Source organism: Propioniciclava soli (assembly GCF_014858005.1).
Lineage (GTDB): Bacteria > Actinomycetota > Actinomycetes > Propionibacteriales > Propionibacteriaceae > Propioniciclava > Propioniciclava soli.
In genome coordinates this window covers 1-57,149 of the sequence record NZ_JACYOT010000016.1, presented here as the reverse complement: position 1 = coordinate 57,149, position 57,149 = coordinate 1, and the positions used below count along the sequence as shown (strand labels likewise).

Annotated in this window: 53 protein-coding genes, 1 tRNA gene and 1 pseudogene (1 of these 55 running past the window's edge); 35 read left to right on the top strand and 20 right to left on the bottom strand. The window is 71.5% G+C overall.

Going from position 1 to position 57,149, the window contains the following annotated elements:
- The 7 genes from IFY26_RS14475 to IFY26_RS14445 all read left to right on the top strand — a co-directional run.
- Positions 1-213, top strand: partial view of a GntR family transcriptional regulator gene (locus IFY26_RS14475; protein WP_232549709.1) — the final stretch only. It extends 489 nt beyond the left edge of the window; 213 of the gene's 702 nt are visible here — the last part of the coding sequence; its start codon lies beyond the left edge, outside the window; its stop codon occupies positions 211-213.
- A 133-nt stretch (positions 214-346) separates the two neighbouring features.
- Positions 347-850 carry a 2-oxo-4-hydroxy-4-carboxy-5-ureidoimidazoline decarboxylase gene (locus IFY26_RS14470; protein ID WP_232549708.1) on the top strand — a complete coding sequence of 168 codons (504 nt, stop codon included), beginning with the start codon at positions 347-349 and terminating at the stop codon, positions 848-850.
- Positions 847-1,173, top strand: coding sequence for a hydroxyisourate hydrolase (gene uraH / locus IFY26_RS14465; RefSeq protein WP_232549707.1), 327 nt, complete (start codon positions 847-849; stop codon positions 1,171-1,173). The genes IFY26_RS14470 and uraH overlap by 4 nt, the downstream gene beginning before the upstream one ends.
- Positions 1,174-1,224: 51 nt before the next feature.
- The gene (locus tag IFY26_RS14460; RefSeq protein ID WP_232549706.1) at positions 1,225-2,652 is read left to right on the top strand and encodes a nucleobase:cation symporter-2 family protein; all 1,428 of its coding nucleotides are present in this window, start codon (positions 1,225-1,227) and stop codon (positions 2,650-2,652) included.
- Positions 2,652-3,809, top strand: coding sequence for an FAD-dependent urate hydroxylase HpxO (gene hpxO, locus IFY26_RS14455; protein ID WP_232549705.1), 1,158 nt, complete (start codon positions 2,652-2,654; stop codon positions 3,807-3,809). Before IFY26_RS14460 ends, hpxO begins: the two co-directional genes overlap by 1 nt.
- A 67-nt stretch (positions 3,810-3,876) precedes the next feature.
- The gene (locus tag IFY26_RS14450; RefSeq protein WP_232549704.1) at positions 3,877-5,175 is read left to right on the top strand and encodes a dicarboxylate/amino acid:cation symporter; all 1,299 of its coding nucleotides are present in this window, start codon (positions 3,877-3,879) and stop codon (positions 5,173-5,175) included.
- Positions 5,176-5,382: 207 nt separating this feature from the next.
- The gene (locus tag IFY26_RS14445; RefSeq protein WP_232549703.1) at positions 5,383-6,735 is read left to right on the top strand and encodes an HNH endonuclease signature motif containing protein; all 1,353 of its coding nucleotides are present in this window, start codon (positions 5,383-5,385) and stop codon (positions 6,733-6,735) included.
- A gap of 72 nt (positions 6,736-6,807) precedes the next feature.
- On the opposite strand, the gene IFY26_RS14440 is transcribed toward IFY26_RS14445, so the two are convergent.
- From IFY26_RS14440 to IFY26_RS14395, 10 genes are all read right to left on the bottom strand, one after another.
- Positions 6,808-7,545 carry a GntR family transcriptional regulator gene (locus IFY26_RS14440; RefSeq protein WP_232549702.1) on the bottom strand — a complete coding sequence of 246 codons (738 nt, stop codon included), beginning with the start codon at positions 7,543-7,545 and terminating at the stop codon, positions 6,808-6,810.
- A gap of 74 nt (positions 7,546-7,619) precedes the next feature.
- Complete coding sequence (locus IFY26_RS14435; protein ID WP_232549701.1) at positions 7,620-8,441, bottom strand: carbohydrate ABC transporter permease; 822 nt, start codon at positions 8,439-8,441, stop codon at positions 7,620-7,622.
- Complete coding sequence (locus tag IFY26_RS14430; protein WP_232549700.1) at positions 8,438-9,364, bottom strand: carbohydrate ABC transporter permease; 927 nt, start codon at positions 9,362-9,364, stop codon at positions 8,438-8,440. Before IFY26_RS14430 ends, IFY26_RS14435 begins: the two co-directional genes overlap by 4 nt.
- A 17-nt stretch (positions 9,365-9,381) precedes the next feature.
- The gene (locus IFY26_RS14425; RefSeq protein WP_232549699.1) at positions 9,382-10,671 is read right to left on the bottom strand and encodes an ABC transporter substrate-binding protein; all 1,290 of its coding nucleotides are present in this window, start codon (positions 10,669-10,671) and stop codon (positions 9,382-9,384) included.
- 155 nt (positions 10,672-10,826) lie between these two features.
- The gene (locus IFY26_RS14420; RefSeq protein WP_232549698.1) at positions 10,827-11,336 is read right to left on the bottom strand and encodes a fluoride efflux transporter FluC; all 510 of its coding nucleotides are present in this window, start codon (positions 11,334-11,336) and stop codon (positions 10,827-10,829) included.
- Complete coding sequence (locus IFY26_RS14415; RefSeq protein ID WP_232549697.1) at positions 11,312-11,809, bottom strand: fluoride efflux transporter FluC; 498 nt, start codon at positions 11,807-11,809, stop codon at positions 11,312-11,314. Before IFY26_RS14415 ends, IFY26_RS14420 begins: the two co-directional genes overlap by 25 nt.
- Positions 11,810-11,842: 33 nt before the next feature.
- A complete protein-coding gene (locus IFY26_RS14410) occupies positions 11,843-14,032 on the bottom strand; it encodes an efflux RND transporter periplasmic adaptor subunit (RefSeq protein ID WP_232549696.1) in 2,190 nt (729 codons plus the stop codon).
- A gap of 12 nt (positions 14,033-14,044) precedes the next feature.
- The gene (locus IFY26_RS14405) at positions 14,045-15,271 is read right to left on the bottom strand and encodes an ABC transporter permease (RefSeq protein ID WP_232549770.1); all 1,227 of its coding nucleotides are present in this window, start codon (positions 15,269-15,271) and stop codon (positions 14,045-14,047) included.
- Positions 15,271-15,972: an ABC transporter ATP-binding protein gene (locus IFY26_RS14400; protein ID WP_269779575.1), complete on the bottom strand. Its 702-nt coding sequence runs from the start codon at positions 15,970-15,972 to the stop codon at positions 15,271-15,273. Before IFY26_RS14400 ends, IFY26_RS14405 begins: the two co-directional genes overlap by 1 nt.
- Before the next feature lie 59 nt (positions 15,973-16,031).
- On the bottom strand, positions 16,032-17,327 hold the full coding sequence (locus IFY26_RS14395; RefSeq protein ID WP_232549695.1) for an efflux RND transporter periplasmic adaptor subunit: 1,296 nt from the start codon (positions 17,325-17,327) through the stop codon (positions 16,032-16,034).
- Positions 17,328-17,572: 245 nt separating this feature from the next.
- Here IFY26_RS14395 and IFY26_RS14390 point away from each other — a divergent pair, with 245 nt between their 5' ends.
- Both IFY26_RS14390 and IFY26_RS14385 read left to right on the top strand, forming a co-directional pair.
- Entirely contained in the window at positions 17,573-20,035 is a 2,463-nt protein-coding gene (locus IFY26_RS14390) for a phosphoketolase family protein (RefSeq protein WP_232549694.1), read from the top strand.
- A gap of 654 nt (positions 20,036-20,689) precedes the next feature.
- Positions 20,690-20,914, top strand: a complete 225-nt coding sequence (locus IFY26_RS14385) for a hypothetical protein (protein WP_232549693.1) — start codon at positions 20,690-20,692, stop codon at positions 20,912-20,914.
- 778 nt (positions 20,915-21,692) lie between these two features.
- Here the strand turns inward: IFY26_RS14385 and IFY26_RS14380 are convergent.
- From IFY26_RS14380 to IFY26_RS14360, 5 genes are all read right to left on the bottom strand, one after another.
- Positions 21,693-22,094 (bottom strand): hypothetical protein, encoded by a 402-nt coding sequence (locus IFY26_RS14380; RefSeq protein ID WP_232549692.1) that lies wholly within the window; start codon positions 22,092-22,094, stop codon positions 21,693-21,695.
- Complete coding sequence (locus tag IFY26_RS14375) at positions 22,094-22,549, bottom strand: nucleotidyltransferase family protein (RefSeq protein ID WP_232549691.1); 456 nt, start codon at positions 22,547-22,549, stop codon at positions 22,094-22,096. Before IFY26_RS14375 ends, IFY26_RS14380 begins: the two co-directional genes overlap by 1 nt.
- Positions 22,550-23,493: 944 nt before the next feature.
- Positions 23,494-23,579 (bottom strand) — tRNA-Leu (locus IFY26_RS14370).
- A gap of 108 nt (positions 23,580-23,687) precedes the next feature.
- The gene (locus IFY26_RS14365; protein WP_232549690.1) at positions 23,688-24,662 is read right to left on the bottom strand and encodes an aldo/keto reductase; all 975 of its coding nucleotides are present in this window, start codon (positions 24,660-24,662) and stop codon (positions 23,688-23,690) included.
- 77 nt (positions 24,663-24,739) lie between these two features.
- The gene (locus IFY26_RS14360; protein ID WP_232549768.1) at positions 24,740-25,579 is read right to left on the bottom strand and encodes an undecaprenyl-diphosphate phosphatase; all 840 of its coding nucleotides are present in this window, start codon (positions 25,577-25,579) and stop codon (positions 24,740-24,742) included.
- A gap of 128 nt (positions 25,580-25,707) precedes the next feature.
- Between IFY26_RS14360 and mshC the strand changes: the two genes are divergently transcribed.
- Genes mshC through IFY26_RS14340 form a run of 4 tightly spaced genes read left to right on the top strand, consistent with a single transcriptional unit; the run spans position 25,708 to position 28,624 of the window.
- A complete protein-coding gene (mshC, locus tag IFY26_RS14355; protein WP_232549689.1) occupies positions 25,708-26,958 on the top strand; it encodes a cysteine--1-D-myo-inosityl 2-amino-2-deoxy-alpha-D-glucopyranoside ligase in 1,251 nt (416 codons plus the stop codon).
- 11 nt (positions 26,959-26,969) lie between these two features.
- Positions 26,970-27,233, top strand: coding sequence for a phosphoribosyl-ATP diphosphatase (locus tag IFY26_RS14350; protein ID WP_232549688.1), 264 nt, complete (start codon positions 26,970-26,972; stop codon positions 27,231-27,233).
- 10 nt (positions 27,234-27,243) lie between these two features.
- Positions 27,244-28,101, top strand: coding sequence for an ATP phosphoribosyltransferase (gene hisG, locus IFY26_RS14345; RefSeq protein ID WP_332836200.1), 858 nt, complete (start codon positions 27,244-27,246; stop codon positions 28,099-28,101).
- A gap of 22 nt (positions 28,102-28,123) precedes the next feature.
- Entirely contained in the window at positions 28,124-28,624 is a 501-nt protein-coding gene (locus IFY26_RS14340) for a PH domain-containing protein (RefSeq protein ID WP_232549687.1), read from the top strand.
- Here IFY26_RS14340 and IFY26_RS14335 read toward each other — a convergent pair whose 3' ends face one another.
- Together IFY26_RS14335 and IFY26_RS14330 are read right to left on the bottom strand one after the other, a co-directional pair.
- Positions 28,625-29,386 (bottom strand): hypothetical protein, encoded by a 762-nt coding sequence (locus IFY26_RS14335; protein ID WP_232549686.1) that lies wholly within the window; start codon positions 29,384-29,386, stop codon positions 28,625-28,627.
- Between the two features lies 1 nt (position 29,387).
- Positions 29,388-29,936, bottom strand: a complete 549-nt coding sequence (locus IFY26_RS14330; protein WP_232549685.1) for a hypothetical protein — start codon at positions 29,934-29,936, stop codon at positions 29,388-29,390.
- A gap of 57 nt (positions 29,937-29,993) precedes the next feature.
- On the opposite strand from IFY26_RS14330, the gene IFY26_RS14325 reads away from it, so the two are divergent.
- Together IFY26_RS14325 and IFY26_RS14320 are read left to right on the top strand one after the other, a co-directional pair.
- A complete protein-coding gene (locus tag IFY26_RS14325; RefSeq protein WP_232549684.1) occupies positions 29,994-30,521 on the top strand; it encodes an SseB family protein in 528 nt (175 codons plus the stop codon).
- Positions 30,511-30,759 carry a hypothetical protein gene (locus tag IFY26_RS14320; protein WP_232549683.1) on the top strand — a complete coding sequence of 83 codons (249 nt, stop codon included), beginning with the start codon at positions 30,511-30,513 and terminating at the stop codon, positions 30,757-30,759. The genes IFY26_RS14325 and IFY26_RS14320 overlap by 11 nt, the downstream gene beginning before the upstream one ends.
- Before the next feature lie 27 nt (positions 30,760-30,786).
- Here the strand turns inward: IFY26_RS14320 and IFY26_RS14315 are convergent, their stop codons facing one another.
- The 3 genes and pseudogenes from IFY26_RS14315 to IFY26_RS14305 all read right to left on the bottom strand — a co-directional run bounded on the left by IFY26_RS14315 (position 30,787) and on the right by IFY26_RS14305 (position 33,526).
- Positions 30,787-31,821, bottom strand: a complete 1,035-nt coding sequence (locus IFY26_RS14315; RefSeq protein WP_232549682.1) for an ABC transporter substrate-binding protein — start codon at positions 31,819-31,821, stop codon at positions 30,787-30,789.
- 53 nt (positions 31,822-31,874) lie between these two features.
- Positions 31,875-32,750 (bottom strand): ABC transporter permease, encoded by an 876-nt coding sequence (locus IFY26_RS14310; protein ID WP_232549681.1) that lies wholly within the window; start codon positions 32,748-32,750, stop codon positions 31,875-31,877.
- Positions 32,747-33,526, bottom strand: a pseudogene (locus IFY26_RS14305) (ABC transporter ATP-binding protein). Before IFY26_RS14305 ends, IFY26_RS14310 begins: the two are co-directional and overlap by 4 nt.
- Before the next feature lie 255 nt (positions 33,527-33,781).
- On the opposite strand from IFY26_RS14305, the gene infC reads away from it, so the two are divergent.
- The 20 genes from infC to tyrS all read left to right on the top strand — a co-directional run bounded on the left by infC (position 33,782) and on the right by tyrS (position 56,596).
- On the top strand, positions 33,782-34,552 hold the full coding sequence (gene infC / locus IFY26_RS14300) for a translation initiation factor IF-3 (RefSeq protein ID WP_416046581.1): 771 nt from the start codon (positions 33,782-33,784) through the stop codon (positions 34,550-34,552).
- A gap of 97 nt (positions 34,553-34,649) precedes the next feature.
- The gene (gene rpmI, locus IFY26_RS14295) at positions 34,650-34,844 is read left to right on the top strand and encodes a 50S ribosomal protein L35 (protein ID WP_232549679.1); all 195 of its coding nucleotides are present in this window, start codon (positions 34,650-34,652) and stop codon (positions 34,842-34,844) included.
- A gap of 35 nt (positions 34,845-34,879) precedes the next feature.
- Positions 34,880-35,245: a 50S ribosomal protein L20 gene (gene rplT, locus IFY26_RS14290; protein ID WP_232549678.1), complete on the top strand. Its 366-nt coding sequence runs from the start codon at positions 34,880-34,882 to the stop codon at positions 35,243-35,245.
- Positions 35,246-35,357: 112 nt separating this feature from the next.
- Complete coding sequence (locus tag IFY26_RS14285; RefSeq protein WP_232549677.1) at positions 35,358-36,215, top strand: TrmH family RNA methyltransferase; 858 nt, start codon at positions 35,358-35,360, stop codon at positions 36,213-36,215.
- A 100-nt stretch (positions 36,216-36,315) separates the two neighbouring features.
- A complete protein-coding gene (pheS, locus tag IFY26_RS14280) occupies positions 36,316-37,425 on the top strand; it encodes a phenylalanine--tRNA ligase subunit alpha (protein ID WP_232549676.1) in 1,110 nt (369 codons plus the stop codon).
- Positions 37,422-40,028, top strand: a complete 2,607-nt coding sequence (pheT, locus tag IFY26_RS14275) for a phenylalanine--tRNA ligase subunit beta (protein WP_232549675.1) — start codon at positions 37,422-37,424, stop codon at positions 40,026-40,028. The genes pheS and pheT overlap by 4 nt, the downstream gene beginning before the upstream one ends.
- 513 nt (positions 40,029-40,541) lie before the next feature.
- A complete protein-coding gene (locus tag IFY26_RS14270; RefSeq protein WP_232549674.1) occupies positions 40,542-43,064 on the top strand; it encodes a DEAD/DEAH box helicase in 2,523 nt (840 codons plus the stop codon).
- Positions 43,065-43,228: 164 nt separating this feature from the next.
- The gene (locus IFY26_RS14265; RefSeq protein WP_232549673.1) at positions 43,229-46,213 is read left to right on the top strand and encodes a DUF4040 family protein; all 2,985 of its coding nucleotides are present in this window, start codon (positions 43,229-43,231) and stop codon (positions 46,211-46,213) included.
- On the top strand, positions 46,210-46,539 hold the full coding sequence (locus IFY26_RS14260; RefSeq protein ID WP_232549672.1) for a sodium:proton antiporter: 330 nt from the start codon (positions 46,210-46,212) through the stop codon (positions 46,537-46,539). The genes IFY26_RS14265 and IFY26_RS14260 overlap by 4 nt, the downstream gene beginning before the upstream one ends.
- Positions 46,539-48,053: a proton-conducting transporter transmembrane domain-containing protein gene (locus tag IFY26_RS14255; protein WP_232549671.1), complete on the top strand. Its 1,515-nt coding sequence runs from the start codon at positions 46,539-46,541 to the stop codon at positions 48,051-48,053. The genes IFY26_RS14260 and IFY26_RS14255 overlap by 1 nt, the downstream gene beginning before the upstream one ends.
- Positions 48,050-48,412: a Na+/H+ antiporter subunit E gene (locus IFY26_RS14250; RefSeq protein WP_232549670.1), complete on the top strand. Its 363-nt coding sequence runs from the start codon at positions 48,050-48,052 to the stop codon at positions 48,410-48,412. The genes IFY26_RS14255 and IFY26_RS14250 overlap by 4 nt, the downstream gene beginning before the upstream one ends.
- Positions 48,409-48,669, top strand: coding sequence for an MrpF/PhaF family protein (locus tag IFY26_RS14245; protein WP_232549669.1), 261 nt, complete (start codon positions 48,409-48,411; stop codon positions 48,667-48,669). Before IFY26_RS14250 ends, IFY26_RS14245 begins: the two co-directional genes overlap by 4 nt.
- The gene (locus tag IFY26_RS14240; RefSeq protein ID WP_232549668.1) at positions 48,666-49,031 is read left to right on the top strand and encodes a cation:proton antiporter; all 366 of its coding nucleotides are present in this window, start codon (positions 48,666-48,668) and stop codon (positions 49,029-49,031) included. The genes IFY26_RS14245 and IFY26_RS14240 overlap by 4 nt, the downstream gene beginning before the upstream one ends.
- Before the next feature lie 54 nt (positions 49,032-49,085).
- The gene (argC, locus tag IFY26_RS14235; protein WP_232549667.1) at positions 49,086-50,117 is read left to right on the top strand and encodes an N-acetyl-gamma-glutamyl-phosphate reductase; all 1,032 of its coding nucleotides are present in this window, start codon (positions 49,086-49,088) and stop codon (positions 50,115-50,117) included.
- On the top strand, positions 50,114-51,268 hold the full coding sequence (argJ, locus tag IFY26_RS14230; RefSeq protein WP_232549666.1) for a bifunctional glutamate N-acetyltransferase/amino-acid acetyltransferase ArgJ: 1,155 nt from the start codon (positions 50,114-50,116) through the stop codon (positions 51,266-51,268). The genes argC and argJ overlap by 4 nt, the downstream gene beginning before the upstream one ends.
- On the top strand, positions 51,265-52,167 hold the full coding sequence (gene argB / locus IFY26_RS14225) for an acetylglutamate kinase (protein WP_232549665.1): 903 nt from the start codon (positions 51,265-51,267) through the stop codon (positions 52,165-52,167). Before argJ ends, argB begins: the two co-directional genes overlap by 4 nt.
- Positions 52,164-53,402: an acetylornithine transaminase gene (locus tag IFY26_RS14220; RefSeq protein WP_269779566.1), complete on the top strand. Its 1,239-nt coding sequence runs from the start codon at positions 52,164-52,166 to the stop codon at positions 53,400-53,402. Before argB ends, IFY26_RS14220 begins: the two co-directional genes overlap by 4 nt.
- Positions 53,399-53,899 (top strand): arginine repressor, encoded by a 501-nt coding sequence (gene argR / locus IFY26_RS14215; protein WP_232549664.1) that lies wholly within the window; start codon positions 53,399-53,401, stop codon positions 53,897-53,899. Before IFY26_RS14220 ends, argR begins: the two co-directional genes overlap by 4 nt.
- Positions 53,896-55,296 (top strand): argininosuccinate lyase, encoded by a 1,401-nt coding sequence (argH, locus tag IFY26_RS14210; RefSeq protein ID WP_332836199.1) that lies wholly within the window; start codon positions 53,896-53,898, stop codon positions 55,294-55,296. Before argR ends, argH begins: the two co-directional genes overlap by 4 nt.
- 34 nt (positions 55,297-55,330) lie before the next feature.
- On the top strand, positions 55,331-56,596 hold the full coding sequence (gene tyrS / locus IFY26_RS14205) for a tyrosine--tRNA ligase (RefSeq protein WP_232549663.1): 1,266 nt from the start codon (positions 55,331-55,333) through the stop codon (positions 56,594-56,596).
- The last annotated feature ends 553 nt before the right edge of the window (positions 56,597-57,149 follow it).

The following is a 57,149-nucleotide window of genomic DNA, read 5'->3' as shown; positions in this document are numbered from 1 at the left end:
GCGGTGGCCAGCAACGCGATCGGGCCCGCGCTGCCCATGGTGCGGCTGCCGGCCGACCGGGTCCGTGCGCTGCACGCCGACCATGCCGAGCTCACGGCCCTGTTCGTCGCCGGAGGGGATCCGGAGCCGATCCAGGCACTGGCCGCCGCGCACGTCGAGCGCATGGCCGCCTGGCTGACCGAGGCATGGCCCTCGGCCGGCGGCACGCGCTGATCTGCGCACCCCGGTGTTCGGGCCGCATCATATATTTGGCTGAAACCGCCGCGTAATGGGCATCGCCGTTTGCTGAAACACGCATTTCCTACCGTTTCGAGTGTCGTTCTTCGTCACGGTCAGGAGCTCACCGATGCCCCGTCAGGATTCGCTCGCGGCGCCCAGGGCGCTCCCGCAGGCGAACGCGCTGCGCTCGCTGCTGCTCACCTGCGCCCGCATTCCCCGGTGGGCCGACGCGGTGCTCGCCGAGGCGCCGGCGTCGGCCTCCGAGGCGCGGGCCGTGGCCGAGCGGTTGTCGTGGGGCTGGACGTGGGCGGAGGTGGAGGCCGCCCTGGCCACCCACCCCCGGATCGGGGAGCGACCCCCCGTGACGGACGCCGACGCCGATTCGGCGCTGGCGCGCCGCGAGCAGGCGGGCGTGGGCGACACGCTCGCCGCCGACCTGCACGCCGCGAACGTCGCCCACGAGCAGCGGTTCGGTCACGTCTTTCTCATCCGTGCCGCCGGTCGCTCGGGGGCGGAGATCCTCGCCGAGGCGCGCCGACGCCTGGCGCTCGACGCGGCGTCCGAGCGTCGGGAGACGACCGACCAGTTGCGCGAGATCGCGCTGCTCCGGCTGGAGGGGATGCTCCCATGAGTCTCGTCACGACCCACGTGCTCGACGCCGCGACCGGTCTGCCGGCCGAGGGCGTGGGCGTCCGCCTGCTCACCGGAGACGGCGCGGAGGTCGCCACCGGCGTGACCGACGGTGACGGCCGCATCGCCGCACTGGGTCCCGAACGTCTGGCACCGGGGCACCACCGGCTCGAGTTCGCGGTGGGGCCGTATTTCGCCGCCCGCGCGACGCCCACCTTCTTCCCCGTCGTCACCCTCGACTTCCTCGTGGGCGCGCTGGACGACCACCTCCACGTGCCGCTCCTGCTCAGCCCGTTCGCCTACTCCACCTATCGCGGCAGCTGACCACGCCGCCCCCCCATCCCCCCGCCCACATCCCGTCCGAGGAGACCGTCCATGACCACCACGCTCGATCCCGTCACCGAGGCGCCGCCGGCGCGGCCCGAGGACGAGAAGCTTCCCCTGCCCACCCTGCTCGGCGCCGGGCTCCAGCACATCCTCGCCATGTTCGGCGGCGTCATCGCGGTGCCGCTCATCATCGGCGGGGCCGCGGGCCTGGAGGGCCCGCAGATCGCGCTGCTCGTCTCCTGCAGCCTGTTCGTGAGTGGCCTTGCGACGGTGCTGCAGACCGTCGGCGTGCCGTGGTTCGGCTCGCAGTTGCCGCTCGTCCAGGGCATCTCGTTCGCCTCGGTCTCGACCCTGCTGACCGTCGTCGCCGGCAACGGTGCGGAGGGCATGCGGGCCGCGTTCGGCGCCACCCTGGTCGCCGCGCTGGTGTGCCTCGCGATCGTGCCGTTCTTCGCCCAGGTCGTGCGGTTCTTCCCGCCGGTGGTGACAGGCTCGATCATCACGGTGATCGGCCTGTCGCTGATGCCGGTGGCCGCAGGCTGGGTCACCGGGCAGGCGACGCTGAACGGAGCGCCGAACCCGAACTACGCCTCCGGGGCCAACCTGGCGCTGGCCCTCGTCACGCTCGCCGTCGTGCTCGTGCTGAGCAAGATCCGGGCGACGAGCCGCATGGCGATCCTGCTCGGGCTGCTCATCGGCACCGTCATTGCGCTGTTCACCGGTCAGGCGACGTGGAACCTGGCCGGCGCCGCGCCCTTCGCCCTCCCGCAGCCGTTCGCGTTCGGGACGCCGACGTTCGCCCTCGGCGCCATCATCGCCATGACGGTCGTGATGGTCGTGGTCATGGTCGAGACGACCGCCGACATCCTGGCCGTCGGCGAGGTGATCGGCACCCACGTCGACAGCCGGCGGGTGTCCGACGGCCTGCGCGCCGACATGCTGTCGTCGGCGGTGGCGCCGGTGTTCAACACCTTCCCCGCCACGGCGTTCGCCCAGAACGTCGGGCTGCTCGCGCTGTCGGGCATCAGGTCCCGCTGGGCGGTGGCCGCCGGCGGCGTCGTGTTGGCCTTGCTCGGGCTGTCGCCGATGCTGGCCGCGGTCGTCCGGGTCATCCCGAGCCCCGTGCTCGGCGGTGTCGGCATCGCGCTGTTCGGCACCGTGGCGGCATCGGGCATCCGCACGCTCAGCAAGGTCAACTACCAGGGCAACCAGAACCTGCTGATCGTGGCGGTCGCGATCGCGTTCGGCCTGCTGCCCGACCTGTCGCCCTCGTTCTGGCACTCCCTGCCGGAGGGCCTGATGGTCGTCGTGGACTCCGGCATCTCCGCCGCCGCGATCGTGGCCGTGGTGCTGAACCTGGTGTTCAACGTGTGGGCGCCCGGACGCCCACCCGAGCCCAGCCACCTGGCCGCGGCGCCGCCACGGCTGGTGCAGGAGGGGGAGATGGAGATGCTGAGCGGAAAGGGTGAGCACTGATGAGGGTTCTCGTCATCGGCGCCGGCATGGGCGGCCTGACCGCCGCCCTCGCCCTCCGGGCCCACGGCCACCAGGTGACCGTCTACGAGCGCGTCCGGCAGAACCGGCCGGTCGGCGCGGCGATCTCGATCTGGAGCAACGGGGTCAAGTGCCTCAACTACCTCGGGTTGGGTGACAAGGTGAAGGCTCTCGGCGGCCCCATGGACAACCTGGCCTACGTGGACGGCCTGACAGGGGACACCCTGTGCCGGTTCAGCCTCGACCCGCTCGTGGAGCAGGTCGGCCAGAAGCCCTACCCCGTGTCCCGGGCCGAACTGCAGGCCATGTTGTTCGACGAGGTGGGCGCGGAGAACATCCGCCTCGGCCACAACCTCGTCGGTGTGGAGGATGACGGGGAGACCGTGACCGCCCACTTCGAGAACGGTGCGACCGCGACGGGGGACGTCCTCATCGGCGCCGACGGGGCTCACTCGACCGTCCGGCAGTACGTGTTGGGCGGCCCCACCGAGCGCCGCTACTCCGGCTACGTGAACTACAACGGTCTCGTGCCGATCTCGGCCGACCTGGCGCCGGCGGATCAGTGGACGACGTGGGTCGGGCAGGGCAAGCGCGCCTCCGTCATGCCCATCGCGAACGGGCGGTTCTACTTCTTCCTCGACGTGCCGTTGCCCTTGGGGCTGTCGCCGGACAAGGACGCCTACAAGGCGGATCTCTCGGAGTACTTCGCCGGCTGGGCGCCGCCGGTGCAGCACCTCATCGGCACGCTCGACCCGGCGTCCACCAACCGCGTCGAGATCCACGACATCGAGCCGTTCATGACCTGGACGCGGGGCCGCGTGGCCCTGCTCGGCGACGCGGGGCACTCCACGACGCCCGACATCGGGCAGGGCGGTTGCCAGGCGTTCGAGGACGCCATCGTGCTCGCGATGGCGCTGCAGACGAACACCCTCGGCATCGAGGACGCCCTCGTCCGCTACCAGAACCGGCGCAACGAGCGGACGGCGGAACTCGTCCTGCGTGCCCGGAAACGCGCCGACGTGACGCACGGCGTCGACATGGCCGTCACGCAGGCCTGGTACGACGAGTTGAGCCGAGAAGACGGCACCACCATCATCCGCGGCATCGTCGCCAACATCGTCGGGAACCCGGTGTCCTGACATGGCCATCGCAGCGCACAGCGCACCCACCGCGTCCCTGCCACCCCACGAGGAGAGGTCCCGCACCGTGAAGATCCTCAAGAATCCCGCCCTGCTGATCGGAGTCGCTGCCCTCGCCGGCATCGTGTTCGGCCTCATCGTCGGCGAGTGGGCGGGCAACCTGGCCTTCGTCGGCAGCATGTTCATCCGGCTCATCCAGATGTCGATCGTTCCGCTCGTCATGACGTCGGTGATCGTGGCCACCGGCTCGATGACCGGTGCGGGTGCCGGTCGCCTCGCCGGGCGGACCTTCGGATGGATGCTCGGCTTCTCCGCGGTCGCGGCCCTCGTGGCCTACGGGCTCGCGGCGCTGATCCGGCCGGGAGTGGGCATGGTCTACTCCGGGGAGGTCGACCCGTCGCTCGCCGAGTCGGCCTCGGCGTCCACCGGGTGGCAGGAGACAATGCTCGGGTTCGTGTCCACCAACATCGTGAACGCGATGTCGACCGCCGCGATGATCCCGATCATCGTGTTCTCGCTGCTGTTCGGGTTCGCGCTCAACGTCCAGATCGCGGCCACGGGCAACCGGCTGCTCTTGGACGTCATCGATCAGGTCCAGCAGGTCGTGCTCACCATGATCCGCTACGTCATGTACCTGGCTCCGATCGGGGTGTTCTGCCTGTTGGCCGACCTGGCGGGGCGCATCGGCTTCGCGGTCGTCACCACCGCGCTGTCCTACCTCGGCGCCACGCTGCTCGGCGTCCTGATCCTCATGGCGCTCATGGTGGCCGTGGTGGCGGTGCGCACCGGCCTGAACCCGGCCCTGCTGCCGCGCCACCTCGCCGAGCAGACCGCCATCGCGGTGACGACGACCAGTTCGGCCGTGACCTTCCCGACGGTGCTGCGCAATGCGGTCGAGAAGGTCGGCATCAGCCAGCGAGTCGCGAACTTCACGCTGTCGGTGGGGCTGACCATGGGCTCCTACGGAGCGGTGCTCAACTACATGATCGTCGTGATGTTCCTGGCCCAGGCCGGCGGCGTGGCGCTCTCGCCGGGCCAGATCGTGCTCGGCATGGGCCTGGCCATCCTGCTCAACATGGGCACCATCACGGTGCCGGGCGGGTTCCCGGTCGTGGCGATGTTCCTGGCCACGTCGCTGGGACTCCCGTTCGAAGCCGTCGGGCTCCTCATCGCGGTCGACTGGTTCACCGGCATCTTCCGGACGTTCCTCAACGTGAACGGGGACACGTTCGTCGCGATGCTGGTGGCGAAGGCGACCGGCGAGATCGACGAGGACGTCTACAACGGCCGCGCCACGGTGACGGCCGATGAGCTCGACCTCGGCGAGTACGCCGCCACGTTCGAGAGGGCGGACGCCCAGGACTGACGTGCGCGGGACCGACCCGGGTGCGGCTGAGGCGCCCGGGTCGGGGCGACCAGCCATCGGCTCCCTGGGACAGCCCCGTTGGCCGGTCAGGGTGGTGGGGTGGCGGGCTGGACGCGAATCGTACATGTGATCGACTCGTGAGTCATTGTCCCTCGTCGAGGGCGAGGTCCGGAAAAAATGTCAGACCCGGCTCCTAGGGTGGTTCCCATGACGGAGGAGCTGCACCACCTGAGCGACCTGGAGCTGGTCGCCCTGGTCCACGCCGCCCTCGACGCGCTCACCGACGACCGGCTGCGGCTGCCCGATGACCGCGACGTGCTCGCGCTCACGCACGAGGCGGTGCGCCTCACCGGGCGGGTGCAGGCCTGGCAGACCGCGCTCGTGGCCCGTGTGGAGGACGAGGAGGTCGCGGTCCGCGCCCACGGGACATCGGCGGCGACCTGGCTGGCCGACGTCGCCAACCTGACCCGCACCGAAGCGCTCGCGCTGGTGCGGTCGGGGCAGGAGTGGCGGCGGTTCCCGCAGGTCGCCCAGGCGGTGCACGCCGGGGCGATGCTGCCGGCGCAGGCGTCCGCCATCACCCACGTGTTGGGCCAGCTGCCCGACGACCTGCCCGAGGCCACCCTCGGCCGGGCCGAGGAGATGATGGTCGACTTCGCGCGCCGGCACAACGCGGTCGAGCTGCGCCGGTTGTCGGGGCGGTTGCTCGAACTGGTGGCGCCCCAGATCGCGGAGGAGGCCGAGGAGCGGCGCCTGGAGCGGGAGCTGCTGCGGGCCATGCGGTCGCGATTCCTGTCGTTCAGGCCGGATCACGCGGGCTCGGTACTGATCCGCGGCAGCCTGCCGGTCGGCGCGGCGCAGGCGGTGACCACGGTGCTGGACGCCTTCGCCGACCAGATCCGCCGCGGCGCGGAGGTTCTCGATGCGAACGCCGAGCAACTCACGCCCGGCATGCGGCGGGCCGATGCGCTGTGCGCGATGGCGGATCTCCTGCAACGGCAGGGGCGGACGCCGGTGCACGGCGGTGACCGGCCCCGCGTGGTCGTCACCTGCAGCTGGGAGACCCTGACCCGCGCCGCGACGGGGGTGGGACCGCTGGCGGGACGCCTGCTCGCCACCGACGAGCCGATCGCGCCCTCGCAGCTGCGGCAGTGGCTGTGCGACTGCGAGGTGCTGCCCGTGGTGCTCGGCGGCGCGTCCGTGGTGTTGGACGCCGGCCGCGCCGAGCGGCTCGTGCCGCCCGCCATGCGCGCCGCCCTGGAGGCCCGGGACCGCGGCTGCGTGTTCCCCGGCTGCGACGCGCCCCCGGTCGCCTGCCACGCCCACCACATCCAGCCCTGGTGGGCCGGCGGGAGGACCAGCCTGGCCAATCTCGTGCTCGTCTGCCCGCACCACCACGGAATCGTGGAGCCCAGTTCGCGCCCCGAGGACGACCCCACCCGCCGGTGGCAGGTGCGTCTCCCGCAGTCGGGCCCCGCCGAGGTGATCCCCCCACGCCATGTGGATCCGACCCTGCGGCCCCGCATCCACAACCGCTTCCGGGTGGTACTGCGGACGTAGCGGGTGGCAGGGCGTAGACCGGACGCCAGCCAACCCTGGGGCACGCCAGGCGGGGCGGACCTGCCCCGACCGTCAGCGTGCGAAGAGCGTCGTCTCGTAGTCGTAGCGCGATGCTCGGTAGTAGTGGTGACCGACCTCGATGACGGCGCCGGTGTCGTCGAAGGCGATCCGATCGATGGTGAGCAGCGGCGTCCGGCCAGGCTCCTGGAGCATGCGCGCCTCGGACTCCGTGGCCAGCCTGGCCCCGATGCGCTGCCGGGCGAGCGCGGGCTGGACGCCTCGGCTGCGCAGGGACGCGTAGAGCCCCCGCTCGGCGAGCTCCGCCTCGGCCGGCGCGATCTCTCGCCGCAGGAGGTTGGTCATCACCGCGATGGGCTCGGCGTCGGCCAGGCAGAGCCGGCGCACGACCACGACGGAGGTGCCGGCGTCGACCTCCAACTCGCGGGACATCTCTGGGGTGGCCTCGGTGGGGCAGTACTCAAGGATGCGTGTGTCCGGCCGACGCCCGGACGCAGCCAGGTCTTCGTTCAGCGAGGTCAGCCCCGCAGGGCGCCGCACGCGCTCCGGGGCCACCTGGGTTCCCACGCCCCGACGCCGCACGAGCAGGCCGCGGTCCACCAGAGAACCCAGGGCCTGCCGCGCCGTGGGTCGAGAGATGCCGAGCCGCCCGGCCAACGCCACCTCGTTCTCCAGCAGCACCCCGGCGCGCAGCCGGCCCTCCGTGATGGCGGTCTCGATGCCCGCCGCCACTTGGTGGTAGAGCGGGACGGGGCTGGTCCGGTCCAGCTCGATGCGCAGCGGCGTCGTCACCGTCCCTCCCGGGGGCGGCTGGTGCCCTCGTGGGCTGGGGCCGGCGATTCGGCCGGGACGGCCACGCTCATGGGTCAGTCCTTCAGGCCGGAGTTGATGTCGGCGTTCATGATGTAGCGCTGGAAGACGGCGAAGAGGATGACCATCGGGATGAGCGAGATGACCGACGCCGAGAGCAGCACCGACCAGTTGATGTTGTCGGCGCCCACGATGGAGCGCAGCGCGAGCTGCAGCGTGTAGCGGTTCGGGTCGTTGAGCACGATGAGGGGCCAGATGTAGTCGTTCCAGCGCCACTGGACGCTGAAGATCGCCAGCGTCACCGCGATGGGGCGCGCGAGCGGGAACATGATGCGCGTGAAGATGCGGAACTCGCTGGCTCCGTCGATGCGGGCGGCCTCGAGCAACTCGTCCGGGATCGTGCGGAAGTACTGCCGGAACATGAAGATGCCGGTGGCCGTGATGATCGACGGCACGATGATGCCGGCCAACGTGTTGTACAGCCCCAGGTCGCGGATGATCGCGAAGGTGGAGGGCATGATGACCTCGGTCGGCAGCATCGTGGTGGCGAGGATGCACAGGAAGAATGCCCTGAGCCACCACGAGCGGAACTTCGCGAAGGCGTACCCGGTCAGGGCGGAGACGATGACGGTCAGGGCCGTGGTGATCACGGCGACGAGACCGGTGTTGTAGAAGTACCGCCAGAAGTCGAATCGCGTCCAGGCCGTCTCGTAGCCGGAGAGGGTCCAGGTGCGGGGGAACAGCGAGAGCGGCAGGGAGAACAGCTCACTGCCGGGTTTGAACGAGCTGAGCAGGAACCACAGTGCCGGGAAGAGGAAACCCAACGCCACGAGCACGAGCAGCAGGGTCAGGGGGATGCTGACGGCGCGCGCCCTCATGCGAGGTCCTCCCGCCGGTCGAACCGCATCTGGATGATCGCGATCACGACGAGAATCCCCATGAGCACCATCGAGACGGCGCTGGCGTAGCCGATCTGGGCGCGCTCGAAACCCGTGCGGTAGATGTACTGCACCATGAACATGTTCTGCGTACCCGGCCCGCCGCCGTTGAGGGCCTGCACCAACGCGAACTCCTTCATCGCCCCGAGCGTGCCGAGCAGGACCACCAGGAACATGGTGGGCCGCAGCAGCGGCAGCACGATGCGGAAGAAGCGCTGGGACGACGTGGCCCCGTCGATCTCGGCGGCCTCGAGGTAGGACTTCGGGATGTTCTTCAGGGCCGCGATGAACAGCAGCATGTTGAACGCCGTCCCGCCCCAGGTGCCGGCCAGGATGAGCACGAGCAGGGACAGGTTGCCGTCGGTCTCCCACCGCTGCGTCGGCAGGTTGACCACGGTGAACAGGTAGTTGATGAGGCCGAAGTTCTCACCAAACAGCCAACGCCAGATGACGCCGGCGACGATGGGCGAGATGAGCCAAGGGATGAAGAAGATCACCCGGGCCACCGTCTGGAAACGGGTGGCGGCGCTGGTGAGCAACAGCGCGATGCCGAGCGCGACGACGACGTGCACCGGCACCGACAGCACGGTGTAGGTCAGCGTGCGGCCGAGGACCGCGTAGAACTGCTCGTCGGCGAACAGGCGCTGGTAGTTGTCCAGTCCCACCCACCGCGGGCTGCCGACGCCCCGGTAGTCCGTGAACGAGTAGTACAGACCCAAGGCGCCCGGGCCGACGAAGAAGACGCAGAACAGGACGAACGCGATCGCGATGAACAGCAGGGGCACCAGGGTCTGGCCCGGGCGCGTCCGGCGCCGCATGGCGGTGGTGCCCGAGGGAGCCGCAGCTGTCGTGGTCTCAGCCATGCCGGTCGCCCCCGTGCTCAGCCGAACGCCTCGGTCATGCGGTCACTGACGTTCTGGATCGCCGTGCCCAGGTCGATCTCGTCGTTGAGGTACCGGATCACCTCGTCACGGAGCGGGTCGCCCTCCGTGCTCAGCCCTTCCGCCTCGAAGCCGATCTCCATCTGCTTGATCTCGCCGACGACCGGGGCCGCGTTCGCGATCTCGTCGTTGTAGAGGTCGAAGGCCGCCTGGTTGTTCGCGTAGGTGATCTCGGCGTCCGTCGTGGCGGGCAGGAAACCGGAGGTCTCGGCCAGTTCGCGATAGTTCTCGGTCTGGTACAGCCAGTTCACGAAGTCGTACGCGGCGTCGGCCTGGTCGCCCTCGAAGACGACGATGGACGCCGCGTTGCCGTACTGGACGGCCTGGGTGGGCTGCCGTGGGGTGTACACCGAGACCCATTCGAAATCGGCGATGTTCTCGGCGAAGTCCGCGATCTGCCACGAGCCCGAGTAGTACGACACGACGTCGCCGGACTTGAACAGGGCGTTGCCGTCGGCTTCGGACAGCCACACCGAGCGCGGCATGAAGGTGTCGTCGTTGAGGTTGTGGAAGTACTCCAGGGCAGTGCTCGTCGCGTCGTTGGTCTCGAAGACCCCCTCGGCGTTGGGCTGGAACAGCGTCGAGCCGAACTCGTACAGGAACGACTTCAGGCGGTGGGAGGAGCGGTCCATGGCCATGCCGTAGGACGCCCCCGTGGCGGCCTGCACCTGGCGCACGGAGTCGACGAACTCGTCCCAGCTCCACACGTCGACGTCCTCGGTCGGGTACGCCACGCCGGCCTGGTCGAACAGGGTCTTGTTCAGGTACAGGCCGACGGCGGTCACGTCGGTCGGCACCGAGTAGACGAAGCCGTCCTCGCCGGTGGTGGCCAGGTCGGCCATGATGTTGTGTTCGGCCACCAGCTCGCGCAGGTCGCGGGTCACGTTCATCCAGACGGGGTCGACGGCGCCGACGCGGGCGAGCGCGGGCAGGGCGTTGGCCTGGGCGGCGTTGCGCAGCCGCGTGCGGAGGTCGTCGTTCGCGATGTCGACGATCTCGACCGTCACGCCGGTCTCCTCGCCGTATTTCTCGGCCATGTGCGCGAAACCGCCACCTTGGTTGGCGTCGCCGGAGAGGAAGAACTGCAGGGTGCCCGGATCGCCGCCGTCGCCACCGGCGCCGGACCCCGAGGTGGTGCCACCACCACCGCAGCCGGCCGTGAGGCCCAGCACCGCGGTGCCGGCGACGCCGCCGGCGATGAGGGTCCGTCGGGAAATGCCAGTACGCATGTCGATCCTCTTCCTTGAGTGACGCAGGTTCCTACCCGACTCTGGGTCAGCCCCGCGCGGAGGCGGCCGGATGACGGCTGGGCTGAACCTAGCAGTGGCGTTGGGCCGGGTCAATCAATAGTTCGGACATTCTGACCTGGGCCACGCGGCCAGCCTCAGGCGGACGCCCCCAGCCACAGCCCGACGACCAGCGCCGTCACGCTCGCCACGAACATGAGCAGCCCGAGCCCCAGCACGACGCCCCAGCGATTCAGCGGGCGAGAGTCATGCGACGGGCGAGAGTCATGCGACGGGCGGGAGCCGTTCGGCGGACGGGAGCCATGCGAGGCGCCGTCGCCGTTCGGCGCGGTCCGCCCGGGGGTGGCGCAGGGCGGCTCCGTCCGCCGGAGCCGGACGAGCTCGACGCTCGCCGTGCTGAACGTGGTGAACCCGCCGAGAAACCCCACCCCGATGACGGAACGCGTCACCGGGTGCGCCGCGCCCGCCCAGCCCACGAGCAGGCCGAGCAGCAAGGACCCGAGCACGTTCACCACCAGCGTCGCCACGGGCCATCGCCCCCGCCACCGGCTGACGACGAGGGCGTCCAGCCAGAACCGCGCCCCGGCACCCAGCCCGCCGGCGAGGGCCACCGCCCATCCCGTCACCCCCATCGCGTCGGCCCCCACCGTCGGCGCCCCTTCAGTCGCGGCGTGGCACGCTGCCCCCGGATGCCGAGGGTCAGGCCCACCGCCGCGGCGAGGTACCCGGCCACGAGCGAGGCGGCGGCGTACACCAGGGCGACCCCCGGGCGGCCGGCCCCGGCGAGGGTCACCGACTCGAGCACGAACGTCGAGTAGGTGGTATAGCCGCCCAGCAGGCCGGTGCCCAACCCAAGGCGCAGCAGGCGGCGGACGCCGGCGTCCGGCTTGGTGCCCAGCCACCCCAAGAGGGTCCCCAGCGCGAGGGCACCGCTCGCGTTGATCAACAAGGTCACCCACGGCAGACCCTCGGCCTGCGGGGGCCACGCGTGGGTCAGGGCGGCCCGCAGCGCGGTGCCGAGGGCACCGCCGGCGATCACGGCGGCGACGGGCAGCACGCCCGGCCACGCCAGCCGTGCCCCGAGCGTCCGCGCAGCGGGGGTGGGGGGCTGCGGGCTCACCCCGTCACGCTATCGCCGTGCCGGGGTGGACTGTCACCAGTCCAGGCTCGGCAGGGGCAGCTCGGCGTCGGCCACCACCAGGCGGTCGCCGACCTCGACGCCGCTGATGATCTCGATCCGCGTGTCCCCGACGCTGCCGAGTTCGACCGGCACGTCCACCACGTCCGAGCCTGCCAGCACGCGCACCATCCCCGACGTCCCGGTGCGGGTCACGGCCGTCAGCGGCGCGACCACCACGTCGGTGGCGTTGCTCACCTCGATCTCGACGGTCGCGTTCGTGCCCGGGGCGAACGCCTCGGCGTCCGCGCCGGTGCTCACGACGGTGACGGGGTAGGCGCCGGTGCCTGTCGGGACCAGGTTCTTGGTCAGCACGGACGCCTGCGCCTGCGCTCCGCCGCTGCCCCGCAGCTGCGCTGTCTGGCCCGGCTGGACCGAGGTGAAGGCGGACGCGGGAATCGTCATCGTCACGCGGATGCCGCCCGGGGTGGAGATCACGGCTCGCTGCGTCGGCGAGGCGACCGACCCGACCGTGAACGGCAGGGAGGCGACCACGCCGTCCACGGGGGTGCGCAGGCTCGCGTTCTCGAGATCGCTCGTGGCCTGTTCCAGCGCCCGTCGCGCCTTGCCGAGCGCGACCTCGGCCGAGACGATCGGTGATCGTTGGACGACCGGTGTGCCCGTCTGGGTTCCGCTGTCGCCCAGCGAGGCGTCGGGCAGGGACGGGCCCGGCACGGGTGCCGACGGTGGAGCCGGCACCACCACGACCTGCGGGGTGGCGGCGGCCTCCCACGCGGCAGCGAGGGACTCCACGGCGCCCGCCGCCCAGGCCTGCACCTGGGTCACCGCTTCGTTCAGGGCGCCGACCAGGGCCTGCAGGAGGCCCAGCCCCTCGGCGTTGAGGTCACCGGCCGCCCGTTGGGATTCGTCCAGAGCCATCTGGGCGGTGGCGGACGCCTCCAGCGCGGCCACGCAGGCCTCGGGATCGGGGGCCGGGGAGCTGGGCTCGGGGGAGGGGGGCGCGGTCGGGCCCGGCGTGGTGGACGGATCGGGCGTCGGCGTCACGGTGGGATCCGCGGTGGCGGTGGGATCCGGTGCTGCTGTGGGGTCGGCGATGGGATCGGGTGCTGCTGTGGGGTCGGCGGTGGGATCGGGTGCTGCGGTGGGGTCGGCGGTGGGATCGGGTGCTGCTGTGGGGTCCGGGGTGTCGGTCGGTTGCGGCGCGGCCGTCGGATCCGGAGTGACGGTCGGGTCCGGGGTGCCGGTCGGGTCCGGAGTGGCGGTCGGGGCCGGGGTGCCGGTCGGGTCCGGAGGGGCGGTCGGGTCCGGGGTGCCGGTCGGGTCCGGAGTGGCGGTCGGATCCGGACCGACCGTGGGAACCGGCCCGACGGTCGGATCCGGAGTGGCCGTGGGATCCGGGGCCGGGCCCGAGCTGGGGGTGGGCCCCGGCGTCGGGCTGGGCGTGTCGGTGGGCTCGGCGCTCGGATCCGGCGTGGGCGTCGCCGGCCCGTCGGGCAGCGGGCACTGCTCGCGCACGGCGGCCAGGGCGGCGTCCGCCGCCTCGCGGCGGGTCGCAACCTCGAGGGCGGCGGCGTCCGCCCGGGCGAGCAGGTCGGTGAGGGGCCCGAGGTCGATGCCCGGCTCCGGGGCCGGGGGCAGCTCGGGCAGCGGCGCCGGGTCGGGCACCGTCTGCTCGGCGATGGCGTCGGCCAGCCCGTCGACTCCGGTCGACAACCCCACGGGGGCCGACTCGGCGGCGGCTGCGTCCTCGACCGCCTCGGCGCTCTGCCGCGTCTGTTGCAGGGCGAGGGCGGCCGCGTCCACGTCGGCCTGCGCCCGCAGGACGCGGGTGCGCAGGGCGGCGTCGTCCATGACGGCCAGGACGTCCCCGGCCCGGACCGCGTCCCCCGGGGCCACGCGCACCTCCGTGACGGTGCCGGCGGCGGGGAAGCGGACGGACACGTCGTTGAGCTCCTGCACGGTGCCGGCCGCGGTGAGCACCTGGGTGACCGACCCGCGGGTGGCCATGACGGTGGTGTAGCGGTCACCGCCATCGCGTGCGCGCTCCTGGGCGAGGGCGGCGCTCCACAGCGCCCCGCCGGTGAGCACGAGCGCGAGCACGGCGATCAACGCACGCCGCCGGCGCAGCGCGGCGATGTCGCGCCGGCTGCCGCCGGCCGGTGGGTTCACCCGGGCGGGCGGCAGGGGGGCGGGGAGGTCAGACATGCGCGGTTCTCCTCACTCGCGGCGGAGTGCGTCGATGGGGGCGAGCCGGGCGGCCCGGGAGGCGGGGTAGACGCCGGCGATGATGCCGATGGCGGCCGAGACGCCCAGGGCGGTCAGGACCGTCGGCACCGAGACCGGGATGGTGATGGGGCTCGACGACGTCACGATCCACGCCACCAGCGCGCTCAGCCCCAGGCCGAAGGCACCGCCGAGCACGGCCAGCATGGCGGCCTCGGTGAGGAACTGGGCGAGGATCGTGCGGCGTCGCGCACCCAGCGCCTTGCGCAGCCCGATCTCGCGGAACCGCTCCGACACCGACACGAGCATGATGTTCATCACCCCGATGCCGCCGACCACCAGCGAGATGGCCGCGATGCCGCCGAGCAGCAACGTGAGGGTGTTCGTCACGGCGGCCATGGCGTCCACCAGCGACTGCTGGGTCATGATCATGATGCCGGCCTGCTCGATCGAGTCGACGCCGCGGCGGGCCGTCAGCAGGCTCTGCGTCTCCTGGTAGGCCTGGCTGAGGCTGGCGTCCGATGCGGCCTGGACGTAGATCGACGACAGCGACTCGTCGCCGTACCCGAGGCGTTGCTGGTAGGTGGTGAGCGGCAGGACGGCGAGGTCGTCGGTGTCCATCATGCCCCCGGCCGCACCGAGCACCCCGACGACGCGGAAGCTGCTGCCCCCCGCCGCCACCATCGAGCCGACGGCGGCCTGCGGGTCGCCGAACAGGGTGGTCGCCGTGGTGGTGCCGAGCACCAGCACGGGCGCGCCCTCGTCGTAGTGCTCGGCGGTGAAGAAGGTGCCGGCCGCCAGGGAGCGTCCGCGGACGTCCAACCAGTCGGCCGTGGTCGCCTCCCCACTGACGACGGCCGCGGTGTCGCCCGCCGACAGGTCGAAGCCGGTCTGGATCGCGGGCGCCACCCCGGTGATGTCGGGGGCCGCGTCCGGGTCGGCCAACGCCTGGGCATCGGTCAGCGAGAGGGGCACCATCTCGGCGGCCTCGGCGCCCATGCCGGAGTCGAGCGGGCCGGAGTAGCCGCCCATCACGGTCAGCGTGTTGGAGCCGAGACTGTTGATCTCCGAGGTGATGGACGCCGACGCCCCCTGCGCCAGCCCCACGGACAAGGTGACCGCCGCGATGCCGATCATGATGCCCAGCGTCGTGAGGGCCGAGCGGACGCGGTGGGCCACGATGGCCGCCACCGCGATGCGGATCGTCTCCCACCACGTCATCACGATGCGGCCCCGACCGCGATGTCGGCGATCCGGCCGTCGAACACCCGCACGATGCGCTGCGCTCGCTCGGCGACCTCCTGCTCGTGCGTGATCAGGACGATCGTGCGGCCAGCTGCGTGCAGCTCGTCGAGCAACCCGAGGACGTCCTCGGTGGAGACCGAGTCGAGGTTGCCCGTGGGCTCGTCGGCGAGGATCAGGGCGGGGTCGGTCACCAACGCCCGCGCGATCGCGACGCGCTGCTGCTGGCCGCCCGAGAGCTGGTTGGGCCGGTGGTGGGCACGATCGGCGAGGCCGACGCGGGCCAGGGAGTCGAGGGCGCGTTGACGGCGTTCGGCGGAGCGGACGCGGGCGTACCACAGCGGCAGCTCGACGTTGCGCCACGCCTGCTGGCTCGGCAGCAAGTTGAACTGCTGGAACACGAAGCCGATCCGCTCGTTGCGGATGTCGGCGAGGTCGTTGTCGCTCGTGCGCGCCACGTCCTCGCCGTCCAACACGTACTGGCCCGCCGAGGCGACGTCGAGGCAGCCGATGATGTTCATCAGCGTCGACTTGCCCGAACCGGACGGGCCCATGATCGCCACGTACTCCCCGGCGTGCACGTCGAGGTCGACGCCGCGCAGCGCGTGCACCTGCACCGCGCCCGAGGCGTAGGTCTTCCACACGTTGCGCAGCTGCAGCACCGGGATGGGGTCGGTCAGCGGGTCGGCCACGTCGGACGCCGGCGCACCGACCTCGGCGGCGTCGTGCACCGGGACGCTCACGGGGTGGCCTCCGGGGCCGGCGCCGCCGCGGAGCCGTCCAGGGGCATGCCGTCCGGGCCGACCGCGCCGTCGGTGGTCATCATGCCGACGGTGATGAGGACGGTGTCGCCCTCCTCCAGGCCCGAGACGATCTCCACCATGTCGCCCCCGGTCTCGCCCAGGGTCACCGGGGTCGGCACCTCCGCCCCGTCGCGCAGCACGATGACCGTCCCGTCCGTGCCCGAGCCCCAGTCAATGATCGCGGACATGGGGACGGCCAGGACGGCCTCGGACGCGTCGGTGGAGAGGGTCACGATCGCCGCGATGCCGGCGAAGACGTCCGCGGGCTGCCCATCCAGCGTCACCGTGACCGGGAAGTTCGCGGCCCCGGGGCGTCCTTCCGTCTGGGACGCCTCCGCCACGACACCGAGGCCGGTCACCGTGCCGGGGATCGGGTCGGGGGAGGACGAGACCGTGACCGTCGCGGGCATGCCGATCGACAGCCGGGAGCGCTCCGAGCCGCCGACCGTGGCGTCCACCTGGAAGGTGTGGGAGATCACCACCACGGCGGCTCCACCGCTGGTGGCCGCACCGGTCGCGTCCGCCGCCGATGTCGTCGAGCCCGCTCCCACGCTGTCGCCCACGTGGACGTCGACCGCCGCCACGACGCCGTCGATCGTGGAGACCAGGCTGGCCTGCTCCAACGCCTTCTCCGCCTCGGTGAGCGCCTGCTCCTTCACCGCGTGCTCGGAGCGCAGGGCGGTGACCTCGGCCGAACTGCCCGAGCGACGGGCGTTCTGGTAGTCGGTCCACGCCGCATTGACCTCGGCCCGCGCGTCGGTGACGGCCTGGCGCAGTTCCGCGTCGTCGATGGTCGCGAGCACGCTGCCGGCGGTGACGGTGTCGCCCACGTTCACGTTGACCGCCGTCACGTCGCCCTCGCTGGTGAAGGACAGATCGAGCCGCTGGGTGGGTTGCACCGTTCCCGAGAGCGTGACCTCCGAGCCGAGGGTCGTCCGCTCCACCACGTACTCGGCGTTCTCGACCGGGTAGCCACCCATCGCCGCGTCGAACGACCGCTGCACGGCGCTGACCACCATGAACCCGGCGACCAGGAGGCCCACCAGGGCCAGCGCTCCGATCGCCAGGGCATCCCGGCCGCTGAGCCGCCAGAACGGCTCCCGTGCGGGCGGCACCGGCGGGGGAGCGAGCGGGGTGGCGGTGGGGGTCGGATCGTCGGTGGCCACCCGGGTCGGGGCGGGGTCGACGGGCTCGGAGTCCGGTTGCGGTGCCGGGTCGGGAGCAGTGGTCACGGCGTCACTCCTGGGTCGGGGCTGGCCACACTCTGTCACCAATCGGTGCGCGTGTCCTCCAACCCAGGTCGAGTCGGGTCTCGTACCTAAGCACCATCGCGTGGCCGGGCGCCGGGAGGTGATCGGACGCCCCCACTCCGAGTCAGCCCACTCCACGGACGCCGAACCGCCCACGTCGGGCCGCGGCGGGCTAGCGTGGGGGGCGTCCGGAACCACACCACCCAGGAACACCGGGAGGCATCACGATGACTGCGCACGACACCTGGCCCCAGACCACCGGCACGCCCCTCGACGCGGAGGGTGCGCGGCTGATCGATGCGTGGTTCCGCGCCGCGAACTACCTCTCGGTCGGCCAGATCTACCTGTTGGACAATCCGCTGCTGCGCGAGGAGTTCACCGTCGACGACGTCAAGCCCCGCCTGCTGGGCCACTGGGGGACGACGCCGGGGCTCAATTTCCTCTACGCGCACTTCAACCGCGCCATCGCCCAGCGGGGGCTCGACGCGCTCTACATCACCGGCCCCGGCCACGGCGGCCCCGGCCTGGTGGCGAACACCTATCTGGAGGGCACCTACACCGAGGTGTACCCGACGGTCACCCGCGACACCGCGGGGCTGGGCCGGCTGTTCAAGCAGTTCTCCTTCCCCGGCGGCATCCCGAGCCACGTCGCGCCCGAGACCCCGGGCTCGATCCACGAGGGGGGCGAGTTGGGCTATGCGCTCTCGCACGCCTATGGCGCCGTCTTCGACAACCCGAACCTGCTGGCGTTCACCGTCGTCGGCGACGGTGAGGCCGAGACCGGCCCGCTGGCCACGTCGTGGCACTCGAACAAGTTCGTGAACACCGCCACCGACGGCGTCGTGCTGCCGGTGCTGCACCTGAACGGCTACAAGATCGCCAACCCGACGGTGCTGGCGCGCATCCCGGAGTCCGAGCTCGCCGATCTCATGCGGGGCTACGGCCACGAGCCGTTCTTCTTCACCGGTGGCTTCGACGACGAGGATCCGCTCGAGACCCACCAGCGGTTCGCGGCCGTCCTCGACGAGGCACTGGACGCCATCGTCCGCATCAAGGCGCAGCCCGAGGGCAAGGACGCCCCGCGTCCGGCCTGGCCCATGATCGTGTTCCGGACGCCGAAGGGCTGGACCGGCCCGGAGGAGGTCGACGGCAAGCGCACCGAGGGAAGCTGGCGCAGCCACCAGGTGCCGCTGGCGTCCGCCCGCGACACCCCCGAGCACCTCCAGCAGCTCAAGGACTGGCTGCTCTCCTACCGGCCCGAGGAGCTGTTCGACGCCGACGGGGCCCTGCTGCCCGAGATCGCCGCGCAGGCGCCGCAAGGTGAGCGCCGCATGAGCGCCAACCCCGTCACCAACGGCGGGCTGGTGCTGGCCGGCCTCAAGCTGCCCGACTTCCGCGACCACGCCGTCGACGTGGAGGAGCCCGGCGCGACGGTCTCGGAGGCGACCCGCACGCTGGGCGCGTGGCTGCGCGACGTCGTGGCGGCGAACCCGACCACGTTCCGCATCTTCGGGCCGGACGAGACGGCGTCCAACCGGCTGCAGGACGTCTACGAGGTGACCGACAAGCAGTGGAACGCCGAGTTCCACGCCACCGATGACGACGACCACCTGGACGTGAGCGGCCGCGTCATGGAGATGCTGTCGGAGCACCAGTGCCAGGGCTGGCTGGAGGGCTACCTGCTCACCGGGCGCCACGGGATGATGAGTTCCTACGAGGCGTTCATCCACATCGTCGACTCGATGTTCAACCAGCACGCGAAGTGGCTGAAGGTGACGAACCAGATCGAGTGGCGGCGTCCGATCGCGTCGCTGAACTACCTGCTGAGCAGCCACGTGTGGCGGCAGGACCACAACGGCTTCAGCCACCAGGATCCGGGGTTCATCGACCATGTGGTGAACAAGAAGTCCGAGATCATCCGGGTCTACCTGCCGCCGGACACCAACACGCTGCTGTCGACGTTCGACCACTGCCTGCGCTCGCGGCAGTACGTGAACGTCGTCGTGGCCGGCAAGCAGCCGAACCCGAACTGGCTGAGCATGGAGGAGGCCATCAAGCACTGCACGCGCGGCCTCGGCATCTGGCACTGGGCGGGCACCGAGTCCGACGGGGACGACCCCGACGTCGTGCTCGGCTGCGCCGGCGACATCCCAACCATCGAGGTGCTCGCGGCGGCGAAGATCCTGCGCGAGGCGATCCCGGAGCTGAAGGTGCGCGTCGTGAACGTGGTCGACCTGATGCGGCTGCAGGACGCCGACGAGCACCCCCACGGGCTGACCAGCCGGGAGTTCGACACGTACTTCACGCCCGATCGGCCCGTGGTGTTCGCCTACCACGGCTACCCGTGGCTGATCCACCGGCTCACGTACCGGCGCACCGGCCACGCGAACCTGCACGTGCGCGGCTTCAAGGAGGAAGGCACCACCACGACGCCGTTCGACATGGTGATGCGCAACGACCTCGACCGCTACCACCTGGTGATGGATGTCATCGACCGCGTGCCCTCGCTCGGCTCGCGGTACGCCAACCTGCGGCAGTACATGGCCGACCAGCGCATCATGTGCCGCCAGTACGCCTACACACACGGCATCGACCACCCGGAGGTGAACGACTGGGTCTGGGGCGACGGGGGCGACTCGACGGAGTCGGTCGTGGCGGGTACCCAGGGCACCGGCGGGGACAACGAGTAGGACGGCGTCGGGGTCGGGTCTGGACGCGGTCGCCTCCGGGTTGCTGGGCGTCAGCCGGCGGGGTGGACGCCGCCGTGGCGCGCGTCGGGAATGCACGTGGCGCACCTTGGCGGCACGTGGCGCAGCGGACGTCACCCGGCGGCCCGTCCAGGCCCCGCCAGGTGAGCTGCACTGCGCCAAGTGCAGAAAGGAGGCGCGAAGTGCAGAACAGATGCGCCAGGTGAGGAGAGGGCGCTCCACGTGAACGGGACGAGCGCCCAGCGAGCGGGGCGTCCCGTCTCGGTGACGGATTGGTTCCACGAGTCACCGGTCCTCCCGCCGATCGTGGGACGCCGCGGTGAGCTGGCGAGGTCAATGAGCCCGCGGGCGGCGACGTGCCGTGCCATTGACTGCGCCTTCTTCTCCGCATTACGTTGAGCCCCTGGCGGGTAGATCCCTGCATCGCCTCAAAACAGTTTTCGAGCTCGCATGCGGGTTGGGGTGACAGTCTCAATGGTGGTGGAGAGGCGTTCTCGAAGGCAAAAGGAGCTGCTGTCCTTCTGCCTTCGTGAAGAATGTGTGGATGGTGTTTGCTTTCTCGTCTCCACCGCCCCCATGGTGCACGACGCTGTAGCCCACCCCGGCCGCCTGTTGGTCAGCCCTCGGGGGCAGCTCATGCTCGACGGCGAAGTGGGCCAGCGGGCGGGTCGATTCATTGTCGTGCTCGACGAGGGCACAACTTTCACTGAGGGGTGCCTCGTCTCCCGGCATGGGTCGGTGGTGCACGTGGGGCAATCCTTCTTCTTCGATCGGGCCGGCAGCGCCTTCTGGGCTGGGGACGAGGTTCTCTCCTTGCTCGATGACCACGATGCCGTTGGTGTCATCGGTATCGGAACCTGATCTGCTCCTTCCAGATGGCAGGCCTGGAGGAGCACGGATGGTGTGCAAAAGCGTGACGTGTGCGCAGACGTGACCTCAGGCGAGGGGCGGTGGCAGAGCCCGCCAAGCGGCTGCGGCGGTCACGGCGCACACCGGCGCCCAGATCGCGGGCTCCACCGGGACGGCGACGCCAGGTTCGGTAGGACCGCCAGGCCCAACAGTGCCGCGACTGTTATGAACATGCCGCGGCGAACCATGGGCGTCCCCGCGCCTGAGGCGACGAACGTCGCGAGGGTCGCGTAGCCGATGGCAGCGCCGGCGCTGGTACGGCGGAGGCGAACGGGGAGGCGTCCTGGGCGGCCGCCGTAGGCGGCTACCCCCCACGGGGCACCGGCGGCCAGGGTGGCCTGGAAAGCGGCCAGGCCGGCCAGTCCCGCCGAGGCGGTGGCAGTGGCCCACGGGACTGTCATGCCGTCACACCAGCCCAGGCGGACGCCACCGCTCACCGGATGCGGCGCAAGGGGTCGCCTCCTCCCAGGGCCCGGATAGGTGAAACGCCTTGTCAGTGGGACAATTGGAGTAGACGGGAAGCTCCCAGTGCGCGAGAGAGGACTTGAATCTCCACGCCTTTCGCCTGGAATCCCCCTCGGCAATGCTCTTTTCCGTTGGTTGTTCACGTATTGCGCCTCGTCGTGGGGAATGCGTGGGCAATCGTCTGCGTTGGTGAGCGCCTTGACTGTGCCCTTTTGGTGAGCCTGGGCCGACGGTCACCCGATCGGGAGCCTCCGCCAGCGGGAGGTCAGGTTCCCAGGTGGACGATGTCGACGGCCAACTCGACCAGGTTTCTGGCGCGTCGAACGAGCGGCTCGGCCTTGGCTGCGGACACCAGGGTGACGCCGTACTCGACATCGGCTTTGCTGGAGATCAGGTCACGGAGCCACTTCTCAGCGGCGGCGGCCTCGGACCGTTTGCCCAGGGCTTGGCGAAGCTCTTTCGCGGCGGTTGCGTGGTCCCTGCCCTTGCCCGTGCTGCCGGTCAGGTTGGTTACGATCGCGTCTTTGGCGCTGATGCCGGCGTGGATCGCGTTCGCCGCCGCGACAGTGTTGCGCTCGGCCGCCAGGTCGGCTTCCGCCGAGGCGAGATACTCCTGCGCCTTCCTCAGGAAGCTCCGGGCGTGGTTGCGTTGCTCGAAACTGGGCATCAGGCCACCTGTGATCCGGGTCGGGGGAGTGAGCCCACCAGCGCAACACCATCGGCCATGATCTGCTCGACCACCGGTTCGTCCCCGCTCGCGGCGAGTTGAGCGAACCGGTGAGGAGTGAACACAACCACATCGCAGTCGTTGCCGAGTTGTGCGCGGACGGAGTCCTCCAGCTCTGCTCGTCCATCCCACGATTCCTCCGCGATCACGGCCAGGTCGATGTCGCTGCTGGCCGTGGCCTCGCCACGGGCGACCGAACCGAAGAGGACGACCGAGTCCGCCCCGGATGCGGCGGCGATCTCACGCAGGGTGCCGAGGGGCTCCAGGAGGGCCCTCAGGGCCCCCACGGTGTAGTGGGCCTCGTTGACCGTGTAGAGGTTCGCCCGGCCCACGGTCGTGCTCTCGAGGAGTCCGAGCGAAACGAAGTCCGCGAGGGCCTGCTGTACCGACCACAAGCTGTGCTCGTCCCGCATCAAGCCGTGAATCTGCCTTCCCGTCAGAGGTGTGCCTGTGCGTAGCAGGACAGAAAGCACCGCGCTGCGTGCCCCGGGGAAGAGGCCGCCGAAGGGCTGTCCGAACATCATGTGATCATCGTCCCACCGAAATGACTGGAATTCCAGTCATGTGATCGCGCCACCGATCAGTCGGATCAGAGAACCCTCGGATCCGGCCCAGATGCTCCACCACCTGGACCCCGGACACGACGTCTCCCGCGGCCCTTCCCACGACGCAGCCCTCGGCGCGACGATCGCCCGGATCGGCGATGTCACTGCCGCTGCCACAGCACCCGGCCGCAGCCGCCGACGTGCCAGCACCGCTGCTGCGTGCTCGCCTAACACCTCGGGCAGGAGTGGAGGGGTTGCGGTCCTGACCGGCGGCGTCCACTCACCCCGGCTGATCGAGCGCTCCTGGTCGACCAGCCAGGCCTTTGGATCCATCCGCGCCACGAACGTCACGGGGGCGCTGTGGCGCCGCAGATCGGGTCCGGGTCAAGTCCGGTGTAGCGCGCCCGGAATCGGCCCCTGGGTAGCTTCGAGATCTCGCCGGAGACACGGCGTCCGGCCGTCCGGCTTCTAGGCATGACGAGCCATCACCAGTACGCGCATCATGTCCGGCCGCCCGGTTCGTACGCCGGCGGCCGCACCCCGGGCAGCCCCGCCGCGGGGGAGTGGCTGAGACATGACGCGCTCCTTCGCTCACCTCAAATGACGGTGTCGAGGGTGCCTTCACGGCCATCGGGGGGCAGGTTCCCCATTCCCCACGTGGGGAGAGCGTGGGGAGTACGTGGGGATAGAACGGCACTATCCGGCCACTTGTGTCCACTTGGGACCAAGAGCGAGATAGGTAAATCGCCTTGTCAGAGAGGCAAAAGCAGTAGTCAGGAAGCCGAAGCTCCCAGTGCGCGAGAGAGGACTTGAACCTCCACGCCCTTAATCGGGCACTAGCACCTCAAGCTAGCGCGTCTGCCAATTCCGCCACCCGCGCAGGTGTCGTCCGGGTTGCCCCGACAGCCCTAGAACCATACCGCGCCGAGGCGGAGATGTCGAAACGACGCCGCCGTCCGTCCACCACAGGGCGGCCGACCCGCGCCCCTCACGCCGTCGGCGCCGGACGCGCGTCGTTCGGCCCGCCGGAGACGTCGTCCAGGGCCGCCGCGATGGGGACCGGCAGCTCCATCTCCTCCGCAGCCAGGTACTCCGCCAGTTGCTCGGCGGTCCGGGCGCCCAGCAGGGGAGCGGTGACGCCCGGGGCGTCCCGAACCCACAGCCAGGCCACCTGCAGCGGCGTGATGCCCAGGCCGTCCGCCGCCTTGGCCACCGCCTCCACCACCGCCCGCGAGCGCGGCTCCAGGTAGGGCTCGACGTACCAGCCGAAGTGGTCCGACGCCGCCCGCGACCCGCGCGGGACGCCGCCGCGGTACTTGCCCGTCAGCACCCCGCGTCCCATCGGCGACCACGGGAAGAACCCCATCCCGAAATGCCGGATCGCCGGCAGCACCTCCACCTCGGCCCGCCGCGCCAGCAGCGAGTACTCCACCTGGTTGCCCACGATGCGGGCACGCCCCGGGAACGCCTCCTGCCACGTCGCCGCCGAGGCCGTCTGCCAGCCCACGAAGTTCGAGACGCCGGCGTACCGCACGTCGCCCACCGTCACCGCATGGTCGAGCGCTGCGAGCGTCTCCTCGAGCGGCGCGGGCCCCCAGGCGTGCACCTGCCACAGGTCGATGTGGTCGGTGCGCAGCCGGCGCAGCGACTCGTGCAGGTCGTCCAACAACGCCCGGCGCGAGGTGTCGATCACCCGGACGCCGTCGCGGAACGTGAACCCGGCCTTCGTGGCCACCACGATGTCGTCGCGGTTCACCTCGGTCTTCATCAGGACGCCGAGGATGCGCTCGGCCTCGCCCCTCGCGTACGCCGGGGCGGTGTCGACGAGGTCGCCGCCCGCTTCGGTGAAGGCGCGCAGCAGGCCGCGGGCGTCCTCCTTGGAGGTGTCGCGGCCCCACGTCATGGTGCCGAGCCCCATTCGAGAGGTCGACAACCCGCTGGTGCCCGCGTTCCGGCGCAACATGCGCGCAACCCTAGCCAACGGACGCCGCCCCGCTCATCCGGGCGGGCTCACGCGTCCGCCACCGCGTCAGAGCCGGTTCACACCGGCGTGATCACGCCGCCGAACAGCAACCCGACGATGACCAGGCCCACCACGATGCGGTAGATCACGAACACGGTGAAGTCGTTGGTCGCCACGAACTTCAGCAGCCAGGCGATGGACACGTACGCCACGACGAACGACACGACGATGCCGATCACCGTCGCCAGCCACCCGACGCCACCGGGGGCCGCGATGTCGGGCGCGGCGGTGATGGCCTGGAACGTCCCGGCCGCCACCAGCGTGGGGATGCCCAAGAAGAAGCTCATCCGGGTCGCGCTCACGCGGTCGATGCCCATGAACAGCGCGCCGGAGATCGTGGCGCCGGAGCGGCTCACCCCCGGGATCAGCGAGATCGACTGGATGAGGCCCAGCAGCAGGCCGTCCTTCCAGGTGATCGACTCCTCACCGCGGGTCTGCTTGCCGAGCCGGTCGCCAGCGAACATCACGAAGCTCCAGAGGATCAGACCGCCGGCGACGACCCACAGCGAGCGCAGCGGCCCTTCGATGAAGCCGCGCAGAGCCAGGGCGATGACGGCGGTCGTCGCGAAGCCGACGATCACGGCCCACCCGAGCCTGAAGTCGTTCCCGCGCTTCTGGGCATCGGCCAGCCCGGCGAACCAGGCGGTCGCGATGCGGACGATGTCGCGCCAGAAGTACACGATGGACGCCAGCATGGCGCCCACCTGGATGATCGCCGTGTATGCGGTCACCGACGGGTCGTCGATGGGCAGCCCCATCAGCTTCTCCACGACGGTGAGGTGCCCGGTGGACGACACCGGGAGGAACTCGGTGATGCCCTCGACGATGCCGAGGATCACGGACTCCCACCACTGCAGCATGAACCAGCTCCCTGTCTCGGGCGCATGTCGCCCCGGCGAGCCAGCGTAATGGCGACGCTAGGCTTTCCCGAGGCAGGTTGCCGCAACCGCGCGCGTCGCCGCCCAACTCGACGACAGGAGCCCCCATGCAGGCATGGTCCGCCCCGGACGTGCCCCCGCTGGCCCACCGGGACCCGCGGCGTCCGCGCGTGTTCGACACCGCGACCGGCCGTCTGGTTGAGGTGGGCCCGGCCTCGGACGCCGACGCCCGGCTCTACGTCTGCGGCATCACGCCCTACGACGCCACGCATCTCGGCCACGCCAACACCTACGTCGCGTTCGACCTGCTGAACCGCGTCTGGCGGGACGCCGGCGTGGGCGTCCGCTACACCCAGAACGTGACCGACGTCGACGACCCGCTGCTCGAGCGCGCCGACGCGACCGGCGTCGCGTGGGAGGAGCTGGCAGAAGACCAGACGCAACTGTTCCGCACCGACATGGAGGCCCTGTGCGTCCTGCCGCCCGACCACTACGTCGGGGCGGTCGAGTCCATCCCGCTGGTCGTGAGCCTGATCGAGCGACTCCGGCCGACGGGTCTTGTGTACCAGGTGGACGACCCCGAGCACCCCGACTGGTACTTCGCCTGCAGCGCCGCCGACGGCTTCATGGACGTCGCGCATCTCGACCTCGCGGCCGCCCGGGCGATCTTCGCCGAGCGTGGCGGGGACCCCGACCGCCCGGGCAAGCGCGACCCCCTCGATTGCCTGGTCTGGCGCCAGGCGCGCGACGGAGAGCCGGCATGGGAGTCGAGCCTGGGGCGGGGGCGTCCAGGTTGGCACATCGAGTGCACCGCCATCGCGCTGGAGCACCTCGGGGAGACCTTTGACGTCCAGGGCGGCGGCTCCGACCTGGTGTTCCCGCACCACGAGATGTGCGCCGTCGAGGCGCGCGCCGCCACGGGCGAGCCGTTCGCCCGCGCCTACGTGCACGCCGGCATGGTCGGCTACGACGGCGAAAAGATGAGCAAGTCCAAGGGCAACTTGGTGCTCGTCTCGAAGCTGCGCGAGCAGGGCGTCGACGCCCGGGCCATCCGGCTCGTGCTGCTCGCGCACCACTACCGCGACGACTGGGAGTACACCGACGCCGACCTGGCCGCGGCGCAGCAGCGCCTCGCCGCGTGGCTCGCGGTCACCAACGATGCCGGGGGCTTCACCGCCGACGAGACGGTCGCCGCGATCCGGGACGCGCTGCGCAACGACCTGGACGCCCCCGCGGCCCTGGCGGCCGTCGACACCTGGGTGGCGGCCCACACGAGCGTCGGCGGGGACGACCCGGCCGCCGTCGACGCCGTGGTCACCGCCGTGGATGCGCTGCTCGGCGTCCGCCTGAACGGCTAGGGTGGGGCCACGTGAAGACGTTCGAGGATCTGTTCGCGGAGCTGTCCGCCAAGGCGGCCGAACGGCCCGAGGGGTCGGGCACGGTGAAGGAGCTGGACGCCGGCGTCCACTTCATCGGCAAGAAGGTCGTCGAGGAGGCGGCCGAGTCGTGGATGGCCGCGGAGTTCCAGTCCGACGCCGAGACGGCCGAGGAGATCAGCCAGCTGCTCTACCACACGCAGGTCCTGATGATCGCGAAGGGTCTGACCCTCGCCGACGTCTACCGCTACCTCTGAGAGGCCGACCGTGACCGACCGACCGCTGCGCATCGCCCTGCCCAACAAGGGCTCCCTGGCCGAGGCGACCACCCACATGCTGACCGAGGCGGGCTACCGGCAGCGCACCGACTCCAAGGATCTGGTGTTGCTCGACGCCGCCAACCAGGTCGAGTTCTACTACCTGCGGCCCCGCGACATCGCGGTGTACGTGGGGGAGCGGACGCTCGACCTCGGCTTCACCGGCCGCGACATGCTGCTCGACTCCGCGGCCGCCGCCGAGGAGGTGCTCGCCCTCGGGTTCGGCGGCACGAAGTTCCGCTTCGCCGCGCCGGGGGCGTCCGGCTGGAGCGCCGCCGACCTCCACGGCACCCGCATCGCCACCAGCTACCCGGGGCTGCTCGGGGCCTGGCTCGCCGAGCGTGGCATCGAGGCGCGCCTCATCAAGCTGGACGGGGCGGTCGAGTCGGCCGTCCGCCTGGGGGTGGCGGACGCCGTCGCCGACGTCGTCGAGACCGGTTCGACGCTCAAGCGCGCCGGGCTGGAGATGTTCGGCGAGCCTATCTTGGTGAGCGAGGCGATCCTGATCCAGCCGCGGGGCGTCGAGCGTCCGGCGGGGCTGGACCTGCTGCTGCGCCGCCTCGCCGGCGTGATGACCGCCCGCAACTACAAGATGATCGACTACAACGTCTCCGAGGCACGCCTCGAGGCCGCCTGTGCGATCACCCCCGGCATCGACAGCCCGACCGTGTCACCGCTGGCGCGCGACGGCTGGCTGGCCGTGCGCGCCATGATCCCGGCCGCCGAGGCGCACCGGCTCATGGACGAGCTGTGGGACGTCGGCGCCGAGGGCATCCTCGTCACCGACATCGCGGCGTGCCGCCTCTGAGCGGATCGCTAGGGTGGGAGCCATGGGCCGTCCGAAGGAACTGAGTCAGGTCGAGCTGGCCGCGCACCCCCGCATGGTGCGCCGGCAGGCGATCCTGTGGTCGATCGTGCTGCCCGGGGCGGCGCTGCTGGGCTGGTTCATGCTGCCGGCATCGATTCGCGTCCTGTTCACCGGCTTGCAGATCGGCACGCTCGTCTTCTTCGTGCTCATCATGCTGGGCATCGTGTGGGTCATGGCGATGTGCTGGGTGAAGGCCGGCCCGGAGGGCGTGGTGTTGCGCAACGGTCTCAAGCGCTACCACGTGCCGTGGGACGCCGTCGCGGCGGTTCGCTACTGGCCGGGCGACTCGTGGGCATTCCTCGAGAAGGGTCACCTCGACCAGCCGGTGCTCGCGCTGCAGCGCGTGGACGGCCGCTACACCGACGAGGACGTCGAGGTGCTCCGCGAGCTCCACGCCCGGTACGCGCCCGTCCGGCCCGCGTCCGATGTTGCCGTGCCCGGCGCTGAGGGGGGCGAGGGCTGATCAGCCCCAGGCGGGCAGCTTGTCGTTGACGGTGTCGCCGCCGTAGTCGATGCGGTCGTCCGGCTGGACGCGCGCGACTTCGAGTTCCGGATCGTCGAGCAGCGCCGTGGCGAGAGCCTCATCACCGCCGATGAGCGTGAAGCGGTGGTCGATCTCGGTGGCCACGAACCACGTGTGCTCCGCCGGCCAGATCAGATTGGGTGACTGCTCCGGTTCGAGGGGCGCTTCGCCCTGCCCACGTGTCACCAGCGCGAGGGGGTGCAGGGGGCCGCGCAGGACGACGTAACCGCGGGAGGGCAACTCCAGCAGCGGGGTGCGCCAGCTGTCGATCCGCCGGCCCTGGCCGAGCACCCGGCCCGGTCGCTCCGGGTCCAGACCGGCCGCGACGTGGTCGAGACCGAAGCCGTTCCAGAAGGCGTAGTAGACCTCGTCGGCTGCCGGCAGGTGGCAGAACAGCCGGCGCATCTCCGCCTCGGGCAGCGAGCCGATCATCGGCCCGTTCACGAACTCGTCCTGGTTGCGGCACAGGCCCTCCCACTGCATCAGGGGGTGCGCGAAGCGATAGCGCTGGGCGGCGATGCGATCCCAACGGCGGCCGTCGGGGGCGGGGTGGAACAGGCGGAGGTAGACCGCGAATCCGGTGGGCACCTGCGAGCACACGGGAACACCGCGGCCCCAGCCCCACGGTTCCAGACGCGGCTCGATCCACGTGGTGGGGGAGAGGTCGGTGACGAGCTCGGGCGGTTGTGCGGGGTGGTGCACGTCAGTTGATGCCGCGCTTGCGGAGCAGTTCCGCGATCTCGTCGAACTCGGCGTCGGAGCCCGCCGCCTGGTTGCCGGGGGCGGCCGTCCCGGGGCGCGTCGCCCCACCGGCAGCGGCGGGGGTGTCGCGTCCGGTCACGGCCGGGCGGGTGCGACCGCTCGCGGCGGCTCGCGCCGACGGCGCAGGGCTGCCGGAAGCGGTGCGCGGCTGCTTCGCGGCGTCCTTGCGGGCGGCACGACGGTCGGCGAGCGATTCCGAGGGAATGAGCCGGCTGCCCAGCATGAGGAGGGCCGAGAGCCCCGCGAGCACGATGCCCGTCCAGACCAGCGGCGTCAAGACGAGCCCCTGCACCCAGGACGTCAGCGTGGTGATCGCGCCGTCGACGGCGGGCGCCAGGCCCAGCAGGTAGACGCCGGCGGGCAGCAGGGTCAGCCCGATCCACCAGAACACCGTCTTCACCTGGGCGCGGCGCCAGATCAGGGCCGTGACCACGGCGAAGAGCAGCGTCAGCACGACGGTGATGACGATGTGGAGGACGTCGGGTTGCATGGCCCCACCCTACGGCCCCCGGGAGCCCCGGTCCCAACCGGCGCTACCGTGGGCCCCGTGCGTTTTCTCGGCCAGCCCCAAGCGTCCTACGCCGGCGACACCGGCGCCCCCGACCCCCGGGTGCGGGCGGCGCTGGCGTCCGCCTACGACGACGCCCGCGCCTACCAGCGGGCGATCGTGGAGTTGTGCGTCGGCCGCTTCCTGCTGCCCATCGTCGCCACGGGTGACGAGGGCGGCGACGGCCCCGACCCCGACCGTCATGCCGAGATGGCGGCCGTCCTGGTGCAATCGGACGCCGGCGCCACGGCCGTGCCCGTGTTCAGCGGCCTGGACGCCCTGACCGCCTGGCAGCCCCAGGCGCGACCCGTCCCGTGCACCCTGGACGACGTCGCCGCGACCGCCGCCGAGACCGGGTCGGTCGCCGTGGTCATCGACATCGCCGGTCCGGCGTCCTTGGTGCTGGAGGGTGACGTCCTCGCGCAGCTCGCGCAGGGCCGCCGGCTCGTGGAGCTCGACGACGGGGGTTTCGGCTGGGTCCACGCCCGCGGCAACTCCACTGGGGAAGAATCGACCCATGGAGAATGACACGCGCAGAATCGCGGATGCTAGGCCCGACTTGGTCGGGAAGGCGCCCGGTCGCGGCGGAACCTCTTTCCGAGGGCCGCTCATCGCGATCGGCATCATCCTCGTGCTGAGCGTGGCCGACACCGCGTTCCGGCTGGCCACGGGCGGCTATGTCGGCGTGCTCACGTGGGCCACCCTCATCACCATCGTGGGGGCCCTGGTGTTCGTCGCGCGCAGGGGCGCCCAGTCCCAGTCTTAAGCGGCCCGGGCGCCCCTGCGACGGCGGTCAGGAACCGGCGTTCGCGCTGAACTCGTCGTTCACGAAGGCGTCGGCCCCCAGCGGCGTGGCATGCGTGATCTGCCCGCCGGCCATCCAGATGCGCTCCATCTGGTCGATGGTCTCGGGGTAGGGCGCCAGGCGCGGGTCGAAGGTGTACTTCGGCGCGGTGCGCAGCACCTCGATGTCCTGCGACGTCGCCTCGGCGAGGATCTGCAGGTTCTCCTCGTCGGTGGCCCCCTCGCCCTGCAGGTCGGCCGCGCCCTGCACGAGCGCGTCGAAGAACTGCTGCGCGGCCGGGGTGGCGGCGAACTCGGGGCCGTACAGGACGCCGGTCGAGCTGACGCCCGCGGCGGGCACCCCGATCACGGTGCCGGCACCGTCACCGACGACCCGCTCCGACAGCGGCGCCGAGATGAGCGCGGCGTCCACCGCGCCCGTCGCCAGCGCGTTGGGCATGTCGGGGGTGGAGACGTTGACGATCTCCACGTCCGTCAGCTCCAGGCCGGCCTCCTCCAGGATCGACGCGACCAGGAACCCGCCCGTCGCCCCCGGGCCGCCCGCGGCGGCGATCCGCTTGCCCGCCAGATCGGCCACCGACGTCACCGAACCGTCGTCGTAGGACGCCTGCGCCGCGATGAGCGAGGTGGGCGAGTCCTCCGGGTCGCCGGTCTGGCGCCCCATCGAGCCGACCACCTGGAACTCCAGGCCCTCGCTGCGCGCGTTGAACATGCCGGCGGAGAAACCGGCGGTCAGCGCGTCCAGCCGCCCGGAGGCCAACAGCGGGATCGCGTCCTGGCCCGACTGCACCGCCTCCAGCTGCACCTCGACGCCGTTCTCGGCGAAGTACCCCTTGGCCTGGGCGATGTACAGCGGGGAGAACAGCGTCGACGGCACGTGGGCGACGCGGACGGTGGTGGTTTCGGTGCCTTCGGCCGTGCCGGCCGAGTCGGACGCCGACGGCGCGGCCTGCCCGGTGCAGCCGGCCAGGGCCAGGGCGAGGCCGGCCACCAGGCCGGCGATGCGGTTTGCGGTGCGCTTCACGGGAGTGCTCCTCAGGTGGGTGGTGCGGTCGGTTTCAGGGTTGGGGGAGGACGTCAGGACGCGCGGCGTCCGCGGCGCCACGGGATGGCCCGGCGCTCGAGCAGGGCGAACAGGGCGGTGAGGCCCGCGCCGAGCAGCGACACCATCACGAGCCCCACGTACATGCGGGCAGGCATGAACAGCGTCCAGGAGTTCCAGATGAGATAGCCCAGGCCGGTGTTGGACGCCAGCATCTCCACGGCGGTGATGACGATGACCCCCGTGCCCACCGCGACGCGGAACCCCGCGAAGACGTAGGGCAGCGCCCCGGGCAGGATCACGAAGCGGAAGCGGTCGAGCCCGCGGGCCCCGTAGGCCCGGGCGGCCTCGAGCAGCTTCGCGTCGATCGCGTGCACCCCGGCCACGGTGTTGATCTGCATGATGAAGAACACGCTGATCACCACCGACAGGATCCGCGGCGTCTCCGTGAGGCCGAAGATGAACAACAAGATGGGCAGGATGGCCACCTTCGGCAGCGCGTACAGCGCCGCGAACGTCGGGCCGAGCGCGGCGTTGAGCGCGCGGGAGGTGCCCATGAGCAACCCGACGACGACCCCCAGCACCGCCCCGATCAGCCCGCCGATGGTGAGGCGCCCGAGCGTGGCGAGCGTGTGGGTGGCCAGCGAACCGTCGGACGCCATGGTCGCGGCCTGGGCGGCCACGGCGGTGGGGGAGGAGAAGACGCGGATGTCGATCCACCCCGCCCGGGCGGCCACCTCCCACAGGGCCAGCAGCGCCACCGGCGTCGCGACGGCCAGCACGAGATCCCGGGTGCGCAGGCGCCGCTCGCGGGCGCGCTCGTCGCGGGCTGCCGCCTCGGTGCGCGCCGCGCGGTCGGGCGACTCGCTGGGCGCGGACGCCGGCGTCGCGGCGTGGTTCGTGGGCGTCATGCCCCCTCCTCGGTGGCGCGGACGTCGTCCTTGAGCAGGCCCCAGATGCGGTGGCGTAGGTCGACGAACGCCGGGTCGCGTTCGATGCCCATCGTGCGGGGGCGGGGGAACGGCACGGCGATGTCGGACGTGATGCGCCCCGGTCGGGTCGACATCACGATGATCCGGTCGCCGAGCAGGATCGCCTCCTCGATGTCGTGGGTCACCATGAGCACCGTCTTGCGCTCGGCCTCCCACAGGGTCAGCAGCTCCTCCTGCATGAGCTGCCGGGTCTGCGCGTCCAGCGCGCCGAGGGGCTCGTCCATGAGCAGCACCGCGGAGCCGGTCGCGAAGGCGCGCGCGATGGCGACGCGCTGCCGCATGCCACCCGAGAGCTGGTGGGGGTAGTGGCCCTCGAAGGCGGCCAGCCCGACGCGGGAGATCCAGTCGCGTGCCGTGGCCGTCCGGGCGGACGCCCCCGCCCCGTTCATGCGCAGCCCGAAGGCCACGTTGTCGAGCACGGTCATCCAGGGGAACACGCCGTGCTCCTGGAACACGAACGCCTCGCTGACGCGCTAGCCGCTCTGGGGACGCCGCACCTCGCCGGAGGTGAGCGGCTCCAGGCCGCCCATGATGCGCAGCAGCGTCGACTTGCCGCAGCCGGACGGGCCCACGATGCAGGTGAACGACCCCGGGTCGAGGGTGAGCGAGACGCCGTCGAGGGCCCACACCGGATCCGATCCGGAGAAGAAGACCTTCGACACCTCGCGGGCCTCCACGGTGGCGGCCTCGGCCATGCTGCGATCCTCCCGGGCTCGGTGATGGGTGCGTGCACGTCGGTGTGAAAGGCACCAGACTAGGGGGCGGAACCGGGCGTCCGCGTCCGCCGACACATCGTGGGCGGGCAGCCGACTTGGGCGAGGGCGCGGGGTCCGATAGGATGGACGGGTTCGACCACCCGTCGAGGGTGCGTTCGCTGCGAAGTGGAGTCGCCAAGCTCCCACCCGTCCGGCCCCCGGCCGGCAGGGTATCGGTGCCCCCGGGGAGTCGGGGTGAGTGCCGCTGGGCTTGGGCTTCCGCACGCAGCGGGAGCCCTTTTCGTGTGTCGACGCCCACCACGACAGGGAGGCACACCCATCAGCACCGAACCGCGCATCAACGATCGCATCCATGTGAACGAAGTACGCCTGGTCGGCCCCAACGGCGAGCAGGTCGGCATCGTCCGCATTGACGACGCCCTGCGCCTGGCCCGCGAGGCGGATCTCGACCTGGTCGAGGTCGCGCCGCAGGCCCGTCCGCCGGTCGCGAAGCTCATGGACTACGGAAAGTTCAAGTACGAGAGCGCGCAGAAGGCGCGCGAGAGCCGACGCAACCAGACGAACACGGTCATCAAGGAGATGAAGCTCCGCCCGAAGATCGACGACCACGACTACGAGACGAAGAAGGGCCACGTGGTCCGCTTCCTCCGTGGCGGGGACAAGGTGAAGATCACCATCATGTTCCGTGGCCGCGAGCAGAGCCGCCCCGAGCTCGGCTACAACCTGCTCAAGCGCCTCGCCGACGACGTGGCGGAGGACGGCAGCGTCGAGAGCCAGCCGCGCCAGGACGGCCGCAACATGCTCATGGTGCTCACGCCCACTCGGCGCAAGGCCGAGGCCCGCGCCGAGGAGCAGGCCGCCAAGCAGGTCCGCGCCGAGCAGCGTCAGGCCGACGCCGAGGCCGAGGCCCGGGAGGCCGCCGAGCAGCGGGCCGCGGCGCACGCGTCCGCCCAGCCCCGGCGCAAGCGGGGGCCGGCCGACAACCTGGATCCCGACGTCATCTGACGTCGATCGCCATCCGCACGGGCCCGCCCGGGATCCGTGTGCCAAGAACCTGCGACCTCGCGCCCGGGGTCGTGCCGAAGAAAGAAGGAGCGGCGACATGCCGAAGATGAAGACGCACTCCGGTGCCAAGAAGCGGTTCCGGGTCACCGGCAGCGGCAAGATCATGCGCCGCCGCGCCGGCAAGATGCACCTCAACGAGCACAAGCCCACGACGCGCACCCGCCGCCTGAGCAATGACGTCGTGCTGAGCAAGGCCGACACCAAGACCGCCAAGCGCCTGCTCGGCAAGTGACCCACCCGAACTGACACCCACGAGGAGATACCACCATGGCTCGCGTCAAGCGCTCCGTGAACGCGAAGAAGAAGCGCCGTGAGGTGCTGGACGAGGCGTCCGGCTACCGCGGCCAGCGCTCGCGCCTGTACCGCAAGGCCAAGGAGCAGCTGCTCCACAGCTACACGTACAGCTACGACCACCGTAAGGACAAGAAGGGCGACTTCCGCCGCCTGTGGATCCAGCGGATCAACGCCGGCGCCCGCGCCAACGGCATGACCTACAACCGGTTCATCTCCGGCCTGAAGGCCGCCGGTGTCGAGGTCGACCGCAAGATCCTGGCGGATCTGGCCGTGACCGACGAGCAGGCGTTCGCGTCGCTGGTCGAGCTGGCCAAGGCCAGCCAGCCCGCCGCCGCCTGAGACGGTCCACGCCGCGCGGCAGCCGGGGTTCCCACGTGTCCCGGGCTGCCGCGCGCGCATGTTCGCGTCCGTCAGATGTGCAAGGCTGGGCGACGCGAGATTCGGAGGGATGATGAGCGAACGCATCGAGCTCGAGGAGCCGAGCAACGCCGACCTGCGCAAGGCGCGCAGCCTGCTGCGCCGCAAGGAGCGCCGTGAATCCGGCCTGTTCCTGGTCGAGGGACGCCAGGGGGTCCGCGAGGCCCTCGCGGTGCCGGGCGTGGTCGAGTCGCTGTTCGTGCGCTGGTCGGACGCCGCCGCCAACGTCGACCTCATCGACGCCGCCCGCGCCGAGGCCGTCCCGGTCTACGCCGTCAGCGAGCAGAACCTCGGCACGATGTCCGACACCGTGACGCCCCAGGGCGTCATCGCCGTCGCCAACCGCGTCGACGTCGACCTCTCGACCGTGCTCGGCACGCGCCGCAAGGATCCGACGCAGCCCAAGAAGAAGCACGAGCGCAAGGACGTGGCGCTGATCGTCATCTGCGCCCAGATCCGCGACCCCGGCAACGCGGGCACGGTGATCCGGTGCGCGGACGCCTTCGGCGCGGACGCCGTCGTGTTCAGCTCCGACTCGGTCGAGGTCTACAACCCCAAGACGGTGCGCGCCTCGGTTGGCAGCCTGTTCCACCTCCCCGTCGTGGTCGGCGTGGAGTTGGAGGCGACCATCGAGGCCTGCCGCGCCGCCGGCATGCAGGTGTTCGCCACCGACGGGGACGCCGGGGTCGACCTGACCGATCTCGGGGAGCAGCTCGGCCGGCCGACGGCCTGGGTGATGGGCAACGAGGCGTGGGGCCTGCCGGCCGAACACCTCGACCTGGCCGACACCACCGTGGCCGTGCCGATCTACGGCCACGCCGAGTCGCTGAACCTGGCCACCGCCGCCGCGATCTGCCTGTACGCCTCGGCGTCCGCGCAGCGCACGGCCTGAGCGCCTTCCGCCGCGGGGCGCTGCCCGCGCGGCTCGAAGCGCAGACCCGCCGAACCGCACGCCACCTGAGAGCACGTTGAGTAGCCACGAAGGAGAGCCCATGTCGGGCCCGAACGACCAGTACGACCCGAAGCAGGTGTCGGCGCTGAGCGAGGAGTCGCTGGCGGCGACCGTGGCGGACGCCCTGGGGGCGTTCGCGGCGGCGTCCGACAGCGCCTCGCTGAAGGCCGCGCGGTTGGCGCACACCGGCGACCGGTCGCCGATCGCGCTGGCCAACCGCGAGATCGGCGCCCTGCCGCCGGCCGCCCGCAAGGACGCCGGCCGCCGCATGGGGGCCGCGCGGGGGCAGATCAACGCCGCCCTGGCCGCGCGTGCCGAGGAGATCGAGGCCGCCGAGCTGGAGGAGGCGCTCACGCGGGAGGCCATCGACGTGACGCTGCCGGTGGCGCTGGCGCCGCAGGGGGCGATCCACCCGATCACCGGCCTGATGGACCTGATGGGCGACGTGTTCGTCGCCATGGGCTGGGAGATCGCCGAGGGCCCCGAGGTCGAGGCCGAGTGGATGAACTTCGATGCCCTCAACCTGCACCCCGACCACCCGGCCCGCGCCGAGACCGACACGCTGTTCGTCGAGCCCGCCTCGGCGCACCGCGTGCTGCGCACGCACACCTCGCCGGTGCAGATCCGCGCGCTGCTCAACCGCGAGCTGCCGGTCTACGTCGTGTGTCCGGGCAAGGTGTTCCGCTCCGATGAGTTCGACGCCACGCACGTCCCGGCGTTCCACCAGATCGAGGGGCTGGTGGTCGACAAGGGCATCACGCTGGCGCACCTGAAGGGCACGCTCGATCACCTGGCGCAGGCGATGTTCGGCGACGTGACAACGCGTTTCCGGCCCAACTACTTCCCGTTCACCGAGCCCAGCGCGGAGATGGATCTGGAGTGCTTCGTGTGCCACGGCGCCTCCGTCGGCAATCCGGACGCGCCCTGCCGCACCTGCCGCAGCGAGGGCTGGATCGAGTGGGGCGGCTGCGGCGTCGTCAACCCCCGCGTGCTGCGCGCCGCGGGCGTGGACGCCGACGTCTACAGCGGGTTCGCGTTCGGCATGGGCATCGAGCGCACGCTCATGTTCCGCAACAACGCCGAGGACATGCGCGACATGGTCGAGGGCGACGTCCGGTTCAGCCGGTCGCTGAAGGGGGAGTCCCGGTGAGGGTCACGAAGAGCTGGATCGCCGAGTACGCCGCGCTGCCCGCGGGTCTGTCGGGCCGCGAGCTGGGCGAGGCGCTGGTGCGCGCCGGCCTGGAGGTGGAGCGCGTCGAGGCCGTGGGCGGCGACGTCACAGGGCCGCTGGTCATCGGCCGGGTCGTCGACTTCGTCGAGGAGCCGCAGAAGAACGGCAAGACCATCCGGTGGTGCCACGTGGACGTCGGCGCCGAGCTGGCCCCCGACGCCGCCCCGGGGCCGCTGCGCGGCGAGACGGTGGAGCGGATCGGCTCCCCGGGGGGCGGGTACTGGCCGCGCGGCGTGATCTGCGGTGCCCTGAACTTCGCCCCGGGTGACCACGTGGTGGTGGCGCTGCCGGGCACGACGCTGCCGGACCCCACGCAACCGGGCGGCTTCACCATCGGCTCCCGCAGGACCTACGGGCACCTCAGCGACGGCATGATCTGCGCCGAGGACGAGTTGGGCCTGGGCGAGGACCACAGCGGCATCATCGTGCTGGGTGACATCGACGCGGCGGGGGAGCCGTGGGTGCTCGGCGCTCCGGCGCTGGACGCCATGGGGGTGGCCGACGAGGTGCTCGACATGCCGATCACCTCCGACATGGGGCACTGCCTGTCGGTGCGCGGCCTGGCCCGCGAGGCGTCCCAGTCGCTCGGGGTGGCGTTCACCGACGTGATCGCCCACCCGACACCGGCGGCGTCCGAGGGCGGGTATCCGGTGCGGCTGGAGTCCGACGCCTGCCCGCTGTTCGTGGCGCTGACGGTCGAGGGGTTCGACCCGGCGGCACCCAGCCCGAGCTGGCTGCGCCAGCGGCTGGCGGCCTGCGGCATGCGCTCGATCTCGCTGAGCGTCGACATCTCCAACTACGTCATGCTCGAGACCGGCCAACCGAACCACTGTTACGACGCGGACGCCCTCGCCGGGCCCCTCGTCGTGCGGCGCGCCCGCGGTGGGGAGACGCTCGTGACGCTGGACGGCGTGACGCGTCGGCTGGACGACGAGGACCTGCTGATCACCGACGAGACCGGCCCGATCGGCTTGGCCGGCGTCATGGGCGGGGAGACCACCGAGCTGCGCGACGCGACGACCCGCATCGTCATCGAGGCCGCCCACTTCGATCCGATCAGCATCGCGCGAACCTCGCGCAGGCACCGACTGGTGAGCGAGGCGTCCAAGCGCTTCGAACGCCACGTGGACGCCGGCGCCGCCTACTCCGCCGCCCGACGGGTGGCCGAGCTGCTGGTGGAGCTGGGCGGGGGAGAGCTCGTCGCCGAGACGGTGGCCGGGTCCGTGCCCGCGATGCCCACCCAGACGCTCGCTGCGAACCTGCCGGAGCGGATCCTCGGCATGCCGGTGAGCGCCGATCAGGTGGTGGCGATCCTGACCGCCTCCGGGGTGCGCGTGGCGGGTGTGGACGAGCCGGTTGCGGACGGCGGCGAGGCGGCGCCGGGGGCGTCTCTCACCGTGACCCCGCCGACCTGGCGCAGCGACCTCGTGGACCCCTTCGACTACGTCGAGGAGGTCGGCATCAAGGTGGGGTACGACCGTATTCCATCGGTGGTGCCCACCGCGCCCGCCGGACGCGGCCTCACCCGCGAGCAACACCTGCGGCGTGCCGTCACGCGGGCGGTCGCCACGAGCGGCTTCGTCGAGGTGCTCACGTTCCCGTGGGTGGGCCAGGCGGACGCCGACGCGCTCGGGCTGCTGGCCGACGATCGGCGCCGCCGCGGCGTCCGGCTGGCGAACCCGCTGGCCGACACCGCGCCGGTGCTGCGCACGACGATCCTGCCCGGGCTGTTCGGGGCGCTCGCGCGCAACGCCTCGCGCGGCATCGATGACGTGGCGCTGTTCGAGGCGGGCCGGGTGTTCTTCTCGGCCGGCGACGAGCCGACTCCGCTGCCCGGGGTGTCGGGCCGCCCGTCGGAGTCCGACCTGGCCGCCATCGAGGCGACCCTGCCCGAGCAGCCGCGTCATCTCGCGGCCGTGGTGGCAGGCGACTGGCTTCCGGCTGGCTGGGACGGCCCCGCGCAGCCCGCGGGTTGGCGGCAGGCGTTCGGCCTGGCCGAGCTCGTGGCGACGACCGTGGGCGCCGAGCTGACGCGGGCGCCGGCGTCCGTCATGCCGTGGCACCCGGGGCGGTGCGCCGAGCTGGTCGTGTCCGGGACGGTCGTCGGCCACGCCGGCGAGCTGCACCCCAGCGTCATCAAGGCCTTCGACCTCCCGGCCCGCACGGCCGCCCTCGAGTTGGACCTCGACCTGCTGCTCTCGCTGGCCGGCGAGCCCGGCTCGGTCGCCGCGGTGTCGACGCACCCGGTGGTGAAGGAGGACGTGGCGCTCGTGGTGGAGGAGTCCGTCGGCGCGGCGTCGCTGGAGTCCGCGCTGGTCGCGGGCGGCGGAACGCTGCTGGAATCGGTGCGCCTCTTCGACGTCTACACAGGCGATCCGGTGCCGGCGGGCAAGAAGTCCGTCGCGTTCGCGCTGCGGTTCCGCGCGCCGGATCGGACGCTGACCGACGCCGAGGTGGCCCAGGCCCGCGCCGCCGCCGTCGCCGAGGCGGCGCGCGCGTGGGGTGCCGAGCTGCGGGCCTGACCCATCCTGGCGCGTGGAGCGCGCACACGGACTCCTCCACCACGGGGGTCGCCCATGATCGCGCTCACCACGTGGCGCAGGGGAACTCACGTGGCGCACGTGGTCACCACGTGGCGCAGTGGGCCTCACGTGGCGGGCCTTGCACGGGCCTCCACGTGAGCTTCACTGCGCCACGTGCTGTTGAGGTGCGCCACGTGGGCTCGCACGACGCCGCGTCGACTCACGGAGCGCAGCCGCCTCCCTGCCGCTGCGCCCGCCTCCCTGCCGGAGCGCCCGCCTCCCTGTCCGCAATCGACGACCCTGGTGGTGCAACGCTGGGGTGGTGCGATCCGCGCAGGGTGGCGAGCGTGGCGCTAGGGAAGCGACGGTTCCGGCAGGGTAGTGGGGCTTGTTCTGCCAGGGAGTCGGGCGCCACACCACAGAGTCGAGCGAACCACCGGGGGTGGTGGGCCTGACGACAGGAAGCGGGGACAGTCGTGCCGCCCGACGCCCGCGTGGAAGGATGGGTGGGCCATGGTGATCACCGACTTTCTGCCCCCCGACGGTTCCGCCGACCCCGACGACCTGGAGACCGGCTTCGTCGCCTGGGCCACGGCGCAGGGACTGACCCTGTACCCCCACCAGGAGGAGTCGCTGCTCGAACTCCTCGTCGGCAACAACGTCATCGTCACCACCCCCACGGGCTCGGGCAAGACGCTGATCGCCACCGCGGCGCACTTCGCGGCCTTCGCCCGCGGCGTCCGGACGTACTACACCGCCCCCATCAAGGCGCTGGTGAGCGAGAAGTTCTTCGCGTTGGTCGACACCTTCGGCGCCGAGAACGTCGGCATGGTCACCGGTGACGCCGCCGTCAACGCCGACGCCCCCATCGTGTGCTGCACCGCCGAGATTCTGGCCAACATCGCCCTCCGCGAAGGGGTGGACGCCGTCGTGGGGCAGGTCGTCATGGACGAGTTCCACTTCGTCGCCGACCCCGACCGAGGCTGGGCCTGGCACGTTCCGCTCGTGGAGCTGCCCCAGGCGCAGTTCCTACTCATGTCGGCCACCCTCGGCGACGTCACCCGGCTCGCCGAGCGGCTCACCACCGCCACCGGACGCGAGACCGCCGTGACCGGCGGGGCGGAGCGGCCGGTCCCGCTGTCGTTCTCGTGGTCGCTCGAGCCCATCCACGAGACGATCGAGCAGCTCATCGCCACCCACCAGGCGCCCGTCTACGTCGTCCACGGCACCCAGGCGGCGGCCGTCGAGCGAGCCCAGGCGCTGCTCAGCCAGGGCATCACCGACCCCGCGCGCCGTGCCGAGATCGGTGAGGCGCTCAAGGGGTTCGGCTTCGCGGGCGGCTTCGGCACCACGCTGGAAAAACTGCTCCGCTCCGGCATCGCCGTGCACCACGCCGGCATGCTGCCCCGCTACCGGCGCCTCGTGGAGCGCCTCGCCCAGCGCGGCCTGCTCGCGGTGATCTGCGGCACCGACACTCTGGGCGTCGGCATCAACGTCCCCATCCGCACCGTACTGTTCAGCGCCCTCACCAAGTTCGACGGACGCCGCCAGCGCGTCCTGCGCAGCCGCGAGTTCCACCAGATCGCCGGACGCGCGGGCCGCGCCGGCTACGACACCGTCGGCTACGTCGTCGCGCAGGCCCCCGAGCACGAGGTGGAGAACGCCCGTATTCTCGCCAAGTTCGCCGGCGACCCGAAGAAGCTCCGCTCCGTCCGCCGCAAGCAGCCGCCGCCCGACTTCGTCAACTACACCGAGTCGACGTTCACCAAGCTCATCGCGTCCACCCCCGAGGAGCTCCACCCCCGCCTGTCCATCAGCCACGCCCTGCTGCTCAACCTCCTGCAGCGCGACGTCGACACCGCCGAGGTGCTCGTGCGGCTCATCGACTCGGTCAACCCGGACGCCGCCACCCGCCGTCGTCTCATCCGGCGGGCCGCCCAGCTCGCCCGCTCCCTCGTCCGGGCGGGGATCGTCGTGCGCCGCGACGAGCCCACCCGGGGAGGACGCCTGTACTCCGTCAGCGTCGATCTGCAGCGCGACTTCGCGCTCAACCAGCCGCTCAGCGCCTTTGCGCTGGCCGCCATCGAGACCCTCGACCCGGCATCGCCGGAGTACGCCCTCGACGTGGTCAGCGTGGTCGAGGCGACCCTGGAGAACCCCATGGTGATCCTGCTCGCCCAGCAGTTTCGCGAGCGTGGCGAGGTGGTCGCGGAGCTGAAGGCCGACGGTGTGGAGTTCGAGGAGCGTCAGGAGATCCTCGACGAGGTCACGTGGCCGCGCCCGCTCGCCGAGCCGCTCGAACAGCTGTACGGCCTCTACGCCACGACGCACCCCTGGTTGGCCGAGACCCCGCTGTCGCCCAAGGCCGTCGTCCGCGACATGTACGCCCGCGGCATGACGTTCGGCGAGTTCGTGGCCCACTACAAGATCCAGCGCTCCGAGGGCCTGCTCCTGCGCTACCTCTCCGACGCGTGGCGGGCCTTGCGCCAGACCGTGCCCGAGGCGTCGCGCACCGACGAGCTCGGTGACCTGATCGCGTGGCTCGGGGAGGTCGTCCGGCTCGTCGACTCCTCACTGCTCGATGAGTGGACGAAGCTCGCCGGCATGGCCGGGGAGGCAACGCCCGCCGAGGACGCGCCGCCACCCCCGGCCCGCCCGGTCACCGGAAACGAGCGCGCCTTCCGCGTCCTCGTCCGCAACGCCCTGTGGCGCCGCATCGAGCTGATGGCCGACGACGACCTGGACGCGCTCGCGTCCCTGGAGACCGGCCAGCAGGTCGTGATGACCCGCCGCCACTGGGACGAGGCCCTGGAGCTCTACTACGCCGAACACGACCGGGTGGGCACGGACGCCGACGCCCGCGGCCCGCGCTTCTTCGACGTCGAGGCGAAGGGCCGCACCTGGCAGGTGCGCCAGATCGTCGCCGACCCTGAGGGCAACCACGACTGGGCGGTCCACGCGTGGGTCGACCTCGACGAGTGTGACGCCGCCGGCGAGCTCGTGGTGCACACCACCGACGTCAGCCGGCAGGACTGAACACCCCCAGGCCAGCACCAGCGTCCGGCAGGTGGGAGGAGCGCTGTCGGGTGGCGTGTGCTCGGAGGACGGAGCAGACCCGGTAGACTGCGGCGAGCTGCTGCGCCAACGGCGCGGCCCCCTCTAGCACGACGTCGATCCGCCGAAACGAGGTGCCCCCGCCCATGAGCATGGTCTGGACGCTCGGCGTGCTCGCCCTCGCCGTGGTGCTCACGCCGCTGCTCAACCGGTTCCTGGGCCGTGCCGCGGGCTGGCCCCTGGCGGCGCTCTACCTGGCCGCCACCGCCACCCTGTGGCCCGCGATAGCCGAGGTCTTCGCCGGTGGCACCCCGACGTTCGCGGTTCCGTGGGTCGAGGCCCTGGGCGTCGCGTTCGCCCTGCGCCTGGACGGCCTGGGCGTCGTGTTCAGCCTGATCGCGCTGCTGATCGGCGCCGTCGTGTTCGTGTACTCCACCGACTACCTCGGCCGCGGCTCGCAACTCAGCTTCTACCTCGTCATGACCGTGTTCACCCTGGCCATGGTCGGCCTGGTGATGGCCGACGACCTGGTGGTGCTGTTCATCTGCTGGGAGCTCACCAGCCTGGCGTCGTTCTTCCTCATCGCTCGTTCCGGCAACGCCGGTGAGGCGGCGTCCATGCGGACGCTGCTGCTCACGTTCATGGGCGGCCTCGCCCTGCTGGCCGGCGTCGCCCTCATCGTCGTGCGCACCGGGACGACCAACCTCACCGCGGCGTTGGCGTCCGACGTGTGGACCACCGATGGCACCTTCACCGCCGTCGTCGCCACCCTCGTGCTGCTCGCCGGGTTCACCAAGAGCGCGCAGTTCCCCTTCCACGTGTGGCTCCCGGACGCGATGGCCGCCATCACGCCCGTGAGCGCCTACCTGCACGCTGCGGCCGTCGTGAAGGCGGGCATCTTCCTGCTCATGCGGTTCAGCCCGGCGTTCCACGCGGCCCCGGTCTGGAATGCGGCCCTGATCTCGGCTGGCCTGTTCACCGCCGCGCTGGGGGCCTGGTTCGCCCTCACGCAGACGGACCTGAAGAAGCTGATGGCCTACTCGACGGTGAGCCAGCTCGGCCTCATCGTCGCCACGATCGGCGTCGGCACGGAAGCCGCCCTGGCCGCGGCCGTCATCCACACCATCGCGCACGCCCTGTTCAAGTCGGGCCTGTTCATGATGGTCGGCGTCGTCGACCACTCCACCGGTACCCGCGACCTCCGCCGCCTGCCGGTGCTGTGGCGGCGCATGCCGCTCAGCTTCACGGTCACCGCCGTGGGGGCCGCGTCCATGGCCGGGCTGCCCCCGCTGCTCGGCTTCATCTCCAAGGAGTCGCTCTTCGCGGCGCTGCTGGACGCCCCCGGCGCGGCCTGGACCGGTTGGCTCGCCCTCGTGCTCGCCGCGGGCGCGTCCGTGCTGACCTTCGCCTACTGCACCAAGATCCTGTTCGGCGGGTTCGTGGACGGCCGCGGCGCCGATCGGGACTCCGACCACGAGCTGCACCCCCATGAGGGCGTGATGCTCGGCGCGGCGGCCGTCCCGATCCTCACCGGGGTACCCCTGGGCCTGGCCGCCTTCCTGCTGGACGCCCCGGTCGACCTCGCCACGCGCGCCGCCCTGCCACTGAGCGATCCCCACGCCCACTTCACCCTGTGGCACGGCATCACGCCCGAGCTCATCGCCACCCTCGTGGTGTTCGCGCTCGGCGGGGTCGTCATCGCCCGCCGCGCCGCCCTGTGGCCGGTGCTGGAGGCCCACCGCTTCCCCGTCGACGGTGCAGCCGTCATCGGAGCGCTGCACGACGGCCTGCGGGCCGCCGCCCGGCCGTGGGTGCGCGTCTTCGTCTCCGACCACCCCGACCGGCACCTCGCCGTCCTGTTCGGCGCGTACCTCGCCGTGGTGCTGCCCGGCCTCGTGCTCGTCGCCCCAGGGACGCCCGCCTTCGCGGTCGGCCCCGTGGCGCTCACCCAACCCGTCGACGTCGTGGTCTGCCTGCTCATCGCCGCGTCCGTCGTCTGCCTGTGCCTCACCACCTCGCGCCTCGCCGCCACCTTGTGCCTCTCGGCGATCGGCATCATCTCCACTGTCCAGATCCTGGCCCTTGGCGCCCCCGACGTCGCCCTCACCCAGCTGCTCGTGGAATCGCTCACGGTCATCGTCATCATGCTGGTGCTGCAGAAGCTGCCGACCCACTTCAACTTCAAGACGACGCCGCGCGTCGCCAAGGCCAGCGCCATCGCCGTGGGCATGGGCCTGGCCGCCGGCGGGGCGACCTGGTTCCTCGCGGCTCGCCGGCCCCGCTCCGACGTCGCCGACTACTACGCCGGCAACGCCACCGACGTCACCAGCGCCCAGAACATCGTGAACGTCATCCTCGTCGAGTTCCGCGCGCTCGACACCCTGGGTGAGCTCACCGTACTCGGCATGGCGGGCATCGCGATTCTCGCCCTCGTGTCGTCCGTGCGGCACCGTCAGCTCGATCCGAGCCCGGAGGAGGACCGCACCCACGTGCCCCCGCCCGAGCTGGCCCTGCGCCCGGAGGGCACCCCCGCCCACCGCGCGATCACGGACGCCTGGTCGAACGTCCTGCCCATGCAGCTGGTGCTGCGCTTCATGGTGCCGGTGCTGGTCGTGCTCTCCGCGCTCATCTTCTGGCGCGGCCACAACGCGCCCGGTGGTGGCTTCATCGCCGCGCTGGTCGGCTCCGCGGTCGTCGGCCTGATCTACCTCTCGACGTCGCGCGACCGCCAGATCGGCCCGCCGCGCCTGCCCATCCGGCTCATCGGCTGGGGCGTGGTGATCGCGGTCGTCACCGGCCTGTTCGGCCTGGCCTTCGCGTCCTCGTTCCTCGAACCGATCCACGGCTACCTGGGCGGCGTCCATCTGGTGACCTCGATGCTGTTCGACGTCGGCGTCTACCTCGCCGTCATCGGCCTGGTGATGCTCGCGTTCAACCTGCTGGGCACCAGCGGTGACAGCCTCACCCGCGACGGCGGCGAGAGCACCCGTGAGCGCGCAGACGAGGCCGTCGAGGGCGAGCTGCCCGGCCCGCTCGACACGGTGCGGGGCGAGCCCGCCGCAGCCGGACGCGTCGGCGTCCGCTCGCGCTTCCTCGCCGAGGGCACGCCGCCGAAGGAGCTGGGCCGATGATCCTCGCCGTCACCGTCGGAGTCCTCGTCGCCGGAGGCACCTACCTCCTGCTCTCGCGCAGCATGGTGCGTTCGGTCTTCGGCATCGCCGTGCTCAGCCACGCCGCCAACTTCGTGCTGCTCGCCGCCGGTGTGCCCGCGTGGCGCTCCGAGCCGCTCAGCGACACCACCGACCCGGCCCTCATGGGCGACCCGTTGCCCATGGCGTTCGTGTTGACCGCCATCGTCATCACGCTGGCCGTCACCGTCGTCATGCTCACGTTCGCCGTCCTCGGCCACAACGACGACACCCACAAGACGCCGGCCACGGGGGAGACCCACGTCTGATGAACCCTGCGCTGCTGCCCCTCTTCGTCGCCGTGCCGCTGCTCGTGTCCGGCCTGCTCGTCGTGGTCCGTCACCGCCTCGTCGACCGCGTGGCGATGGTCGGCACGCCGCTGGTCTCCGCCGTGGCCGCGGGCGCCCTGTTTGTCCACCATGCAGCCGAGCCGGTGGTGGCCCACAATGTGGGCGCCTTCGTCCCCGGAGTCGCGATCCCGTTCGTGTCGGACGCCGCGTCCGCGCTCATGCTGGTGCTCACCGGCCTGATGGCCGCGGCGGCCGCCTGGTACTTGACGCTGACGGGCGAGGACCGTTACCGCTTCGTCCCGCCGCTGGTGGTCATGCTCATCGCGGGCGTGAACGGGGCGCTTCTCACCGGCGACCTGTTCAACCTCTTCGTCTTCGTCGAAGTGATGCTGCTGCCCAGCTACGTCCTGCTGGCCGTCACCGGCACGTGGCGCCGCCTCGGCGTCGGTCGCGTCTACATCTTGGTCAACCTGCTCACCAGCACGTTCCTGCTCCTCGGTGTCGGCTTCGTCTACGCGGTGGCCGGCACGGTCAACCTCGCCGTGCTGCAGGGTCCCGCGGCCCAGGATCCCCGGCTGGGCCTGGCCATCGGCATGGTGCTGCTCGCGCTCGCCGTGAAGGCCGGCGTCTTTCCCGTGCACGGCTGGCTGCCCAGTGCCTACCCCGCCACCTCCGCCGGCATCATGGCGCTGTTCTCCGGGCTGCACACCAAGGTGGCGCTCTACGCGATCTTCCGCATCGTCGCGACGACGTACGGCGAGGTGGTGCCCTGGGTGGGGGTGCTGTTGGCCGTCGTGATCGCGACCATGCTGGTGGGCGCGGTCAGCACCGCCGGCGTGGGCCGCCTCCGGTCGGCCATCGCGTTCCAGATGGTCTCCGGCATCGGGCACATTTTGATCGCGCTCGTCGTGTTCAGCGCCGCCTCGCTGGGCGCGGGCCTGTTCTACCTCGCGCACCACGTCATCACCGTCGGCGGCCTGCTGCTCCTCACCGGCGCCATCGAACAGACCTACGGCAGCGGCCGCTACGACCGGCTGAGCGGCCTCATGCGGCGCGACCGGGTGGTCGCCGTCGGTTTCGCCCTCGGCCTGTTCTCCCTGGTGGGGCTGCCGCCCACCTCCGGGCTCTGGGGCAAGGTGGGGCTCATGCGGGCGGCGGCCGAGGCGGACGCCGGCGTGGCCGCCGCGCTCATCGGGGCCGTCATCCTCGCCTCGATCGCGTCGCTGATGGCGCTGACCCGCTTGTGGCGCGAGGTGTTCTGGGGGGCGCCGATGGACAGCTATTCACCCGATGACCCCGAGTTCGGACGCGCCCCGCGCACGGCGCTGCCCGACGGCGTCCGCGTCCCGCTGGGTCTCGCCGCGCCCGGGCTGGCGCTCATCGCGGTCTCGGTCGCCCTGTTCGTCTTCGCCGGGGTCTTCTACCCCGTGGCGGCGGACGCCGGCGTGGCGCTCGCCGACGCCACTGCCTACGCCGAGGCGGTGCTGCGATGAGGGTGCTGTATGCGCTCGGCTACCTGGTCTGGATCGCCGTCGAGGTCGTGAAGGGCTCGTTCGACGTGGCCCGGGACACCCTCACCCCGGGGGTGGGTTCGACCCCGGCCATCGTGGAGTACCCGCTGCGTTGCCGCACCGATCTGGAGGTGACCGTCATGGCGTCCTCGATCACCATCACCCCGGGCACGATCGTGCTCGGCACCGCGTCCGCCCGCGACGGTGAGCCGCCCGTGCTCTACGTCCACAGCCTGTACGCCCGCAGCCGCGCCGACATCATCGCCGGCCTGGATGAGATGGAGACCCGCCTGCTGCGCGCCACGCGCGGCCGCCGGGCGGGGGAGGTGCAGGCCGCATGATCGTCGGAGTGTGGATCGCCACGGGCATCCTGGCCGTCTCCATCGTGCTCGGCCTGGTGCGCATCGGCACGGCCACGGACGCCGCCAGCCGCGCCGTGGTGGGCGATCTGGTGTTCTTCAGCGCCATCGGGTTGCTGGTGCTGCTCGGCATGCAGACCCAGTCGGCCGCCGTCGTGGACGCCGCCATGCTGGCCGCGTTGCTCGGCATCCTGGCCACCATCGCGCTGGCCCGCATCATCACCAGGGGGCGTCGATGACCGGCACCGCGTTCGTCGTGCTCGAGGTGCTCTCGGGCGTCATGGTCGTGGCCGGAGCGCTGTTCGTGCTCGTCAGCGCCATCGCCATGCTGCGGCAGCGCGATGCCTTCGCGCGGATCAACGTCATGTCCCCGGCCACGGGGATGGGGCTGCCGCTCATCGTGGTGGCCGCGTTCGTGCACCGCGTGGCCCTCGGCACCGCGACCGTCACCGATGGCCTCAAGACGGTGGTCACCGTTGCGGCCCTGCTGGTCGTCTCCTCGGTGGCGACAAACATCCTGGCCCGGGCCGCCTACCTCTCCGGCGCCCCCGTGGCGCCCGAAACCCAGCCCCAGGAGCTGGCGGAGGACCCCCGCCCCTGAGCCGTGGCCACCCCGTGCTTGCATAACCATGTATGACACTGCATGATATGTGACATGAAGACGCGCATCGCCGTCGCCGGTTGCACGGGATATGCCGGGGGCGAGATCCTCCGGCTCCTGAGTGTGCGGGACGACATCGAGATCGGCGCCCTGACGGCCAAGGCGTCCGCCGGGTCGCCGCTCGGCCAGCACCAGCCCCACCTGTCGGCCCTGGCCGACCGCGTGGTCGCGGACACCACCGTCGAAAACCTCGCGGGTCACGACGTCGTCTTCCTCGCGCTGCCGCACGGCGCGTCCGGCGAGGTCGCGGCCCAGCTCGGCGAGGACACCCTCGTCATCGACGCCGGCGCGGACTTCCGCCTCCGCTCGGCCGAGGACTGGGAGCGGTTCTACGGCACGCCCCACGCCGGCACCTGGCCCTACGGCCTGCCCGAGCTTCCCGGCCAGCGCGAGGTGCTCGCCGCGACGAAGCGCATCGCCGTGCCCGGCTGCTTCCCGACCACGGTCACACTCGCGCTCGCCCCGGCCATCGCCGCCGGCCTGACCGATGCCCACGACACGGTCGTCGTCGCCCCCACGGGTCCCTCGGGCGCCGGCAAGTCCCTCAAGCCGCACCTGCTTGGTGCCGAGCTGATGGGCTCGGCGTCCGCGTATGGCGTCGGGGGCGTCCACCGCCACGTGCCCGAGATGCTGCAGAACTTCCGCCTGCTCGGCGCGGCGAACCCGACCGTCTCGTTCACCCCCGTGCTCGTGCCGATGTCGCGCGGCATCCTGGCGACGGTCACCGCCCCCCTGGCCACGCCACTCCAGGCCGCGGACGCGCACCGCGCCTACGCCGACTTCTACGCCGACGAGCCGTTCGTGCACGTCCTGCCCCCCGGGCAGTGGCCGATGACGCAGTCGGTGCTGGGCAGCAACCACGTCCAGGTGCAGGTGAGCGTCGACGCCGCCGCGCACCGCCTCGTCGCCGTCGCCGTGCTCGACAACCTCACCAAGGGCACCGCGGGTGGCGCCGTCCAGTCCATGAACCTCGCCCTCGGCCTCCCCGAGACCCTGGGCCTCACCACGTGGGGAGTCGCACCGTGAGCGTCACCGCTGCCAGCCAGTTCACCGCCGCGGGGGTGGCCGCCGGCATCAAGGCGTCGGGCAACCCCGACCTGGCCCTCGTCGTCAACACCGGCCCCGAGCGCGTCGCCGCCGGCGTGTTCACCTCCAACCGCTTCCAGGCCGCCCCGGTCGTCTGGTCGATCGACGCCCTGGCCGACGGCCGCGCCGACGCCGTCGTGCTCAACTCCGGCGGCGCCAACGCCTGCACCGGCCCCGACGGGCTGGCCGACGCCACCGCCATGGCCGAGCTCACGGCGTCCGCGCTCGCGACGACGCCCGACCAGGTGGCCGTCTGTTCCACCGGGCTGATCGGCGTCCGCCTGCCCATGGACGCCGTCGCCGCCGGCATCGCGGACGCCGCCGCCCAGCTCTCACCCGAAGGGGGCCCGGACGCCGCCCGCGCGATCATGACGACCGACACGGTCAGTAAGCAGGCCGCCGTCACCTCCGAGGCCGGTTGGACCGTCGGCGGCATGGCGAAAGGTGCCGGCATGCTCGCCCCGGCGCTGGCCACGATGCTGGTGGTCGTCACCACCGACGCCGCCCTCGACGCGGCCACCGCGGACGCCGCCCTGCGCCGCGCCTGCGCGCTCACCTTCGACCGCACCGACGCCGACGGCTGCATGTCCACCAACGACACCGTGATCCTGCTCGCCAACGGCGCGTCCGGGGTGACTCCGAGCCCCGAGGAGTTCACCGACGCCCTCACCGGGGTGTGCGCGTCGCTGGCCCGCCAGCTCATCACCGACGCCGAGGGCGCCCACCACGACGTGGCGGTCAGCGTGGTCAACGCCGCCACCGAGGCCGACGCGCTCGAGGTTGCCCGCTGCGTGGCCCGGTCCAACCTGTTCAAGTGCGCCATCTTCGGCGACGACCCGAACTGGGGCCGGGTGCTGGCCGCCGCCGGCACGTCGAGCGCCACGTTTGACCCTGGGCAGGTGAGCGTGGCGTTCAACGGCGTCACGGTGTTCGCCTGCGGCGCCCTGGGTGACGACCGCTCGCTCGTGCCGTTCGAGGGCCGCGACGTCACCGTCGAGATCGATCTGGCCGCCGGCGCGGAGACCGCCACCATCTGGACCAACGACCTGACGTACGACTACGTCAAGGAGAACGCGGAGTACTCCTCATGAGCCCCACCCTCACCCGCACGCCGGCGGCCCAGCAGGCCGCCTACGCGAAGGCCGGCGTCCTCGTGGAGGCCCTGCCGTGGCTGGAGAAGTACGCCGGCTCGACGATGGTCATCAAGTACGGCGGCAACGCGATGACGAGCCCCGAGCTCAAGGCGGCCTTCGTCAAGGATGTCGTCTTCCTGCGGCGCTGCGGCGTCCGCGTCGTCGTGGTGCACGGCGGCGGGCCGCAGATCAACGCGATGCTGCAGCGGGTCGGGATCGCGCCGGAGTTCAAGGGCGGGCTGCGGGTCACGACGCCGGCGACGATGGAGATCGTCCGGATGGTGCTCGTGGGGCAGGTCGGGCGCGAGCTGGTCGGGTTGCTGAACAGCCACGGCGCGCTCGCGGTGGGCATGTCCGGTGAGGACGCGAACCTGTTCACCGCCCAGCGCCGCGGCGCGGTGATCCAGGGTGAGCACGTCGACCTCGGCCTCGTGGGCGAGGTGGTGGCCGTCAACACCGCCGCGATCGCCGACATCATCGACGCCGGCCGCATCCCCGTCGTCGCCACCGTCGCCCCGGACGCCGACGGCGAGGTCCACAACGTCAACGCAGACACGGCGGCTGCGGCGCTGGCGGCCGCCCTGGGCGCCGAGCGGCTCATCGTGCTGACCGACGTCGAAGGGTTGTACGCCAACTGGCCGAGCACCGACGAGATCATCGCCGCCATCACGGCCGACGAGCTCCGCGCGATGCTGCCGACGCTGAGCAGCGGCATGATTCCGAAGATGGAGGCCTGCCTGGCGGCCGTCGACGGCGGCGTCCCGCTGGCCACGGTGGTGGACGGCCGAGCGCCGCACTCGATCCTGTTGGAGATCTTCACCGATGAAGGGGTGGGAACGATGGTGGTGCCCTCATGAGCCGCACGAGCGATCCGGCGACGCCGGCCCAGGCACACGAGCCGGGCGGCGCGGCGTCCGCGGACCTGCTGGCCCGCTACGGCGACGCTCTGATGACCACGTTCGGGACGCCGGCGCGCGCCCTGGTGCGCGGCGAGGGCCCCTACGTCTGGGACGCCGAGGGGCGCCGTTACCTCGACCTGCTCGGCGGCATCGCCGTGAACGCGCTCGGCCACGCCCACCCGCGGTTGGTGGCCGCGATCGCGGACCAGGCCGCGACGCTGGTGCACGTCTCGAACCTGTTCACGAGCCGGGTGCAGGTCGATCTCGCCGAGAAGCTGGACGCCCTCGTGGCCGGGGATTCCGGCCTGGGCGCACGCGTGTTCTTCACCAACTCGGGCACCGAGGCCAATGAGGCAGCGTTCAAGGCGACCCGCCGCACCGGCCGCACGAAGGTGATCGCCATGGAGGGGTCCTTCCACGGCCGCACCATGGGGGCGCTGTCGCTGACGGCGACCGAGGCCTACCGGGCGCCCTTCGCGCCGTTGGTGCCGGACGTGACGTGGGTGCCCTACGGCGACGCGGACGCCCTCGCCGCGGTGATGGACGACACGGTCGCGGCGGTCGTCGTCGAGCCCATCCAGGGCGAGAGCGGCGTCGTCGTGCCCCCGGACGGGTGGCTGGCCCGGGCCCGCGAGCTGTGCACGGCCCACGGGGCCCTGCTGTGGCTGGACGAGGTGCAGACCGGTGTGGGTCGGACCGGCACCTGGCTGGCCGCCGAGCATGACGGGGTCGTGCCCGACCTCGTCACCCTGGCGAAGGGGTTGGGCGGGGGCGTCCCGATCGGGGCCTGCGTCGGGCTCGGGGCGGCCGGCGACCTGCTGCAGGCCGGCCACCACGGCAGCACGTTCGGCGGCAACCCGCTCGCGTGCCGGGCGGCGCTGGAGGTGATCGCGGTCATCGAGGAGGACGACCTGCTCGCCCACGTCACCGCCACCGGCGACTGGCTCGCCGCCGCCATCGAGGGGCTCGGGCTGCCGCAGATCTCCCACGTGCGGGGCCGCGGGCTGCTGCGCGGCGTCGTGCTGACCGCACCGGTCGCCAAGGACGTGCACGCCAAGGCGCTGGCGGACGGCTTCCTCATCAATGCGCCGCGCCCCGACGTGCTGCGGCTCGCGCCGCCGCTCATCGTGACCCGCGAGCAGCTCGAGCCGTTCGTGGCCGCGCTGCCCGGGTGGCTGGGGGCGTCCGCGTGAGCGAACGCGCCGTGCCCACCTCGAAGGCGGCCCGGCAGGGGCGCATCGTGGAGCTGTTGACGCACGCCACCATCCGGTCCCAGACCGAGCTGGCCGAGCGGCTGGGCGCCGAGGGGTTCGGGGTGTCCCAGGGCACGCTGAGCCGGGATCTGGCCGACATCGGTGCCCTGCGCGTGCGCACGCCGAGCGGTGACCTGGCCTACGTGCTGCGCGCCACCGAGCCGGCCGACGCGGGCCGCGCCGAGAACCGGTTGGGCCGGTTGCTGGGGGAGTTGCTGCTGACGGCCGAGGCGTCCGCCAACCTCGTGGTGCTCAAGACACCGCCCGGAGCGGCGCAGTTCCTCGCCTCGGCGATCGATCGTGCGGGGGTGGACGCGGCGCTCGGTACGATCGCGGGCGACGATTCGATTCTGCTCGTCAGCCGCGACCCCGCCGGGGGCGAGGCGCTGGTCGAGCACCTGCTCGCCCTGGGCGAGCGCGGCAAGGAGGGGCAGTGAGCGAGGCAGGCGACGGACGGCTCTGGGGTGGACGCTTCGAGGGGGGCCCGGCGGAGGCGATGTTCGCGCTGAGCAGGTCCACGCACTTCGACTGGCGGCTGGCCCGCCACGACCTCGCCGGCTCCCGCGCGCACGCCAAGGCGCTGCACCGCGCCGAGCTGCTGACCGACGACGAGCTGGCCGGGATGCTCGCCGGGCTCGATGAGCTGGACGCCGACGTGGCCTCCGGCGCGTTCACGGCGGCCCCCACCGACGAGGACGTCCACGGCGCGTTGGAGCGCGGCCTGATGGAGCGGGTCGGCCCCGAGCTGGGCGGACGCCTGCGCGCCGGCCGGTCGCGCAACGACCAGATCGCGACGCTCATCCGCAGCTACCTGCGCGAGGAGCTGGCCGGCGTGGCGTCCGACGTGGGCGAGCTGGTGGGGGCGTTGCACGCGCAGGCGACGCAGCACCTCGGGGCGCCCATGCCCGGCCGCACGCACATGCAGTCAGCCCAGCCCGTGCTGTTGTCCCACCACCTGCTGGCCCACGCCTGGCCGTTGCTGCGCGATCTCGAGCGCATCGCCGACCTGGATCGGCGCCTGGCGTGGTCGCCCTACGGGTCCGCCGCGCTGGCCGGCACCTCGCTGGGGCTCGATCCGGAGTTCGTCGCGTCCGAGCTGGGTTTCGACGGCAGCGTGGCCAACTCGATCGACGGCACCGCCGCGCGCGACCTCGTGGCCGAGGCCGCCTGGGTGCTGGCGCAGATCGGCGTCGACCTCTCGCGGATCAGCGAGGAGGTGATCGTGTGGTCCACCGTCGAGTTCGGTTTCGTGACGCTGGACGACGCCTGGTCCACCGGCTCCAGCATCATGCCGCAGAAGAAGAACCCCGACGTGGCGGAGCTCGCCCGCGGCAAGGCCGGACGCCTCATCGGCAACCTCGCTGGGCTGCTGGCCACGCTGAAGGGGCTGCCGCTGGCGTACAACCGCGACCTGCAGGAGGACAAGGAGCCGATCTTCGACGGGCTCGACCAGCTCCGCGTGCTGGTGCCGGCCGTGACCGGCATGGTCGCGACGCTGACCTTCCACACCGACCGTCTCGCGGAGCGCGCGCCGGCGGGCTTCTCGCTGGCCACGGATGTGGCCGACTGGTTGGTGCGCCAGCGCGTTCCGTTCGCCCAGGCCCACGAGATCTCGGGGGCGGCGGTGCGGTACTGCGAGGAGCGGGGCATGGAGCTGACGGACCTGACGGCGTCCGACCTGCCCGCCATCGACCCACGGCTGGGTGCCGACGTGCTGGAGGTGCTGAGCGTGGCCGGTTCGATCGACGCCCGGGACGGACGGGGCGGCACCGCCCGCGTCCGGGTGGCCGAGCAGCTGGACGAGGTCGCGCATCGGCTCGCCGAGCTGCGGTGAGGGCGGCGGGGGCGGCGCGGTAGCCTTGTGCCCCGTGAATGCCGTGATCGACGACCTGTCCTGGCGGGGGCTCCTCGCCCACACGACCGATCTGGACGCCCTGGGCGCCCACTTCGATGAGGGCCCGGTCAAGGCCTACGTGGGGTTCGACCCGACCGCGCCGTCGATCCACATGGGCAACCTGGTGCAGATCATGGTGCACCGGGCGCTGCAGCGAGCGGGGCATCGCCCCGTGCTGCTGGTGGGGGGCTCGACCGGGCTGATCGGCGACCCGAAACAGGCCGGTGAGCGTGTGATGAACGATGTGGACGTCGTGGCGGGGTGGGTGGAGCGCATCCGATCCCAGGTCGGCCGCCTCATCGATCTGGACGGCCCCCACGCCGGAACCCTCGTGAACAACCTGGACTGGACGTCCGGCATCTCGGCGCTCGACTTCCTGCGCGACGTGGGGAAGCACTTCTCGGTGAACCGCATGCTCGACCGCGAGGTGGTGAAGAGCCGCCTCGAGGCGGGCATCAGCTACACCGAGTTCAGCTACGTCCTGCTCCAGTCGCTGGACTACCGGGAGCTGTACCGCCGCTACGGCGTGACCCTGCAGACCGGCGGGTCGGACCAGTGGGGCAACATCACCGCCGGGGTCGATTTGATCCGGCGCTCCGAGGGCGCTCGGGTGCACGCCTTGGCAACCCCATTGCTGACGAAGTCGGACGGGGTGAAGTTCGGCAAGACCGAGTCCGGCACCGTGTGGCTCGATCCGGAGATGACCTCGCCCTACGCGTTCCACCAGTACTTCCTGAACGCCGAGGACGAGATGGTCGTCTCCTACCTGAAGGTGTTCAGCGAGCGATCCCACGAGGAGATCGACGACATCGCCGCCCAGCAGGCCGAGAAGCCGTTCCTGCGCGTGGCGCAGCGGGCGCTGGCCAACGACATCACCGACCTGGTGCACGGGGTGGGCGAGCGGCAGGGCGCCGAGGCTGCCGCAGCGGCCCTGTTCGGGCGCAGTGAACTGCGCGACCTGGACGCCCGCACGCTCGCCGCCGTCGCCACCCAACTGGACGCCGCCACGGTGCAGGTGGGGGAGACCTGGCCCTCGGTGGTGGACGCCCTGGCCGAGTCCGGCGTCGTCGCGAGCCGTTCCGCCGCGCGACGTGCGATCGAGGAGGGCGGGGCGTACGTGAACAACGTGAAGGTCACCGAGCCGGACGCCCGTCTGAGCCAGGAGGATCTGCTCGGTGGGCAGATGGTGATCGTGCGTCGCGGCAAGAAGACCGTCGGAGCACTGCGCATCCAGCGCTGAGCCCCGTGGGTGCCGGGCGGCACCGCGAGGGCCGCTGTGTCGGGCCGGGCGAACGGCGCGGGGACCGCGCCGGGGACACATGGCTGGAGACACACGGCTGGGGCACGTGGCCAGGGAGACCGGCTGGGCAGGCCGGCTCGGGCCACCGCGACACGCCCGGGCTGCACAGCCGATTTGCGTCCGCCGACACACCCCTGTAATGTTTACCAAGCCCTCGGGGGAACGGACGAGCCGGACAACGGATCGGACGGACCGAGTGGCCGACCTCAACCAATGACGATCAAGCCTTCTGGGCTTGACTTCGTCGACGGCGGTCGCTGGAGGAGAATCGCAGGATTTGACTCCGGGATTCGGACCAAGTAATGTTGGTCTGGTTGCCCCGGAAGGCGCCGAGAAATCGGAGCCCAAGGTGTGTGGTGGAAGTTTGAGAACTCAACAGCGTGCTTAGGTCAATGCCAGTTGGTCTGCCTCTTTTGTGGGGTGGATCGCTTATTTAGATGCACATTTTTGTGTGCCTCGTCGTCTTGCTGCCCTGTGGGGTGGTGGGGTGATG

Excerpts from the sequence above, each read along its gene's own strand:
- IFY26_RS14470 (WP_232549708.1), top strand. The coding sequence starts at position 347 with ATGCCCCGTCAGGATTCGCTCGCGGCGCCCAGGGCGCTCCCGCAGGCG.
- uraH (WP_232549707.1), top strand. The coding sequence starts at position 847 with ATGAGTCTCGTCACGACCCACGTGCTCGACGCCGCGACCGGTCTGCCG.
- IFY26_RS14460 (WP_232549706.1), top strand. The coding sequence starts at position 1,225 with ATGACCACCACGCTCGATCCCGTCACCGAGGCGCCGCCGGCGCGGCCC.
- hpxO (WP_232549705.1), top strand. The coding sequence starts at position 2,652 with ATGAGGGTTCTCGTCATCGGCGCCGGCATGGGCGGCCTGACCGCCGCC.
- IFY26_RS14445 (WP_232549703.1), top strand. The coding sequence starts at position 5,383 with ATGACGGAGGAGCTGCACCACCTGAGCGACCTGGAGCTGGTCGCCCTG.
- IFY26_RS14435 (WP_232549701.1), bottom strand. The coding sequence starts at position 8,441 with ATGAGGGCGCGCGCCGTCAGCATCCCCCTGACCCTGCTGCTCGTGCTC.
- IFY26_RS14430 (WP_232549700.1), bottom strand. The coding sequence starts at position 9,364 with ATGGCTGAGACCACGACAGCTGCGGCTCCCTCGGGCACCACCGCCATG.
- IFY26_RS14425 (WP_232549699.1), bottom strand. The coding sequence starts at position 10,671 with ATGCGTACTGGCATTTCCCGACGGACCCTCATCGCCGGCGGCGTCGCC.
- IFY26_RS14410 (WP_232549696.1), bottom strand. The coding sequence starts at position 14,032 with ATGTCTGACCTCCCCGCCCCCCTGCCGCCCGCCCGGGTGAACCCACCG.
- IFY26_RS14405 (WP_232549770.1), bottom strand. The coding sequence starts at position 15,271 with ATGACGTGGTGGGAGACGATCCGCATCGCGGTGGCGGCCATCGTGGCC.
- IFY26_RS14390 (WP_232549694.1), top strand. The coding sequence starts at position 17,573 with ATGACTGCGCACGACACCTGGCCCCAGACCACCGGCACGCCCCTCGAC.
- IFY26_RS14385 (WP_232549693.1), top strand. The coding sequence starts at position 20,690 with ATGCTCGACGGCGAAGTGGGCCAGCGGGCGGGTCGATTCATTGTCGTG.
- IFY26_RS14380 (WP_232549692.1), bottom strand. The coding sequence starts at position 22,094 with ATGCCCAGTTTCGAGCAACGCAACCACGCCCGGAGCTTCCTGAGGAAG.
- IFY26_RS14365 (WP_232549690.1), bottom strand. The coding sequence starts at position 24,662 with ATGTTGCGCCGGAACGCGGGCACCAGCGGGTTGTCGACCTCTCGAATG.
- mshC (WP_232549689.1), top strand. The coding sequence starts at position 25,708 with ATGCAGGCATGGTCCGCCCCGGACGTGCCCCCGCTGGCCCACCGGGAC.
- IFY26_RS14340 (WP_232549687.1), top strand. The coding sequence starts at position 28,124 with ATGGGCCGTCCGAAGGAACTGAGTCAGGTCGAGCTGGCCGCGCACCCC.
- IFY26_RS14330 (WP_232549685.1), bottom strand. The coding sequence starts at position 29,936 with ATGCAACCCGACGTCCTCCACATCGTCATCACCGTCGTGCTGACGCTG.
- IFY26_RS14320 (WP_232549683.1), top strand. The coding sequence starts at position 30,511 with ATGGAGAATGACACGCGCAGAATCGCGGATGCTAGGCCCGACTTGGTC.
- IFY26_RS14310 (WP_232549681.1), bottom strand. The coding sequence starts at position 32,750 with ATGACGCCCACGAACCACGCCGCGACGCCGGCGTCCGCGCCCAGCGAG.
- rpmI (WP_232549679.1), top strand. The coding sequence starts at position 34,650 with ATGCCGAAGATGAAGACGCACTCCGGTGCCAAGAAGCGGTTCCGGGTC.
- rplT (WP_232549678.1), top strand. The coding sequence starts at position 34,880 with ATGGCTCGCGTCAAGCGCTCCGTGAACGCGAAGAAGAAGCGCCGTGAG.
- IFY26_RS14285 (WP_232549677.1), top strand. The coding sequence starts at position 35,358 with ATGAGCGAACGCATCGAGCTCGAGGAGCCGAGCAACGCCGACCTGCGC.
- pheS (WP_232549676.1), top strand. The coding sequence starts at position 36,316 with ATGTCGGGCCCGAACGACCAGTACGACCCGAAGCAGGTGTCGGCGCTG.
- IFY26_RS14270 (WP_232549674.1), top strand. The coding sequence starts at position 40,542 with ATGGTGATCACCGACTTTCTGCCCCCCGACGGTTCCGCCGACCCCGAC.
- IFY26_RS14265 (WP_232549673.1), top strand. The coding sequence starts at position 43,229 with ATGAGCATGGTCTGGACGCTCGGCGTGCTCGCCCTCGCCGTGGTGCTC.
- IFY26_RS14260 (WP_232549672.1), top strand. The coding sequence starts at position 46,210 with ATGATCCTCGCCGTCACCGTCGGAGTCCTCGTCGCCGGAGGCACCTAC.
- IFY26_RS14255 (WP_232549671.1), top strand. The coding sequence starts at position 46,539 with ATGAACCCTGCGCTGCTGCCCCTCTTCGTCGCCGTGCCGCTGCTCGTG.
- IFY26_RS14250 (WP_232549670.1), top strand. The coding sequence starts at position 48,050 with ATGAGGGTGCTGTATGCGCTCGGCTACCTGGTCTGGATCGCCGTCGAG.
- IFY26_RS14245 (WP_232549669.1), top strand. The coding sequence starts at position 48,409 with ATGATCGTCGGAGTGTGGATCGCCACGGGCATCCTGGCCGTCTCCATC.
- IFY26_RS14240 (WP_232549668.1), top strand. The coding sequence starts at position 48,666 with ATGACCGGCACCGCGTTCGTCGTGCTCGAGGTGCTCTCGGGCGTCATG.
- argC (WP_232549667.1), top strand. The coding sequence starts at position 49,086 with ATGAAGACGCGCATCGCCGTCGCCGGTTGCACGGGATATGCCGGGGGC.
- argB (WP_232549665.1), top strand. The coding sequence starts at position 51,265 with ATGAGCCCCACCCTCACCCGCACGCCGGCGGCCCAGCAGGCCGCCTAC.
- IFY26_RS14220 (WP_269779566.1), top strand. The coding sequence starts at position 52,164 with ATGAGCCGCACGAGCGATCCGGCGACGCCGGCCCAGGCACACGAGCCG.